Raw genomic sequence first — 56,711 nt, forward strand, 5'->3', positions numbered from 1 at the left:
AACAAAAACAAACTCCAAACATCACACATTCCCGCCTCCACCCCCTAAACACCCCCCCCACACCCCCCCCCCCCCCCCCCGCGCCCCCCCCCCCCCCCCCCCCCCCCCCCCGGGGGGGGGGGGGGCCCCCACGACAAGTCTCCCCCGACTACGAGCAGGGGGGCACCGTGCCGCTCCACCAGAGGTAGTTCTGGGCGCTGTATGCGTCACCGAAGAAGCTGCCGTCGGCCAGGTAGTGGTTCAGGTGGTTCCACTTGGGGTCGCCGTTGACGGTCTGCCCGAAGCCCCAGCACAACATGTTCGCCTTCTGGTCCGCGTAGCCGCGGCCCTTCAGGTTGCAGCTCTGCGACGCGCAGCTCCGAAGGCCCACGCCACCGTCTCGGGTGTCGTAGCCGCCCCAGGCATCCGCTTGGGCCGTCCCGTTTCCGATACCGACTGCCGCGAGGCCCAACATCGCTGTGGCCACAGCGGTTGCCATCCTTCGCATGATCCCTCCCTAGCTCTCACCTTGGCTCCCGCTCATCGCAGGGGCCCTCAAGGGCAAACACGTGCGGGCAAGCCCGCCGAATAGCATGCATGTTCGCCCACGGCGAGAATGGCGCCACATCGGGATCAAGTACAGCGAGATTTCACACCATGCGATGCCAACAAGCCGACATCGGAGGGCAATTCGATGGCCATTCGATGACAGATCGAATCGGGGTGAAGTTGCTTACGGATCGCATCGAGCACAGATGATCGAAATCCATACCAAACCGATCAATCGCGCTGTTCGACGCCCCACGCGAGCGTCGGCGATGAGCTCGCGACTCGGCAGGACCTCCCCTCCGAGTGCCTCACAGACCATGGAAAAGTCCGGCACGGAATGGCGCATTACCGATGTGTCGGCGCTTCGAGGTGATGGCGATGGGAGAGCAAGCGCGAGCCCGGTCCCAGCAGGAAGTACCGAGCCTGACAGTCAGGCATTCCGGTGGAAACGAGACGTCCGGCAGCAACAGCGAAGGGCTCGAGACTGCACGCGGACTGTGTCATTGCCGCCCCCCTCGGGGACGGTACTCAAGGCCGAATGACCGAAATGTGTCGCTTTAATGCTTAGTCAATACTTGGTTTGATGAGATCAAAGTCGGAATGCGTCCACAACGCGGCTGCTGCGAGTGAGCCGCAGGGTTCCTGGGACGTGCTCGCAGGTGAAGCAGCCGAACGCGCGGTGACCATCACGGCCAGCAGCAGCCCGAGTATGTCCGTCACGATGCGCCTCTTGCGGCTGTTCATCCCTGACGGGTGGCACCTGCCCGGCAAACGCGAGGATCACGGTACTCAGACGCATGGCGCCGACCTACGTGTTCACTCCGGCAGGTGAGGTTTCGAGCAGCCCTCGGGGACGGCACCCTCACGACCGCTACCGTGGCGCCATGGGTGCAGCGGGCAGGGCGGGGCCTAGCTTTGGACCATGCTCGGTGAGGGCCACTGTCGATGCCTACGGCGAGAGCCGAACAACTCACACATCACCACTTCGGAACCGGCTTGTGGGGAGAGCAGGACATGGCGATCGCCGTTCGGGGCGCGGATCACGGCGAGCGCTCGCTCACCGACCTGATCGAGCGCTGTGCCGAGTTGAAGGGGGAGTTGGTCGCCTTCGCGCAGGGTGCGCGCTTCGACCGGTGGTTGACTCCCCTTCTGCTGGAGGCAGCCGGGCCTGAGCGGCTGCTGGACGAGGGTGAGGCGGTGCGGATCACCGACCACTTCATCCTGCGCTTCCGCCTGCCGGACGGTTCGACGGTGGTGGACCGGTTCGTCGGTGGGCGGCGGGACTTGGACGGGACCGACCGGGAGATGCTGCTCGGCTGGCGGGACCCGGTCGAGGGGATCTTCGAGATCCGCCGCAAGGACGGGGATGCCCTCGTCCTGCTGAACCTGATCGACGACCTGGAGTACCGCACGTACTCGAACGCCGGACGGGTCGCCTTCCGGGGAGTGACGAAGGGAGGGTTCCTCCACACCTGCCTGGTGCCGGTCTTCTCGGCCGACGGGACGTGGCTGGTCTCCGGGGCGATGTCGTTCCACCCCAAGTCCAGCGCCACCCAGATCGCCCGGGCCGCACTCCAACTGTCCACCAGCCATCCCGAGCTGGTCTTCCGCAACCCCGAGAAGATCGAGCAGGGATGGGAGTGGATGCGGGCGGACCGGGACGCGTTCGTCGAGTTCTTCGGCAGCGACGAACTGGTCCTTCCGCCCGCCGAAGCCGAGGAACGGCTCAACGCCTACTACCGGCACCGGCAGGAGGACGCCGCCGCCGGGCATCCCGACCGCGCCCGGGGCCGGCGGCTCCCGGGCCTCGACTTCCCGGCTTTCGAGCTGCCGCGGGACCTTGCGGACGCGGACACCGTCGGAGTCATCTACGACGAGGTCGACGGGCTCAACTTCTACGCGGACTACGGGCTGTTGCGGGACCTCTTCGCCGATCCTTCCCTCACAGGTCGCAAACCGCACCAGGACCTGCTGCGTACGTACCTGCGCGAGCAGTCGATCACGCCACTGCCGATCCGGCGACTGGCCACCGCCCACCCGGAGACCGCCGACTCGGTGTTCCGGAAGCTGCTGCGGAAACCCGGGTTCACCTGGAGCGAGCACGGCGAGGAACTGTTGCGTCGCCGCAAGCCCTGGTACTACGCGCAGGAGCCCCGGCCCGGTGTCTCCGTCGTCGGTGAGCGCCTCGGCGAACTGGCGGGCGACGGCAGCGGTTCACCAGCGCACGGCGCGTGCCGGGCCAGGCCCATCGCCCGTAGCCGGGAACGCCACGAACGCCGTGGCCGCCGTCGGTAGAAGGGCGCTGAAAGCCGCTGAAGGGCGGCCGGTCAGAGCTGGCGCACGGTGGGGAGGGTGGCTGTGCCATGCCGGCGGGCGTTGCGGCGGGCGAGGCCGGGGGAGTTGCCGGTGCCGAGGATCCGGCCGTCGGCGATCGCGATCCAGGTGCCCGGTGCCAGCCCGGTGGGCGGGGTGAGGGACAGGGCCGACGTCAGGGCGGGGTCCGGCTGGAGGCGGTCGGGGTGGGGGGCCGGCGACGTGGTGCCGGCGCGCCAGCGGGCCGTTGTCCGCTCGCCGCCCAGGCGGCGTGACCACACCACGTGCTGCACGACGATCAGGGGGCCGAGCACGGTCAGCAGGGGGAAGCCCTCCGTCAGCGCGCCCAGGGCGAACAGCGCGCTGACCGCGCTGGTCACGACCACTCCGACGGCTGCCGCGAGCAACGCGGCCGTCCGTCCGAAGGCCTTGGCGGCGACCAGCGGGAACAGCACGAGGAGCAGCAGGTCGCCGAGGCCCACGGCGACCGGCGGGCTGCCGCCCGTCAGGACGAGCATCGGGGCGAACGGCCTTCCCTGGACCTGGGTGACGAAGTTCGCGGTGACCTGCGTCAGGGTGGTCGCGACCAGGTCGTAGCAGGACAGGACGGCGGCCAGGCCGGCCGCGTGCGCCGATCGCATTCCGCTCTGCGTCCACAGGTTGGCCACGCCCACCACCGCGACGGCGAGCATCACGTCGGTGCAGGCGCGCACCGCGACGGGGTGGCCGCTGCACGCCGCCGTGGCTCCGGCGGCCACGAGTGCGAGGCCCCAGGCCCAGCGGCCGGAGCAGACCGGCGCCAGGGTGAACTGCACCGCCAGGCAGAGCACCAGGCCGAACAGCGCCGAGACGACCACGCCCGGCAGCTTGAGGTAGAGCAGCGGGGCCAGCACGACGCCGACGCACAGGACGGCGATGTCGCCGGAGGTGTAGACGCCCACCGGGGGCCTGGGCATCCGCACGCGGACGAGGTACCCCCCGGCCGCGGCCATCAGCAGGGCCACGCAGCAGCTCAGGGCGATGAGGGGGATCGCGTTCATGCGCCGCTCCCGGCCGGGACGCCGACCGGACGGGCCGACTCGAAGGTGTGTTCCCGCAGGTCCGCGCGGACCGGACTGGACGGCGGCAGTTTCGACCGGTCGTCGTGGAGCACGATGCCGGCCAGCGGCAGCCCCGCCGCCGACGCCCGCTCCTCCAGCCTGCGGTGCAGCGTCGCCGCGGGCAGCGCCCGGACCAGGAGGTGCAGCAGCGCACCGCCGTCCGGCTCCTCGGTGAGCGCGTACCGGGCCGGCAGCGGCACGTCCGGCTCCCCCTCGACCAGGTCGAGGACGTCCCTGGTCGGCACGGAGGCGCTGAGCGGCCCCGACCAGCGGCCCAGGACGGCGGACGTGGCCGGCAGGTGCGCCCACTCGCACCCGGTCTCGCCGACGGGCAGCCGGACCAGGTCGCCGGTGGCGTACCGCAGCAGCAGGGTGCACTCCCGGTAGGGCACGAAGGGGGTGTGCACCAGCATCCCGACCTCCCCCGGCGCGGTGGGCTCCCAGGTCTGCGGGTCGAGCACCTCCAGGTGCCCGAACTCGGTGGTGTGGTGCAGATGCCCCTGGGAGCACGGCGTGCCGCCCGAGGGGAGCGTCTCCGTCATCAGGTAGGACGTGGACACCGGTGCGCCGAACGCCGCTTCGGCCCGCTCCCGCAGGGGGGCCGACAGCACCTCGCCGCCCACCCCGATGCTCTCCAGCCCGAAGTCCGCGGACCGCCACCCGCCCTGTTCGGCCTCCTGCACGAGCGCGGAGAGGTACGACGCGGAGGCGGTGAGGTGGGTGATCTGCGGGGCCTTGCCGGGCAGGCCGAGCGGTGCGGCGAGGCGGTCCAGGGCGAGCGCGGGGTCGATCGTCCCGAACTGGACGAACGAGGCGCCGACCCGGGTGGTGGACTCCTCGGCGACGACCAGCGGCAGGGTGGCCCTGGAGCAGCCCGCGTAGGCCACGGTGTGCCGGGGGCGCAGCCCGAGGGTCAGGGCCGCCGAGATGGTGCTGAGGGCGATCGTGGTCTCCAACTCGGCCCGGGAGTACCAGACCGCGGTCGGGGTGCCGCTGGTGCCGGTGGTCAGCGCCATCAGGGCGGGCGCGGCGGCGGCGGAGACGAACGCGGCGGGCAGGCCGCGCAGGGCCGCCTTCGGGGTGACGGGCACCCGCGACCAGGTCTCCGTGTCGAGCGTCTCGGGGTCGATCCCGAGGTCGTCGAAGGTCCGCCGGTAGTAGGCCGTGTGGCGGACGGCGGCGCGCGCGGTGGCCCGCAGGCTCCGCCGGGTGACCGTGCGCCGCACCTCCGGGTCGACCTGGCCGGCCTGCCCCGGCAGCAGCGCCGAGTCCGCGCCCGGTTCGCCGAACTCGGCGAGCGTGCGGACCATGTCGTCGGCGATCCGCCCGAGGTCCTGGGGCCGGATCCTGCGGTTGAGCAGGATCGATGCGCCGTACCGGAGTTGACTCACCGCAGTGCCGAACACGAGACCTCCTGGAACCTGGGCCGGGGATGCTCACCCCGGCCCAGGCCGGGACGACTCGGTCAGGCCATGTGAGCGAACATGGCGGCGGTGAGGGTGCTCAGGGCGTACTTGAAGTAGTGCTTGACCATGTCAAGACCTCCTGGTGGGGGTGGCCGGCGCGGCCGGGCACGCCACGATGACGTGTGCCGGCGCCGGTGGGTGGGGAGTGCAGTTTAGGGAATCGAACAATGCGCGACCAGGGGTGAGACGGCATCAAATTCCGCACCCCGCAACGGCGGTGGCGCAGCTACGGGTGCGGGCGGGTGCGCTGGGCCGGGAGGCGGGGCTCGGGGGCGCGGCGGGCGATCTCGGCGAGGGTGTGGAAGAGGACGTCGCCGAGCAGGACCGGCTCGCGGGAGGCGTCCGGGGAGACGTCCGGGAAGACGTCCCGGGAGGCGTCCGGGGAGGCGGCGGGCGGGACGGTCGGGGGAGGCTCGTCTCGGAGCTGGCGAGTGGGCATGGCTCTTCCTGCCGACGGGGTGGCCGTGCACACTCCTGCCCGTCGCGCTCCGGGGACACCCCGGCCGGCGGGCGAATAGGCCGGAAACGGCGTCTTGAGGGCCGAAAGCCACAGGTCCGGCGGGTCGGCAGCCCGGTCCCGGCGGGTCGGCGACCCGGGCCCGGCGGGTCGGCGGCGCCGTCCTGCGGGTCCGCGACGAGGTCCGTCCTCGCCGGTGACCGGTGCGGCACCGATGGGCGAAGATGGACCGGTGACCGAAGCCCGTACCGCCCCCCGCCTCATCGCCACCGACCTGGACGGCACCCTGCTGTGCGCCGGCGGCACCGTCAGCGAACGCACCGCCGCGGCCCTCGCGGCCGCGGAGGCGGCCGGGGTGCAGGTGGTGTTCGTCACCGGGCGGCCGCCGCGCTGGATGCAGCAGGTGAGCGCGCACATCGGCGGCCACGGGGTGGCGATCTGCTCGAACGGCGGCGCGGTGGTGGACGTGCGGCGCGGTGAGCTGCTGGAGTCGTTCCCGCTGCCGGTGGAGACCACCCTGGCGGTGGTCGAGGTGCTGCGCGCCAAGCTGCCCGGCACCGCGTTCGCCTTCGAGCACCCGGACGGGTGGGCCCGCGAGCCCGAGTACGCGGTGCCGATGTGGGGCGACGACCTGGAGCACGCGGTCGGCCCGGCGGAGGAGCTGCTGAGCGCCGGCGGTCCGGTCCGGGGCCTGTTCAAGCTGCTGGCCAAGCACCCCGACCTCGACCCGGACACGTTCCTCGTCCAGGCCCGGGAGGTGGCCGGGCACCTGGCCGAGATCACCCGCTCGGCGCCGATCCCGCTGCTGGAGATCAGCGCGCCCGGCGTCACCAAGGCCAGCACGCTGGCCCGTTGGTGCGCCGGGCACGGGATCGACCGGAGCGAGGTGGTGGCCTTCGGCGACATGCCGAACGACCTGGAGATGCTGGACTGGGCCGGCACCGCGTACGCCGTCGCCAACGCGCACCCGCAGGTGCTGGCGGCGGTGCCGCTGCACACCGTGAGCAACGAGCAGGACGGCGTCGCGGCGGTGCTGGAGGAGCTGCTGCGGCTCCCCCAGCTCCCGTAGCCCCCTGGCTCCCCCGGCTCCCGTAGCCCCCCAGCTCCCCTGGCCCCCCCAGGACGTACCGGCCGGGCCTAGCCGAAGCGGCCGTTCACGTAGTCGGAGGTCCGCTGGTCGCGCGGGTTGCCGAAGACCTGCGCGGTCGGCCCGGCCTCCACGATCCGGCCCGGGGTGTCGTGGGTGGCCAGGAAGAAGGCGCAGGTCTGCGAGACGCGCTGGGCCTGCTGCATGTTGTGGGTGACGATCACGATGGTGAGCCGCCCGCGCAGTTCGGCGATGGTCTCCTCGACCCGCCGGGTGGAGGTCGGGTCGAGCGCGGAGCACGGCTCGTCCATCAGCAGGATGTCCGGCGAGACCGCCAACGACCGTGCGATGCACAGGCGTTGCTGCTGCCCGCCGGAGAGCGCGCCGCCCGGGGTGTGCAGCCGGGTGGAGATCTCGTCCCAGAGCCCGGCGCGGCGCAGGCTGGTCTCCACCAGGTCCCGGCGCTCCTCCTTGGACACCTTGATCCCGGCCAGCTTCAGGCCGCTGGCGACGTTGTCCTGGATGGACATCGCCGGGAACGGGTTGGGCCGCTGGAACACCATGCCGATCCGGCGCCGCACCTCGGCGGGGCGCCGGCCGGGGCGGTAGACGTCGTCGCCCTCCAGCAGCACCTCGCCGGCGAGCGCGGCGCCGCGCACCATCTCGTGCATCCGGTTGAGGATCCGCAGGTAGGTGGACTTGCCGCAGCCGGACGGGCCGATCAGCGCGGTGACCTCGCCGGCCGGCATCGCCAGCGAGACCCGCTCCAGCACCTTGCGGGCGCCGAACCAGGCGGAGACGTCCCTGGTCTCCAGCCCGGCCAGCGGCTCGCCGCCGGGGTGCGGGTCCGGCGGCAGCGGCGGGAGGGTGAGGGTGTCGGCGGCCGGGTCGGTCGCCGGGGCGCCCGCCGTGCCCAGGCCGGCGGTCGGGCTGTCGGTCATCGGTGCATCCGTCATCGGTACGGCCTTCCGGGGGCGCTTCAGTAGAGGTTGGGCAGCAGGGCCGCGGCGTTCTCGTAGACCGCCCAGAGCAGCGCGCCGAGCACCGGCGCGAGGCTCAGGTAGGCCGCCGAGGCCCGCCAGTACCGGGCCAGCAGGAGCGCGCCGAGCACGGCGCCCAGCAGCCCGAGCGACCACAGCTGCAGCGTGGCCAGCGCGCCCTTGTCGGCGGCCAGCGCCTTGTCGTACGGGACGGTCCGGGGCCGGCCGCCGGGGTTCTGCTCGGGGTCGCCGTCCAGCCGGGCGCCGACCATCACGGTCGAGCCGGGGATCCAGTCGGAGTCCCCGGTGACCAGGACGAGGCGGTTGCGGGCCGGGTCGGTGATCGGGTGGTCGCCGTCGCCGTACACGTTGACGGTGTAGGTGAACTTGCCCTGCCCGGTGGTGGCCTCGATCTTGTCGCCGACCCGGAGCCCGGACAGCTCGGCGAAGGGCGCGCCGAAGGTGGCGCCGCGGCCGAACAGCACCGCGACGCCGCCCTGGCCGGGCAGGGCGGTGTCCCGGCGGTGGCCGGGTCCGCGCATGAGGTCCCGGCCGGTGGTGCCCTCGACCACGACGGCCTGGTGCAGGCCGATCGCCGGGATGTCCAGCAGGGCCACCGGGGCGCCGTCGGCGGCGGCCCCGGTGGGGGCGACGGCCCGGGCGAGCTGGTCCCGGAAGGTCTTGTACGCGGTGGACTGGAAGTGCCGTTCCTGGACGTGCGAGAGCGTGAACAGGTAGCCGACGAAGCCCAGCACCAGCGCGGCCAGCAGGCAGGCCACCCGGGCGCCCTGGAGGAGACGGCGCCGCCCGGGGGCGGCGGCGGGCCCGGCCGCGGAGGTCGCGGCGGGCGGGCCCGCGGGCGTGGCCGGCCGCGCGGGGGCGGCCGGCTTCTCCAGCACCGGGGCGGTCACGAGGCGCCGTCCGAGGACTTGCGCCGGCGCAGCAGCCGCCGGCCGAGCAGCGGCGGGACGAGCACCACGGCGAGCAGTTCGAGGGCGGTGAGCGTGCTCAGCGTCCAGTCCTCGGGCTTGCCGGACACCTCGACCACGTTCGCCGCGACCTCGGTGCTGCCGCCGCGGCCGCGGGCGACGACCTGGCCGGTCTGCGGGTCGACCACGTCCTCGGTGCCCGGGTCGCCCGGTGCGGCGTCGGCCGCGTTCGGGTCCGTGCCGGCCGCGCCGTCGGCCGCCGCGGCGCCGTCCCCGGTGCCGCCGGTGCCCGCGGCGCCACCGCCCGCGCCGCCACCGCCCGTGCCGCCGGACGCGCCGGACCCGCCTGCGGCCGTGCCGTTGCCGGTCCGGCCCGAACCGCCGGCGGCCGTGCCTCCGGCACCCCCGGTACCGCCCGTGCCGCCGGTGCCGCCGGCCGCGCCGCCGCCGGTGCCGCCCGAACTACCCGCGCCCGAACCGGTCTTGACCGGCTGACCGCCCTGCACGGTGCAGTCCAGCGGAGCGCCCTGCTTGTCGCAGGGGCTGGGCTGCGGCGCGTTCTTGAGGACGGTCAGCTCACCGGCCGAGTTGAAGGTCGGGTTCGCGCAGTTGGAGAGGGTGTCCGGGTCGACGGGGCTGGCGTTGCCCGGAATGCTCTTGGTCTGCAGCAGCCCGCCCTTGACCAGGTTGCGCGGGATCGGCGAGTAGCCGAGGCCGTCCGCCTCGCCCTGGCCCTCGCACAGCACGTAGGCGAGGAAGCGGCTGAGTGCGCCGCCCTTGTCGTTGTTGAAGCGGGGCGGCGGCTTGAGCTCCGCTCCGGCGCGCGGCACGATCACGTAGCTGTAGCTGGAGATCGGGTAGGCACGGGGGTCGTCCATCGTGTAGACGCCGTCGAGGTTCTGCTGGAGGTAGTTCGGGTCGGTCGCCGGGGTGTTGTCGTCGACGCCGCGGATCTTCGCCGCGGTGAGCGCGACCGCCACGTTGGAGGCCGTCGGCAGGGAGTAGTAGCCGGCCTTGTTGAGCACCTTCACGACCGGCCAGTTGCTGCGCTTGGCGAAGGCGTACTCGTCGTAGCCGATGGTGCCCTGGCCGATCGAGGACTTGATGTAGCCCGCGACGATGTCGGAGCCGTTCTGCGCGGTCATCCGGCCGGACGGCGGGAAGAACTCGGTGTAGTCACCGCAGGTGGTGCCGTTGACGGACTTGCAGTAGTCGTCCCACTGGCCCTGGTAGCTGTGCTCCATCCAACGGGTGAACTGCGCGGTGGCGCCGGAGCCGTCCGAGCGGACCACCGGGGTGATCGGCATGCTCGGCAGCGGCTTGCCGTAGTCGGCGGTGATCTTCGGGTCGTTCCAGTTGGTGATCTTGTTGGTGAAGATGTCCACGATGGTCTGCGGGGAGAGTCGCAGGTCGCGGACCTGCTTGCCGCCGACCTGCAGGTTGTACATGAAGGTGGTACCGCCCGCGGTGATCGGCACGTACGAGAAGCCGTAGACCGGGTTCTCCCGGCCGCCCTGGCCGCCGGTGCGGGCCGATTCGCTGAGGCCGGTGTCATCCCCGCTGCGGAACGGCACGTCCGAGGCGGTGAAGTCGGTCTGCCCGTTGCTCCAGGCCGTACGGCCGGCGGCCGAGCCGACCGGGTTGAAGTTGATCTGGATGCCCTGCGGCCCGACGTCCTGGCGCCACTGGTCGATCGCCGGACCGGACCAGCTGGACCCCTGGGCGCTCAGCGCGACCGACGCCGCGAACGCCTGGGCGCCCTGCCCGAGCAGCAGTGAGGCCGCGGAGAGCGACAGGGACAGCAGCACGGCCAGGGTGCGGGCCACGGGGCGGCTTGCGGCCTCCCACGACATGGGAACTCCTCTGGTACGGAGGGTGGTTGGGCTGGGCATCAGCGCTTCTCCGGCTGGACGGCGTACGGGCGGGCGACGGCGGCCGCGGCGGCCGCCTCGAGACGGCGGGCGTCCCGGTTGATCCGGCGCTTCTGACTCCGCGTCAACTGGCCGGGCCGACGGCCGCCGAGCACCCGGGCGGTGACGAACAGGACCAGCACCACGGCCATCAGGGTCAGGCCCGCGGCGAAGGCCCGCGCGACCATCTCGGGGTAGGGCTGCTTGACGTAGTTCCAGATGTAGAGCGGCAGCGACACCTGGGGCTCGGTGAACGGGTCGGCATTGAACTGCGCGGTGAAGCCCGAGGTCAGCAGCACCGGCGAGGTCTCGCCGACGCCGCGCGCCATGCCGAGCACCACCGCCGTCACCAGGCCGGGCCGGGCGGTCGGCAGCACCACGTTCCACACCGTCCGCCACTGGCTGCCACCGAGCGCGTACGAGGCCTCGCGCAGGGTGCCCGGCACCAGCCGGATGACCACCTCGGCGGCCCGGGTGACGATCGGCATCATCATCACGGTCAGCGCCAGCGAGGCCGCGAACCCGCTCTGCTCGAACCCGAGGGTGAGGATCACCACGCCGAGCACGAACAGGCCCGCGACGATCGACGGCAGCGCCGTCATCGCCTCGACCAGCGTCCGCACCGGGCGCGCCAGCCGGCCGCCGACCTCGGACATGAAGACCGCCGCGGCGATGCCCAGCGGCACCGCGAACAGCGTGGCCAGGCCCAGCTGTTCGAGCGAGCCGACGATCGCGTTGAGCGCGCCGCCGGAGGTGATCGGGGAGAGCGCGGCCGTCTTCTCCATCGACTCGGTGAAGAAGTTCAGGTGCTGGGCCGCCTCGGAGCCGCGGACCACCAGATAGCCGATCTGGTCGACGATCAGCGCGAGCACCAGCAGTCCGGAGCTCCACGCGACCACCGACACCAGGCGCTCGCGCACCAGCAGCCTGCCCCACTGGAGCCGCCCGAGGGTGAAGTAGCCGGCCAGGAACAGCACGTACCAGCAGACCAGAAAGCCGAACGCGCCGCTGAACGGCAGGATCCGCTCGTAGCACATCCAGTCCAGTGCCAGCGAGCCGACCAGCGAGCCGGCCACGGTGAGCACGTCCTCGCGGGTGACCCCTCCGAGCTTCACCCGCCGCTCCGGGCGCGGGGGTACGGGGGCGGGGGCGGGCGGCGCCTCGGCGGGCTCGGACGCGGCCACGGGTGGCAGGTCGAGCGTGGTCATCGGGTCGTCCCTTCAACGGGGTTGGTCATGTCGGCCGCCCTTCTCAGTCCGCGGTCGAGGCGCCGGAGCGCGACCGGTTGATCACGAAGCCGGCCGCGACGTTGACCAGCAGGGTCAGCGCGAACAGCACCAGGCCGGCCGCCATCAGCGCGGAGAGCGACAGCGCGTCCGACTCGCCGAAGCGCAGCGCGATCAGCGCCGAGATCGAGTTGGCGCCGTTCTCGAGGATGTGTGTGATGGTCTTGAAGTTCGGCGAGATGATCAGCGCGACGGCGATCGTCTCCCCCATCGCCCGGCCGAAGCCCAGCATCACCGCGCCGATCACACCGCCCTTGCCGAACGGCAGCACCACCGCGCGCACCATCCCCCAGCGGGTCGAGCCGAGCGCGTACGCGCCCTCCCGCTCGCCCTGCGGGGCCTGGGAGAACACCTCCCGGCTGAGCGAGGTGACGATCGGGATGATCATCAGGGAGACCACGACGCCCGCGATGAAGGTGGACGAGGTGTAGGACGTCCCGATGTCGCCGGTGCGCACCTTCAGGAAGGGGATCGCGTCGCCGAGGTGGTTGGCCAGCCAGCGGACGAAGCCGATGATGCGCGGCTGGAGGAAGAACAGCCCCCACAGGCCGTAGATGATGCTGGGGATCGCCGCCATCAGGTCGATCAGCGAGACCAGCACCGAACGCAGCCGCACGGGCGCGTACTCGGAGATGAAGACCGCCGTGGTCAGCGCCACCGGGACGGCGATGGCCAGGGCGATCACGGCGATCAGCAGGCCGTTCGGCAGGACGGCGGCGATGCCGAAGTTGTGCGCGGCGGTCTGCCACTTCTGCTCGGTCAGGAACGACCAGCCCACCGCGCGCAGCGCGTCCGTGCCGCGCAGCAGCAGGAAGAACGCGATCAGCCCCATGATGGCGAAGACCGAGATCCCGGCGAGCCGCAGCACGCCGCGGAACACCCGGTCGCCGGGGGTGGCGGGGGCGGTGATGACGCGCGGGACGTCGGGGTCGGGCTGGCCGTCGGGGTGGCCTGGCGCCCCGGCGTACGGTGCCGCGGGCTCGGCGGCGGCTGTCATGGTCTGCTCTCCGTGCTCGGGTACGGGTGCCGGGGCGGTGCCCCGGCCTGGACGGCGGCCCGACGAAAGCGTCGAAGGCGGCTCGGTCGGCTGGTTCGTGGTCGTCGGTCGGTCCGGTCGCGGGCGCGCGAGCGGCACGAATCGGGCTGCGGGCCTGGTCGGCGGGCGGCAGGGAGGACGAGTCGGCGGGGCCGGAACGGCGGCCCCGCCGAGTCGTCCGAGGTACGCCGGCGTCAACCGGCGCAGGTGTCGACCGCGGGCGTCAGCGGCCCCAGCGGCGGCGACGCACCCGCGACCAGCCCTCGCGCAGCCCGGTCAGCGCCTTCTGCCCGGCCGGAGTACCGCCCAGCAGCAGCGTCGCCGGTCCGCCGACCAGCAGCACCAGGCCGCCGATCAGCGCGATCGGGAGCAGCAGGCGGGCCATGCCGGAGCGGTCCGCCGCCGGCGTGCCGGCCGCGACGGGCGCCACCGTGATCGGTTTGCCGGACGCGGAGGGGGTGGCGGCCTTCGCCCCGCCGGCCGTTGCGGCGGCCGGGACAGCGGCGGATCCGCCGCTGCCGGCCGTGCCGCCGGTCGTCCCGGTGGAACCGGTGGATCCGATGGAGCCGGAGCCCCCGGTGCCACTGGTCCCGCCGGTCGTGCCGAAGGTGTTGCCGTCGGCCGGGGTGTCCCCGGTCCCGCCGGCCGCCGTGCCGCCGTCGCTCACGGGCGCGGGCGCGGTGCCGGGAGCGGCGCCGTCCGTGGAGCCCGATCCGCCCGCCGGGGTGCCCCCGGTGCCGCCGGTCGTCCCCGGGTCGGGGGTGACGGGGGGCGGGTTCGGCGGCGCGGCCTGGTTGCCGGGCAGCTTGCCGTCCTGCGTCTCCACGTGCGAGGCGGCGTCCGCCGCCTGCGCGCGCTGGGCGTTGTTCAGGGCGAGGAAGCCCTGCGCCAGCCGGCCGGGCTCGGTGCCGTACACCTGGCCGCTGGTCGTCACCGTCTTCAGGAACTTGGCGATCGCCGCCGCCTTGGCGTCGGGCACGCCCTTGGTCGGCACCATCGCGTACTGCACGCTGGTCAGCGGGTAGGCGAACTGGTCGTGGGCGTACGCCGTGTCGGCGACGCCGTACGGCAGTTGCTGGACACCCGTCGACGCGTCCACCGTCATGTCCGCCACCGCGGACTGGAAGCTGGACGTGCTGGGCGAAGCGAACCCGCCCGCCGGGTTGAGGAGTTGGGCCTCGGGGAGCGCGTAGGCCTTCGCCTGGCCGGCGTCCATGATCGAGAACAGCGTCCGGCTGCCCGGGTCCATCGGCGCGCACTGGTTGTGGCCGCCGTCGGGCTGGATGGTCGGATCGATGCAGGTCGGCTTGTTCTGCAGCAGCTTCCGCGCCACGTCACCGAGCCCCGTGGTGACCGGATTCCACTCGTACTCGCGCCAGTTGCTGCGCGGCTGCGTCGTCGCCCCGACCAGCCCGGAGGAGTCCTGCCGGGCGAAGGAGTCGGTCGGGTAGCCGGAGAAGGCCGGCCGCAGGTAGTACGTGTCCACGCGCATGCCCCACGGGTCCGGCTCGCCGTCCAGGAAGCGCGCGGCGTCCGGGTCGGAGGCGATCCACGAGGTCAGCTGGTACACCAGGTCCGTCGTGCCGCCCACCACGATGGGGCTGGACTGCGAGACCGCGCAGGACGTCGGCCACTTCAGCCCGCTCTCCGGCGGCAGCGGGTTCAGCTTCAGGAACTCCTGGTCCCGGAAGATGCAGGTCGGGTTGCCCTTCACGGAGGCGATCACGCCTCCGGCGGGCGAGTACGACTGGGTGAGCAGCTTGGCCAGCAGCCGGGCGTTGAGCTTCATGTCCCTGATCTGCCGGCCGGTCGACGGGTCGTCGACCACGAAAGCCACCGACACGCCAGAGGCCGCCAACGGCGCGTAGACGTAAGGGCGTTGAGGCGTCGACGTGTCCGGACGGACCGTCAGGGCGACGTCCGTCGCTCCGCCGAGGAAGTCGGCCCGGGCCTGCGGCTCGCCACCGGCGGGAAGGTACTGGAAGGCCAACGGGTTGTCGCCCAGGCACAGGCCGGAACGCCACAGCTGCACGGCCCGGTTGGCCGCCTCCAGGCCTGCGGCACGGAACGCCGACGTCTGCGCCTCGCAGGCGGCCGGCGTGGGCGCAAAGGCCAGCGGGACCACGGACCGATTCTCCCAGGCACACTGCTCGCCGCTTGACATGCCGTTGGCCGCGTCCTTGCCGAACACCTCGTCCGCCGCGAGCTTGTATCCGGTGGTGAGATCGAGGGTGTGGTTCGTGCAGTCCACGGTCTGCTGCGGATTCGTCTGGCCGAGGCTGTCACCGCCGTAGTTGGCCTCCACCACCAGGGAACACGGGTGGGTGGCGTCGCAGGCCAGGCTCGGGCTCTGCAGCCCCGTGTACAGCTCGATGGTCGCGGCTCCCGTACCGTCCATACTGGTGGGGGAGATCACCATGTTGGTCGGGAAGTCCGGCGCAGGCACGTCGGTCTTCCGCTGCTGGAACCCGGCAGCCGGATCGAGCCCGTACATGGTGCTGCCGTAACAGTCGGTGACCTTTGGATCGGTGCCGCGGCACTCGTAGATCCGGACGGCGAAGAAGGAGTAGGCGTCGCCGGGCTTCACGATCGTCCTCGGCTGGCCGTTGCCGTCCGTGGTCGGGGTGAAGCCGCTCCAGGAGAGCTGGACCACCTGGTTGGTGAGGTCCTTCGACTGCGAGAGCGTGATGCTCCCCTGCTTGCCGTACGTCCCGGTGCTCGGGTTCCAGAGCTTCGGCCCCTTCACCGTCACCGTGGACGACGCCGCCACCGCCTGTGGCACCGCCCCCAGGCCGATCGGCACCACCCCTAGGGCCACCACCACCGACCACACCATCGCGATCGCCGGCCATCGGCGACGCCACCACCCCGGATCCCTCCGGTCGGGTAGTCGGACTCTCATGGCGGGCACCTCCGTGCGAATCCGCGCCGCCCAGCACGCGGCGCAAGGGGGATCAGGCATGCGGACGACCGGACGGTTCCGGTACCTGACCATTGCGCCAGCCGGATATGGCCGGATCCGGTCGACAGGGTGTACGAGACCCCAACGCGGCACCCATGGAACGGAGTTGCGTCGTCCGAATGCGTACGGGCCCGCACCGGGGTGCGGGCCCGCAGATCACCCCGCGGTCATCGCGGGCCGGGGGTCAGCTGCCCGGGGTGAAGGACAGGTCGAGCGAGCCGACCGACTGGCCGCCGGTGAAGTACGTGGTGCCGAGGGCCTTGTCCAGGTACTGCGCGCCCTCAGCGTCCACCTGGAGGCTGGACGCGGTGAGGCTCTGCGTGGTGCCGGTGCGGCCGACCTGGGTGTCGCCCAGCGGGTCCAGCAGCGCCACCGGGTTAGTGCCGCCGTCCGGGACGGCCGTGATCTTCCAGCTGCGAACGCCGAAGTCGAGCTGCTTGAAGACGACGCTCTTGCCGTTCGTGACGTTGAAGAAGAGCAGGCTGCCACCGAGCTGCACGTCCCCGGAGAAGGACGGGATGTTGGCCGCTCCGCCGGTCACCGGGAAGGTCGCGGTGATGGCGTTGTTGGCGGCGGCCGCGGTGGCCGGCGTCAGCGGGACGACGACGATGCCCTTGAGCACCGACTTGGCCAGGAACGCGCCGTCGACGGTGATCACGGCGTTGCCGGTGGGCGCGGTGGCGGTGGTGTCGGCCACGGCCACACCGCCGACACCGGTGACTGCCAGGACGACGGCGGCACCGGTGGTGGCGAGGCGAATGCCGGTTCTTGCCATGCTGAACTCCTTGGGAGAGGTGGGGTGTTGCGGGTCAGGCGATGGGTCAGCTGTGAGTGGCGCTGCCGCAGGCGAAGGCCGGAAGCGGCAGGAAGCCGAAGCTCTTCAGGTCGGCAAACGCGGTGGCGTTGGTGCAGAGCCAGCCGTTCCGGCCGAAAACAGCGCGCAGTGCGACACCGTGGGCGTCCGTGGCGAACCACTCGGCGTCGCGGACCACGTTGTAGAGGACGGTGCTGTACATGGTGCCGACGAGGGCGTTGGAGATCACCTTGTTGACGGTGTCGACCGGCGCGATGCCGTTCACGCTGCGGATGGTCAGCGGGCCCTGCACGTCGGTGCCACTGCCCCGGCCGAAGTAGACCTGGCCGATGTAGTGCCCCACCGAGTAGGGCACCAGCGCGTCGGGGTCGTTCAGTTGGGCGTCGCTGCCTTCGTTCTCCTGCACGCCCTGGGTGACGCAGAGGCCGAAGGAGGAGACGCCGATGGCGGACAGGAAGATCGCGCCGGTGCCGGAGCCGGTCGGCAGGAACGGCTTGATGGTGGTGTTGGGCAGGCCGGGGTCGATCTGGTCCCAGGTGGTGATGCTGCAGGTGTAGATGTCCAGGAGGTTCTGCGTCGTCAGGTTGGCCGGCGCGTTGCCCCCGGACTTGGCCGCCCAGGACACCGCGTCCCGCGCGTACGCCACGAAGTCGAAGGTGTTCGGGTCGGTCGACGCCGGACCGCGCTCGGAGCGAACGAAGTCCACCGTCGCACCGGTGTTGTTCCTCAGCACGTTGATGCCGGCGCCGGCCCCGTTCGGGCGGGCGATGGAGGCGGCGCCGGACTTGGTGGTGATCGGCGAGGTACCGGTCGCGTCCCAGCTGTACAGGCGCGGCGTGGTGGTGTTGCTGCTCGGAATGGTGGCGTTGTAGTCCGCCGAGAACTGGTTCATCAGCGGCTGGGTGACGCCGTCCCCCACCCCCACGATGTCCCGTGCGGCCGGCAGCGACGTCGGATCGGCGGCCCCCGTGCCGCCGGTCGCGGTGACGACCGCCGTCGCCAGAGCGGCGGCGGCGAGCAGCTTCTTCGTCGTTCCACGCATGGTCCCGGGCCCCTTCGACGGCTCCTCCGATGGCCGGCGGCCACGGGCGCTGAGCCCGTGGCCGCCGGATGGTGCGGGGTGGATCAGGAGTGGGTGACGCTGCCGCAGGCGCCGGCCGGCAGCGGCAGGAAGCCGAAGCTCTTCAGGTCGGCGGACGCGGTGGCGTTGGTGCAGACCCAGCCGCTGGTGCCGAAGATGGCGCGCAGCGCGGTGCCGTGGGTGTCGGTGGCGATCCAGTCGGAGTGACGGACCACGTTGTAGACGCTACGGGCGTAGGAGGTGCCGGCGAAGGCGTTGGTGATCACCTTGTTGGTGGTGTCGACCGGGGCGACGCCGTTCACGTTGCGGATGGTCAGCGGGCCCTGGACGTCGGCGCCGCTGCCCTTGCCGTAGTACACCTGGCCGACGTAGTGGGCGACGGAGTAGGGGACCAGCGCGTCGGGGTCGTTCAGCTGGGCGTCGCTGCCCTCGTTCTCCTGGACACCCTCGGTGACGCAGAGGCCGAAGGCCGAGACGCCGATGGTGGAGAGGAAGAAGGAGCGGGTGCCGGAGCCGGACTGCGGCAGGAACGGCTTGATGGTGGTGCTGGGCAGGCTGGGGTCGATCTGGTCCCAGGTGGTGACGTTGCAGGTGTAGATGTCCTTGAGGTTCTGCGTGGTCAGGTTGGCCGGCGCGTTGCCGCCGTTCTGGGCCGCCCAGGACACCGCGTCCGTGGCGTACGCCACGAAGTCGAAGGTGTTCGGGTCGGTCGACGCCGGGCCGCGCGAGGAGCGGGCGAAGTCCACGGTGGCGCTGGTGTTGTTCTTCAGCGCGGTGATGCCGGCGCCGGAGCCGTTCGGGCGGGCGATGGAGGTGGCACCGGTCTTGGTGGTGATCGGCGAGGTGCCGGTCGCGTCCCAGCTGTACAGGCGCGGGGTGGTGGTGTTGCTGCTCGGAATGGTGGCGTTGTAGTCCGCCGAGAACTGGTTCAGGACGGCCTGGGTGGTGTCGGAGCCGACGCCCACGATGTCCTTGGCGGCCGGGAGCGACGCCGGGTCGGCCAGGGCGGTGCCGCTGGCGACGGTGGCCAGGGAGGTCGCCAGGGCGGCAATGGTGAGCAGCTTGGCAGCGGTCTTACGCATGTTTCTCTTCCTCCGGTGGGAGAGACGTCCATCGCGTGGACCCGTGCTCTGGTTGGGAGCCCGGGGCCGGTGGCCGCGTCCGCTGCGGCCGCTCCGGCAGTGCAGATCCTGTCCGGCCCGGAGGTTCCGCCGGAAGGGAGGTCGAGGGCGGGCCGGGATTGTCGACTCATCGGTTCGACGAGGTTTAGCGACTGGTCAGCGCGGGCGTGGCGGAGGGGAAAGGGGGTGGCCGGAGGCCGGTGACGTTCTTCTCCAGGTGGCGACTCGGGGTGTTGCCGGAAACCTGCGCTTCACCGGAACTGCACGTGGGCCCCGACCGCCTCACAGCGGCCAGCGGCCGTCCCGACCACCCCGCCGCAACTCCTGCCCCACCCACTGGAGTCCGGCCAGGAAGCCCTCGGCGCCGGCCTGGCACTGGTCGCGCCGCAGGTAGCCGCGGGCGCTGCGCGCCACCGGCGCGGGCTCGACCCCCGTCCGCCGGGTGCTGCGCGCCGGCAGGTAGGCGGACCACACCCACTGCCGGCCCTCGGACTGGGCCACCGAACATCGCAGGGCCGCCCGCTCGATCAGCAGCACCCGGACCGCCTCGGCGAGTTCCTCCTCGCTGCGGTAGGTGCGCACGCCCACGCCGAGCGGCCGCCCGTTGGCGGCGCGCAGCGCCCAGCCCAGGCAGCGTTCGGGTGCGGGGACGATCAGCAGACGGGGGCCGCGCCCCTCAGCGGCCATCGGGGCGTCTCAACGAGACGGTGTTCCGGGGAAGTTCACGGCCCGGCAGGTCGCGGGCCGGTCGTTCCCGACCGGACTGCTCACGAACGAGCCGCTCACGAACGGATTGGTCGCGAACTGCTTGGTCGCGAACCGATTGGTCGCGACCGGGACGGTCACGCCCGGGCAGCTCCCGGGCGGGAAGGTCCCGGACGGGCAGGTCCCGCGCGGGCTGTTTGGCCAGCAGCACGACGAAGCGCCGGAAGGCGTTCTGGCAGGTCGCGTACCGCTCGTACGCGCGGCTGGAACGCACCTCGGGCAGGCTGCGCGAGCCTGGGACGACCCAGATCCAGCCGATGCCGTCCCGGACGTGGGTGATCCGCGCGGTGAGTTCGGCGGCGCCGACGCGTAATCCGTCGAAGCCGCGCTCGGCCTCGACGGGCGTCTCGAACATGGCGGCGGTGATGGCCACCACCCGGCCGTTCGGCGCCTTCAGTTGCCAGCGGTACCGCCCGTCCGGGGCGCGCTCCGTCCTGAACCCGCCTCGACTTGCCCCTGCTGCGGTGTTCCCGCGGCCAGACGCGTCCACTGCTCCCCCCGTCCGGTTACCCCTCCGAGACCGGTGCAAAGCTATGTGTGCACACGGACCCACGGAAAGCCCAGAACGTTCACAACTTGCGGTGTTGGTCGGGAAGTTCTCCCTCGTTTAACTTTCACTGGCCAACCGCCGAGGAGGATCGGGCCGGGCTCAGAGCCGGGCCGTCCAGCGGACCAGGGTGCCCTTCCCGTACGGCCCGGCCTCGTGCCAGGCGGCGCCGCCGAGCGCCTCGGCCCGCCGGGTCAGGTTGAGCAGGCCGCTGCGGCGGCCGCCCTCCGGGATGCCGACGCCGTCGTCCGTCACCGTCAGCAGCACGCCCGGGCGCCCGCCCCGGTCCAGCGACTCCGGGTCGCCGCTCACCGGTCGGCCGGCGTCGTCCAGGTGGGCGGTCGCGTCGATCTCGACGCCGACCCGGGAGGCCCGCGCGTGCCGGGCCGTGTTGGAGAGCATCTCCCTGAGCGCGGCGAGCAGTTGACGGCCGTTCTTCTCCTCGACCAGGCTCTCCACCGGCCCGACGAAGCTCACCGAGGGCTTGAAGCCGAGCGCGGCCGCGGCCTGGCTGGCCTCGCGCAGCACCCGGGTGCGCAGGGTGTCCGGCGCGTCGCCGTGGTTGTCGTGCTGGAGGGCGTAGATGGTGGTGCGGACCTCCTGGATGGTGGCGTCCAGCTCGTCCACCGCCTTGCCGATGCCGACCTTCACCTCGGGCACCACGGACCGCCGGGCCGCGCTCTCCAGCATCATCCCGGTGGCGAACAGCCGCTGGATCACCAGGTCGTGCAGGTCGCGGGCGATCCGGTCGCGGTCCTGGAAGACGGCCAGGCGCTGCTGGTCGCGCTGGCCCTCGGCGAGCCGCAGGGCCAGCGCGGCCTGCGAGGCGAAGGTCTCGGCGAGCTGCTTCTCGGTGTCGGTGAACGGCAGGGCGCCGCGCGGGCGCCAGACGCAGAGCCCGCCGAGCACCCGCCCGGCGGCGACCATCGGGACGGCCATGGACGGGCCGAAGGCGCGGGCGAGCCGGATCTCGACGGTCGGGTCGCTGGACATGTCGTCCAGGTAGACGCTCTCCCCGGCGAGCAGCCGGGCCGCGAAGCTCTCCCTGGGCAGCAGCTCGCCCCGGACGAACTCGGCGGCCTCGCCGGAGGCGTGGGCGACCCGCATCTGCCCGTCGCCGTCCTCCGTCGGTTCGGTCGGGAGCAGGATCATGCCGAGCGCGGCGTCCGCCAGCTCGCGGACCTGCTCGGCCGCGACGGTGAGCGCGCTCTCGGCCTGGTCGGTGGAGAGCAGCGCCGTGGTGACGGCGGAGGCGCCGGCGATCCAGCGTTCCCGGCGCCGCCCCTCCTCGTACAGCCGGGAGTTCTCGATGGCGACGCCGGCCGCCGCGGCGAGCGCGTGCACCACCTGTTCGTCCTCGGGGGTGAAGGCGCCGCCGCCCTTCTTCTCGGTGAGGTAGAGGTTGCCGAAGACCTCGTCGCGGACCCGGATCGGCTCGCCGAGGAAGGTCTTCATCTCCGGGTGGTGCGGCGGGAACCCGGAGGAGCGCGGGTCGGCGCCGAGCTCGGCGAGCCGCAGCGGCTCGGGGCGGTCGATCAGCGCGCCGAGGATGCCGCGGCCGGCGGGCAGGTCGCCGATCTCGGCGGCGGTCTCGTCGTCGACGCCGACGTGGATGAAGTCGGCCAGGCCGGTGCGGCCGGGGGCGATCACGCCGAGGGCCGCGTACCGGGCGTCGACGAGTTCGGCGGCGCCGGTGGCGATCCGGTGCAGGGTGGCGTGCAGGTCGAGCCCGGCGCCGATGGAGACCACCGCCTCCAGCAGCCGCTGCATCCGGTCGGTGACCGCGGCGGCCGACTGCAGGCGTTCCGCGACCTCGGTGACCAGGGTGTCCAGCCCGAGCGAGGCGATCTCCGGCACCCGATGGGGTGTCGGCTCGGGCGCGGCGGCGGAGGGCTCTGGCGTGGGGTCCATGCAGAAAGCCTAGTTTGTACGCTTTTCATCCGAAGGATGGGCGCGACTCGGAAAACGCGCCCTGACCGGGCCCGACGAGCGGCCCCCCACCGATCCGAACGAGCGGCCCGACCAGGCCGAACGGGCGGCCCCGACCGGGTCTAACAGGTGGCCCCGACCGGCTCCAGCAGCCCGTCCGCCTCCTGCTCCCGCCGCCACATGGCGTGCAGCCGCCCGTCCCGGTCCGCGACCAGCTCCGACCAGCGGCCGCGCTCGGCGACCCGGCCGCCGTCCAGCACCAGCACCTCGTCGACGGTGGTGTCGTCCAGGCCGGCCAGCCGGTGGGTGATCAGCACGGTGGTGCGGCCCTCGGTGGCGGCCAGCAGGTCGGTGGTGAGCGCGTCGGCGGTGGGCAGGTCGAGGTGTTCGGCGGGCTCGTCCAGGACGAGCACCGGGAAGTCGGCGAGCAGGGCCCGGGCCAGTGCGAGCCGCTGCCGCTGGCCGCCGGAGAGCCGGGCGCCGTGCTCGCCGACCATGGTGTCCAGGCCGTCGGGCAGGGTCAGCGTCCAGTCCAGCAGCCGGGCGGCGGCGAGCGCGGCGCGCAGGTCGTCCTCGGTGGCGTCCGGCCGGGCCAGCCGCAGGTTCTCCCGCAGCGAGCTGTCGAAGACGTGGGCGTCCTGGGCGCACAGTCCGATCACCCGGCGGACGTCCTCGCCCGCGAGCGCGCGGCTGTCCACAGCCTGTGGACGGCCGTCGGCGAAGGTGACGCCGCCCGCGCTCGGCTCCAGGAACCGCAGCAGCGCCTGGGCCAGGGTGGTCTTGCCGGAGCCGGACGGGCCGACCACGGCGATCCGGCGGCCGGCCGCGAGGTCGAGGTCGACGCCGGTGAGCGCGTCCACGGCCTGCCCGGGGTGCCGGACGGTCAGTCCGCGCACGGCGACCGGCAGCGGCTGTTCGGGCAGCGCGGCGGGCGCGGCCGGCTCCTGGACGGCGGCCTCGGCCTCCAGCACCTCGTCCAGCCGGGCCCGCGCGGCCCGGCTGCGCTGGCGCGCCTGGACGGCCAGCGGCATCCCGGTGACGGCCTCGAACGCGGCCAGCGGAGTGAGCACGACCACGGCCAGGCAGACCGGCGCCAGCGCGCCGCCGTGCACTCCCTGGACGCCGACGGCCGCCGCGGCGGCCACGGTCAGCCCGGTGAGCAGCGCGATCAGCCCGGTGCCGAGCGCGGTGGTGGCCGCCGAGCGGGCGGCCAGCCGGGTGAGCGCGGCGTCGGCGCCGTGGACGGCGGCGAGCCGGCCGGGCAGCGCGCCGGCCACGGTGAGTTCGGCGGTGCCGGTGAAGGCGTCGACGACGGTGGTGGCGAGCCGCCCGCGCTCGGGGGCCTGCCGCCGTTCGGCACCGGCCGACCAGCGGGCCGCCAGGGCGGGCACCACCGCGCCCGCGAGCAGCAGCCCGACCCCGAGCACGACCCCGGCGGCGGGCAGGAAGGCGCCCATCGCCACCGCGGCGGCCAGCGAGACCACGCCCGCCACGGCGGCCGGCAGCCGCCAGCGCAGGTGGTGGTCCTGGATCGCGTCGACGTCGGCGACCAGCCGGGAGAGCAGGTCGCCGCGCCGGAAGGCGGGCAGCCCGGCCGGGGCGAGCGCGGTGAGCCGCCGGTAGACGGCGGCCCGCAGGGTGCCGAGGGTGCGCAGCACGGCATCGTGCGAGACCAGCCGTTCGGCGTAGCGGAAGACGCTGCGGCCGATGCCGAAGGTCCGTACCGAGGTGACGGCCATCATCAGGTAGAGCACCGGCGGCATCTCGGAGGCCCGGGAGATCAGGTAGCCGGAGGTGGCCATCAGCGCGACGGCGCAGCCGAGGGCGAGCGCGCCGAGCAGGACGGACAGCGCCAGCCTCGGGGTGGCGGCGGCGGTCTCGGGCTCGTCCTCCGTCGTGGCGGGGGCGGGCGTCGGCCGCCCGCTGTGCGCGGGCCGCTCGACCGCAGCAGAGGACGCGGCCGCAGCCGGGGCGGGCGCCCCCGCCAGCCGGACCCGGTGGTCGGCGACGGCCAGCAGCGCCGGCCGGTGGGCGACGATCAGCACGGTGCGCGCCGGGTCCTCGGCGAGCGTCCGGACGGCGTCCACGACGGCGGCCTCGGAGGCGCCGTCCAGGTTGGCGGTCGGCTCGTCGAGGAGGACCAGCGGCCGGTCGTCGGCGAGCAGGACGCGGGCGAGCGCGAGCCGCTGGCGCTGCCCGGCGGAGAGCCCGGCACCGTCCTCGCCGAGCGGGGCGTCCAGCCTGGTCACGAAGTCGAGCGCGTGCGCGGCCCGCAGCGCCGTCCACAGCTGCTCGTCGGTGGCGTCCGGGCGGTAGAGCCGCAGGTTGTCGGCGACCGTCCCGGCGAACAGGTGCGGGTGCTGCGGCACCCAGGCGATCTGCCGCCGCCAGCTCGCCGGTTCCAGCGCGGCCAGGTCGTGGGTCCGCCCGTCGGCGGCGGTGATCCGGACGGTGCCGGCGTCCGGGGCGACGAGGCCGAGCAGCACGGCGAGCAGGGTGGACTTGCCGGCCCCGCTCGGGCCGGTGAGGGCGGTGGTGGTGCCCGGGCGCAGGGTCAGCGCGGCGCCGTCCAGCGCGGGCTCGGTCCGGCCGGGGTGGCGCACGACCAGGTCGGCGGCGGTGACGGCGGCCCCGGTGAGGGCGGGTGCGGGCACCGTGCCGGCGGCGGGCAGCGGGGTCTCCAGTACCTGGAAGATCTCGTCGGCGGCGGTCAGGCCCTCCACGCTGGAGTGGTAGAGCGCGCCGACCTGGCGGATCGGGAAGTACACCTCGGGGGCGAGGATCAGGATCAGCAGCCCGGTCTCCAGGTCGAGCGTGCCGTCCACCAGCCGGAAGCCGACGGTGACCGCGACCAGTGCGACCGACAGGGTGGAGAGCAGTTCCAGCGCGAAGGAGGAGATGAAGGCGATCCGCAGGGTGCGCAGGGTGGCGCGGCGGTAGTCGGCGGTGATCCTGGCGATGGTGGCGGCCTGGGCGCGGGCCCGGTTGAACACCTTGAGGGTGGGCAGCCCGGCCACCACGTCGAGGAAGTGGTGCGAGAGCCGGGCCAGGGTGCCCCACTGCCGGTCCATCCGGCTCTGGGTGGCCATCCCGATCAGCACCATGAACAGCGGGATCAGCGGGAGCGTGCCGGCGATGATCGCGGCCGAGGTGAAGTCGGCGCCGACGATCCGCAGCAGCACGATCACCGGGACGACGACGGCGAGCGCCAACTGCGGCAGGTAGCGGGCGAAGTAGTCGTCCAGCGCGTCGATGCCGCGGGTGGCGAGGGTGGTGAGTTCGCCGGTGCGCCGGCCCGCCAGGTAGGCCGGGCCGAGCGCGGTGGCGTGGTCGAGCAGCCGGCGCCGCAGGGTGGACTTCACCCGGGCGACGGACCGGTGCGCGGTGAGTTCGGTGAGCCAGCCGACCAGCCCGCGCCCGACGGCCGTCAGGGCGAGCAGCAGCAGCGGCGTGGTCAGTTCGCCGAGGGTCGCCTGGCGCTGGAAGGCGCGGACGACGATCTCGGCGATCAGACTCGCCTGGGCGACCACCAGGGCCGCGCCCGCCCCGCCGAGGAGCACGGATCCGGCGAGGAAGGCACGGGTGGTGCGGGCGTACCCGAGGAGTCGGGGGTCGACCGGCTTCACGGCGTCAGGCCTGGTCGAGCGTGGCGGCCGGGCCGTGCCCGGGGATGTGCTGGACGCCGATGCGCTTGCGGAACACCCAGTACGTCCAGCCCTGGTAGAGCAGCACGAGCGGGGTGAACACCGCGGCCACGATGGTCATCAGCTTCAGCGTGTACGGCGAGGAGGCCGCGTTGCTGACGGTCAGGCTCCAGCCGTCGTTGAGGGTGGAGGGCATGACGTTCGGGAAGAGCGCCAGGAAGAGCATCGCGACGGCGGCCACGATGGTCGCCCCGGAGAGGATGAACGCCCAGCCCTCGCGGCCGAGTTGGTTGGCCACCAGGGCGGCGACCAGGGCCAGCACGGCGATGACCAGGGCGGCCAGGCTGCGGCCGTTGCCGTTGTCGGCCTGCGTCCAGAGCAGGAAGACCAGCGCCAGCACGGCCGCCACCGCGCCCACCCGCAGGGCGGTGGCCCGGGCCCGGTCGCGGATCTCGCCGACCGTCTTGAGCGCCGCGAACACCGCGCCGTGGAAGGTGAACAGGCTGAGCGTCACCAGGCCGCCGAGGAGGGCGTACGGGTTGAGCAGGTCCCAGAAGGTGCCGACGTAGTTCTTCTGCGCGTCGATGTCGACGCCGCGCACGATGTTGGCGAAGGCCACGCCCCACAGGAAGGCCGGGAGCAGCGAGGTCCAGAAGATGGCCTCCTCCCAGTTGCGCTGCCAGCGCGGGTCGTCGCGCTTGGCCCGGTACTCGAAGGCCACGCCGCGCACGATGAGGCAGACCAGGATGATCAGCAGCGGGATGTAGAAGCCGCTGAACAGGGTCGCGTACCAGTCCGGGAAGGCCGCGAAGGTGGCGCCGCCGGCGGTCAGCAGCCAGACCTCGTTGCCGTCCCAGACCGGGCCGATGGTGTTGATCAGGACGCGCCGTTCGGCGGTGTTGCGGGCGAGCGGCTTGGTGAGGATGCCGATCCCGAAGTCGAAGCCCTCCAGGAAGAAGTAGCCGATCCACAGGACCGCGATCAGTACGAACCAGACGTCGTGGAGTTGCATGTCAGATCCCCTGTGGTCCTCAGTAGGCGAAGGCGAGAGGCTTGTCGGCGTCGTCGTCCGAGGACGGTCCGCGCAGGGTCGGGTCCTTGGCGGGGGGCTGCTCGGTCACCACCGGGCCGGCCTTGGCGTACTTCACCAGCAGCCGGACCTCGACGACGGCGAGGATCGCGTACAGCAGGGTGAAGGTGGTGAGGGCGCCGATCTGGGTGCCGACGCTCACGTTGGGGGAGACCGCGTTCGCCGTGGTCATCAGGCCGAAGACGGCCCACGGCTGGCGGCCCATCTCGGTGAAGATCCAGCCGAAGCTGTTGGCGATCAGCGGGAAGCCCATGGTCAGGATGCCGATCCGCCAGCTCCACTTGGTGAGGAACGGACCCATCTCCCGCCCGGGGGTGAGCATCAGCCGGGGCACCTCGGTGTCGCCGGTGCGGAACTCGGGGCGCAGGAACTTCTTGCGCCGGGTGGTCCAGAGCCCGATCAGGCCGGCCACGAAGGAGGTCATCCCGAAACCGATCATGAGGCGGAAGCCCCAGTAGGTGACGAAGATGCTCGGGATGTAGTCCTTGGGGTCGCCGCCGTACTTGGCGGCCTCGGCGGCCGCGGTGTCGTTGATGCCGGGGACGGAGGAGTTGAAGTCGCTGTGGGCGAGGAAGGAGAGTATCCCGGGGATCTCCAGCTCGACCGAGTTGTGGCCCTTGCTGACGTCGCCGACCGCGAAGATCGAGAACGGCGCGGGCGACTGGGTGTCCCACAGGGCCTCGGCGGCGGCCATCTTCATCGGCTGCTGCTCGAACATGACCTTGGCGAGCGAGTCGCCGCTGAGCGCGGTGCCGGCGCCGAAGACCACGGCGAGGACCAGGCCGAGCCGCAGCGAAGTGCGCATCACGGCGGTCTTCTTGGGGTCGGCGCTCTCCGGCTTGCGCTTGGCCTTCCAGAGGTGGAAGGAGGCGATGCCGACCATGAAGGCCGCGCCGGTGAGGAAGGCGGCGGTCAGGGTGTGCGCCACCACGGTGAGGGTGGTGTTCTGGAACAGCACCTTGGCGATGTCGGTGAGCTGGGCCTTGCCGGTGGCCGGGTCGATCGAGTAGCCGACCGGGTGCTGCATCCAGGAGTTGGCCGCCAGGATGAAGTAGGCGGAGAGCACGGTGCCCAGGGCGACCATCCACATGCAGGCGCAGTGGATCTTCTTCGGCAGCTTGTCCCAGCCGAAGATCCACAGGCCGATGAAGGTGGACTCGAAGAAGAAGGCGATCAGCGCCTCCATCGCGAGCGGGGCGCCGAAGACGTCGCCGACGAAACGGGAGTAGTCGGACCAGTTCATGCCGAACTGGAATTCCTGGACGATGCCGGTGACCACGCCCATCGCGATGTTGATCAGGAAAAGCTTCCCCCAGAACTTGGTGGCGTGGAAGTACTTCTCCTTGTTCGTCCTCACCCAGGCGGTCTCCAGCCCGGCCACGATGGCGGCGAGGCTGATGGTGAGCGGGACGAAGAGGAAGTGGTAAACGGTGGTGATGCCGAATTGCCATCGCGCGATGGTCTCGTGAGCGATTGCCAGCTCCACGTCGCCCTCTCTCCAACCGACCGGCCCTGTTGAAGGGCATGTTTCGGACAAACTTCATCTATAGCTGTAGACCGCTGCACAACCACGCAAGCTTGTCCGCTTGTGAACGTGAACACGTTCACAAGGAGCAGTATCCATCATCCTTACGAAGGAATCGCAGGCGGGGTGGGGTTGACACCTTCGGAACGGTGTGTAGCCGCACGTAGCAGGGAGTGGCCGTGTGCGGCCGTGCGGCGGGGTGCGGTGGTGGATGCAGCGGCGGTGGGGACAGTCTGCGGAGCCGCCCACGGCCCTGACAACGAACGGCCGGGCAGTCGGCGGGGCGATCTTGGCCGATCCGTCGCTTGACACGACGGCGTGGGCGCCTGACGGGACCAGCGACCCCTGGTCCCGTCCTCGTTTCTCCGCTACGCCCTTTGGCTACGCCTCGGCGCTACGCCCGGCCGAGGAGCTGGGTGCCGGGAGTGGAGTCGGCGCGGGCGGTGAAGAACTCGGTGAAGCCGTGCAGGAACTCCTCCACGGTGATCCGACCGTCCCCGTCCACGTCCAACTGGCGGAACCCGTGCGACAGTTCGGCCGGATGGACGCGCGGGCCGCCGAACACCGCCCGGTACTCGTCCGCCTCCAGGAAGCCGCTGCCGTCGGTGTCGGCGGCGGTGAACACGGCCCGCAGCGCGGGCAGCAGCCCCTGCTCCAGATAGGCCGGATCCCGGTCGCAGCCCGCGACGGTCGCCGCCACGAACTCCTCCCGGCTCACCTTGCCGTCGCCGTTCGCGTCCATCGCCGCGCGCAGCTGCTCCCACCAGCCGTCGAACGCCTGGTACACCCGCGCCTCGGCGGCCTCGTCCAACTCCAGCTGCCAGCACACGTTGTGCGCCATCGCCCGCAGGTCGTGGACGGTGAGGAAGCCGTCGCCGGTCTGGTCCAGCACCTCGCGGAAGAACCGGTCCACCCGGGACCCGCGCGCGTCCCGGCGCCGGCCCTGACGCGGCGGACGCCACCGGGCCGGGGCGCCGCCCTGCTCCGGGGAGCGGTAGCGCAGCCGGTCCGGCAGCCGCGGGACGACCGCGCCGGCGCCCCGGTGCAGCAGCCAGGACAGCAGCGCGGCCCGCCGCGTCCGCACCAGCCCGAACCGCTCCCGCACCGCCGGCGGCAGATCCGCCACCGTCAGCGCCGTGATCGCCCGCGCCACCACCACCCGCAGCACCCGCCACCCGGCGTCGCCGAGGAACCACAGCCGGCGCGGCCGCGGCGCCCCGCGCAGCATGTCCTCCAGCAGGTAGCGGGCCGCCTCGGTGAACTCCAGCCGCTCACGCGCCGCCTGGGCGAAGTACGCGGGCAACTCGGCCGCACTGCCGGGAAGTTCGCCCTCGGGCAGCCCGAAGGCCGCCACCGACCCGGTGAACTCCTGGTACGCCGCCTCCAGTTGACCGGCATCGTACGGATCCCCGCCCAGCCGCCGCATCGCGACCACGCACTCGAACAGCGTCAGCAGCACCCACGCCCGGGTCGCCGCGTCCTCGGCGTCGTACGCCCGCCCGTCCGGCGCCGTCCCACGGATCCGCTTGTGCGCCCGGTCCAGTCGCGCGACCTCCCGCCGCAGCGCCTCCCCGTCCTGGTAGAACAGCCGCCGCCCGCTCCCCAGCGTGTGCTCCACCCGCCGCCACGGATGCGCCTGGTACGTCGAGTGCTCGGCCATCCCGGCCCCCACCACCGGATCCGCCGCCTGCAACACCAGCAGCCGCCACGCGACCAGCACGACCCGCCACTCGGACAGATCCCGCCGGAACGACACCCCGGGACCAGCCACGTGATCAGCCACGGCGTTCACCGGTGATCTCCGGCCCGATCACGAACCCCTTGGCGGGGCCCTCGGGGATCACGGCTTCCTCGCCGTACGGGATCCGGGTCGAGGCGGCGTAGGCACGGCGCTCGGCGTCGGGACGGGAAAGTATGGTCACGGTACCGCCGTGATCGTAGTCATCGATGATCACGTACACCGGAATGTCTGCGGAAGCGTAGGCGCGCGGCTTGAACTCCTGGTCACGGCGTTCGTAGCAGTCGGGCCACACGACCTCGGCGACAAGGGGAATCCCGGACGCCAACAGCCCCACACCCTCAGGGTGTTCGACCGCCTTCGTGTCGTCCGGTGCCACGGCGAGGTCAGGTTTCATCACCTTCAAACCGGCGGTCACATACCGGCCTTGCGTCGCCGTGTACCCCGTCCCGCGAAGGTGCTTCGTCAGCGCCTTCCCGAGGCCACCTCCCACCGCTGCATGACGGAGGTCACCGATGACCGAGATGGTGATGCTGTCTTCGTCGATCTCTGCGCGCGCGTGCTTCGGGAGGGCCACGGCCTTCCAGGCCTTCCACAACCTCTGATCAGGGTCCATAGCGATCTCCCAATGCGTGAGTGAGCACCTGGACCGTCGCACACGACCGAGGGGCCGGTCGGGTGAACTCCCGCCGTTCACCCGATCGGGGCGTTTCGGGGCCGGGAAACGCGAAACCGCAGGGCGGGCCGGGAGGGGGCCTGCCCTGCGGTGCGGGGTGCTGCGGGGTCCGCGCCCTCCTCCCGAGCGGGCGCGAACCGGGTGGATCAGGAGGAGGAGCGGGCCGGCTTGCGGCGGGAGACGTAGAGGGCCGCGGCACCCAGGCTCAGGGCCAGGCCGGAACCCAGCGCCAGGTACGGGGTGGCCGGGGTGGACCCGGTCTCGGCGAGTTCGGTGGTCGAGCCGGTGGTCGCCTTGGTCGCGGCGGCGGTCGTCGACTTGGTCTGGCTGCTCGCCGTGGTCGCCTTGGCCGTCGGCTTGGTGGAGCCGGTCGACGCGGTGGTGTCCGAGATCGGGGTGACGGCGGCCGGCTGCTCCGCCGTGGCCGGCGCGGGCTGCTCGACCGGCTTGTCGGCCGGCTTGTCGCTCGGCTTGTCCGTGGGCTTGTCGGCCGGCTTCTCGGCGGCGGCCTTGGCGTCGGCGAGGGCCTTGTCCGCGGTGGCCTTGGCGGCGGCCGCGGTCTTGGTGGCCTCCTGCAGCCCGTGGAGCTTGCGCATCGCGTCGACCTTGGCGTCGTCCAGCGCCGTGCCGGCGGCGGTCACGGCGGCCTTGGCCTTGGTGTCCGCTTCGGTGGCGGCGTTGGCCGCGTCGAACGCCGCCAGCATCCGCACCCTGGCCGCCTCCAGCTCCTCCGGCTTCGCGGAGCGGTACGCGGCCGAGGCCTCCACGGCCTCGTTGTAGGTCTTCTCGTGGGCCGCGGCGGCCTTCTTGGCGGCGGCCTGGGCCTCCTGGAGCTTGCCGAGGTAGGGCTGCGGGTTGTTCATGAAGGCCGTGACCTCGGTCTGCCCGGCGGCCTCGGCGGCGACGGCGGCCTGGTGGGCCTTGGCCGCGGCGGCGGCGGCCTTCTCCAGCTCCGCGATCGAGCCGGTGTCGTTCCGGGTCTGCGCCGTCGAAGCCGACTCCGCGAAGGCGGGTGCCGCGGAGAGCACGGCTGCGGGCGAGATCACGGCGGCGACGAGGGCGGCCGAGACCAGCGTACGGCGGAGTTTCACAATGACCCCTTTCGGGTCGGAAAGAAAGCAAAAGCCCTTTGCCGGGCCGTTCTTGGCGTCCCGACAGCGTTGATCATAGGCAAACGGATTCTTTACGCTCCATGCCGCATTCCGGCAACGAAAACGGCCCGCCATTGCCTGGTCAGCAAGCGAATTGACGTGTCGACAATGCCGTCAGGAAGTCCGGTCACCGTTGGTGGGCAGTTCGACCCGGAACGTGGCGCCGGCGCCGGGGGCGGTGTCCAGGGTGAGGGTGCCGCCGTGCGCGTGGGTGAGCGCGGTGGCGATGGCGAGGCCGAGTCCGGCGCCGCCGCCGCCGTGCCGGCTGCGGGAGGCGTCGACCCGGTAGAAGCGGTCGAAGACCCGCTGGGCCTGGCCGTCGGTGAGCCCCGGCCCGGCGTCGGCGACCTCCAGCAGGCAGACGCCGCCCGCGCCGCCGACCCCGATCCGCACCGGGGTGCCGGGCGGGGTGTGCTTGACCGCGTTGCCGACCAGATTGGTGACCACCTGCCGCAGCCGGGCCTCGTCGCCGAGGACGGGGGCCGCGCCGGGGGCGCCGGTGCCGGACGGGCCGGTGAGGGAGACGGGCCGGGTCGGGTCGAGGGCGGTGAGGTCGTGCAGCGCGTCCGCGGCGAGGGTGCGCAGGTCCATCGGGGCGAGGTCGAGCGGGCGTTCCTCGTCGAGCCGGGCGAGCACCAGCAGGTCCTCGACCAGGGCCCCCATCCGGACGGCCTCGCTCTCGATCCGGGTCATGGTCCGCTTGACGTCCCCGTCGGTGGGCAGCGCGCCCATCCGGTAGAGCTCGGTGAAGCCGCGGATCCCGGCGAGCGGGGTGCGCAGCTCGTGCGAGGCGTCGGCGACGAACCGCCGCATCCGGGCCTCGGATTCGGCGCGGGCGGCGAAGGCGGCCTCGATCTGGGTGAGCATGCCGTTGAGCGCGATGGACAGCCGCCCGACCTCGGTGCCGGGGGAGAGTTCCGGCATCCGGTAGGAGAGTTCGCCGTCGGCGATCCGGGCGGCGCCGGCCTCGATCCGGCGCAGTGGCCGCAGCCCGGCGCGGACGGCGAAGAAGCCGAGCGCGGCGATCAGCAGCAGGACGGCGCCGCCGATCGCGAGGAAGGAGCTGCGCAGCTTGCCGACGGTGGCGTCGATGTCCGCGCGGGAGACGGCCACCATGACGTAGGTCGCGGTGACGGCGGGCGAGGCGTAGTCGCTGGGGCTGGCGGCGGCCGGGGCCCGGGGGGTCTGGATCGGCAGCACGAGCACCCGCCAGTTGTAGTGGCCGCGCTGGTCGGGCAGGTCGAAGGGGACGTCGGGTTCGGTGCGGGTCGGGTCGAGGCCGGCGAGTTGGGGCGCCGGGTCGCTGTCGGAGACGGGCTGGCGCATGACGGCCTGCACCTTGCCGTCCGAGGAGAGGTACTGGACCAGGTACTGGCTGGGCAGGGTGCTGCGTTTGCCGGTGACGGCGGGGCGCCCGGCCTCCGGGGTGCCGACCCGGACCGGGCCCTTGTGGGACAGCGGCAGCCCGTACCGCTGGAGCTGCTCGTCGAGTTGATCGACCAGCTGCACCCGGACGGTGCCGAGCACGACGGCGTCGCTGACCGCCAGCCCGGTGGTGACCAGCACCAGCGCGAGCACCAGCAGCCGGGCGCGCAGGGACAGCCGGGACAGCCCGGACAGCCTCGACAGCCGGGAGAACAGCCGGGAGAACTGCCGCCGGGGCAGGGGCAGCCGGGAGAGCCGCCGCCGGAACACCGACAGCCGGGTGGAGAGCCGGGCGGACACGGAGCGGACCGGTCAGCCCTGCGGGGGGCGGCGCAGCGCGTAGCCGATGCCGCGCACGGTGTGGATCAGCTTGGGGCCGTGGGCCGGGCCGGAGTCGAGCTTGCGGCGCAGGTAGGAGATGTACGACTCGACGATGGAGAGGTCGCCGCCGAAGTCGTAGGCCCAGACGTGGTCGAGGATCTGCGCCTTGGAGACCACCCGGCCGACGTTGGCCATCAGGTAGTGGAGCAGCTTGAACTCGGTCGGGGAGAGCGCGACGGGGGTGCCGGCCCGGGTGACCTCGTGGGCGATCGGGTCGAGGCTGAGGTCGGCGACGATGAGCCGGCCGTCCTCGGCGGGCCCGCCGGAGCGGCGCAGGATGGCGCGGATCCGGGCGATCAGCTCCTCCAGGCTGAACGGCTTGGTGACGTAGTCGTCGGCGCCCGCGGCGAGGCCCTGGACCTTGTCGCCGACGCCGTCCTTGGCGGTGAGGAAGAGCACCGGGAGGTGGTCGCCGGGGTGGCCGTGCACGGGCCCGGCGATCTGGCCGCGGTTGGTCCGCTCGCGCAGCTTCTCGACGACGGTGAAGCCGTCGAGGTCCGGGAGCATCACGTCGAGGACGACGAGGTCGGGGCGTTCGACGGCTATCAGGTCGAGGGCCTCGGTGCCGCTGGCGGCGGAGGCGACCCGGAAACCGGAGAAGCGCAGCGAGGCGGCGAGCAGCTCGCGGATGTTGGGTTCGTCGTCGACGACGAGGAGGAAGGCCTCGCCAGGGCCGCCGGCCACCGCGGACCCGCCTGGTGTGGTGACTGTGCCTTGCACGGGGCTTTCGCCTCCTGGTCGGACGATGGCATTCGGCATGAGGCTAGCCCCCGGAGGCTATGCGGCATCGATGAATGTTGGATTAACACCTTATCGGTCGGTTTTTTCAGCACAAGGCCCCCAGCGCAGGCTGGGTGGTATGCGCACGGACGGTAACGCCCCGGAAGCACCGACGGCCCAGAGCCCGACGGCCGGGAGCCGGACGCCCGCGGCCGGGGAGACCACTCCCCGGCCACGGAAGGGGCTCCGGTCAGATGTGCTGACCGGGCCGGTAACTACCGGCGGGCATCCGGGCGATCACGTTGCCGCGGTTGAAGGCGTTGATGATCGCGATGAGCGACACCAGGGCCGCGAGCTGCTCCTCGTCGTAGTGCTTCGCGGCGTTCGCCCAGGCCTCGTCCGTGACCCCGCCGGCCGCGTCGGCCAGGCGGGTGCCCTGCTCCGCCAGCTCCAGGGCGGCACGCTCGGCGTCCGTGAACACCGTCGCCTCCCGCCAGGCCGCGACCAGGTTGAGGCGGGTCGCCTCCTCCCCGCCGTGCACGGCGTCCTTGAAGTGCATGTCGACGCAGAAGCCGCAGCCGTTGATCTGGCTGGCGCGCAGCTTCACCAACTCCTGCGTCGCGAACGGCAGAGTCGAGTCCACGATCACCTTGTTGGCCGCGATGAGGTGCTTGAGGAACTTGGACATCGTCTGGCTGGCGAAGGGGTTCAGGCGGGCTTCCATCGTGTCGCTCCCTTGTCGTTGTCCGCTGGTGCCCTCTGAGACAGGGCAGCCCGGCGGGCCGTGACAGGTGCGGATGTGACCTGCGTCACCACCTCCGGCGGGTCGTTGGGTACCCTGCGGATACCCTGCTCGGCGAACCGGGGGAGGAGTGCCATGGCGGGATCGGCAGTTGCGACGGATGCGGCCGGCTACCGGCCGCTGCTGTTCTCCATCGCCTACGGGATGACGGGCTCCGTCGGCGACGCCGAGGACATCGTCCAGGACGCCCTCCTCGGCCTGACCCGGGCCGACCGGGCCGGGACCACGATCACCAACCTCAAGGCGTACCTGACCACGTCGGTGACCAGGCTGGGCATCAACCACCTGACGTCGGCGAGGGTCCGCCGGGAGACGTACGTGGGCGAGTGGCTGCCCGAACCCGTCGTGGCGACCGCCGACCGCCCGGGGCCGGCCGAACACGCCGAACTGGCCGACGCGTTGTCGATGGCGTTCCTCGTCCTGCTGGAAGTCCTCTCCCCGACCGAGCGGGCGGTGTTCATGCTCCGCGAGGCCTTCGGGTACGGCTACCCGGAGATCGCCGGCGCCGTCGGCAAGTCCGAGGCCAACTGCCGCCAGATCCTCACCCGCGCCCGCAAGCGCCTCGCCCCCTCGGCCCGGGCCGTCGACACCCGGGTACGCAAGGCCGAGGCCGACGAACTCGCCCGCAGGTTCTTCGAAGCCACCGAAGGCGGCGACCTGGAGGCCCTGCTCCGACTCCTCTCCCCCGACGTCGTCTTCCACGGCGACGGCGGCGGCAAGGCCCGCGCCCTCGGCAAGGCCCTCACCGGCCTACGCCGCGTCGCCCAGCTCCTCATAGGCGGCCTCCGCCGCAACCGCAGACTCGGCGTCACGTTGACGCCGGCCACCGTCAACGGCCGCCCGGGCGCTGCCCTTCATGACACTGAAGGCCGCATCGCCGGCGTGCTGGAACTCGACATCGCCGACGGCGCCATCCAGGCAGTCCACTCGGTGTCCAACCCCGACAAACTCACCCACCTCGGCCCGGTCTCCGACATCGCCCTGGTGAAGACGAGGTGACCCTCCTCAGAGCTTCCACCGGCTCGAAGACCCGTCCGGGCCTGCGTACCCCACGGACTGCCCGTCAGGCCCCGTCTCGACGGTGAACCACTCCCGCCGGGGCCGGTTGCGGTCGAGCCAGGTCCGGTACGCGGTCTCGATGGTCTGCCACAGGTCTCGGGGGCCGCTGACGGCGACGGTGGACGAGCCGTCGGGGTGGTCCTGCACGCGGGCGGCCGAGCCGTCGGCAGGGTCGTGCAGGGTGCGGCCGTGCCGGACGATCGTGGGGGCGAGGTGGAGTCCCGCCCAGAAGGAGAACCCGTAGTCGTCCAGGACCCGGGCGCCGACCTCCGTGATCCGCCCGCCGACTCGCGGCTCGCGAGCCGGCGGGCCGGGCGCGTCGCCGGAACGCAGCGGCATGAAGCCGGCCGGCCTGTGCAGGAAACGCCCCACCGCACGCCCGTCCGGCAATTTGGTCAGCCGGGCCAGGGCGCCTCCGCCCAGGGCACCACCGATCGGGGCGACGATGAGACCGCCCGGCCCGCACTGGTCGAGCCAGGCCTGGGGAATCCTCCGCACGGAGCACGTGGCGATGATCCGGTCGTACGGCGCGCCGCCCGGGCACCCCGCCACCCCGTCCGCCCGCACGACGGTCGGCTCGAACCCGACCTCGCTCAACCGCACCCGGGCGGTGGTCACCAACTGCTCGGTGCGGTCGACCGTGGTGACGTGGTCCGCGCCGACCAGGTGGCAGAGCAGAGCGGCGTTGTAGCCCGTCCCGGTCCCGATCTCCAGCACCCGATCCCCAGGCCGGACATCCAGCGCGTCGAGCATGTCCGCCATCAGACTCGGCAGCGTGGACGAGGAGGTGGCCGCGCCCTTTCGACCGTCCAGCCCCGCGTCCTCCGCATGCACCCCGTCGACCTCGGTCACCAACACCCGGTCCGTGTACACCTGCCGCAACCGCGCGCTGTCCGCCAAGTCCGTTGCACACCAGGCCCGGTAGAGGCCACCCTCCTCCCGGAAGAACACCGGCACGAACGGATGCCGGGGGACATTGAGGAACGCCTCGACCACCCGCGAGGACAGCACCGCACTCCCCCGCTCGATCTCCGAGGCCAAGCCGATCCGTAGAAGTTGCTCATCGAGGACGCTGGTCATGCCCGGTCGATCCTTCCAGGTAGTCACAGATGGCGATGGTGGTGCCCAGCCGTCTACTCGCCGGGGTCGGGCCCCTTGTAGGCCGGCGAACGGAAGATCCGCGGGAACGATCCGGGCCCGTGCCGCCGGTCGAGCCAGTTGGTCAGGCGGGCCAGGTCACCGCTGATGATCGCGGCGACTACGAGCTCGTGCAGCGAGCCCGCGGTGGCCCCGCCCATCTCGGCCAGAAAGCGCTGGTAGCGCGCGCCGACGCCGCGCTCGTATCCGGCCATGGCCAGTTGGAAGCGCGTCGCCACGCCAGGCTCGAAGTGGTCGAAGTCGTCTGGCCTCAACCGTCCCGTGGTGTCGCGGAACGCCAGCTGGTCGGGCGGTGCGATGCGCTCGGCCAGGCCGAGTCGGTCGGCCACCATCGCAGCGATCAGCCGGGCCTCCCGATCGGTGGCCCCCTCCATGATGACGCCGAGATTCCGCGTCGAGACGGCGTCGTCCCTGTCCAACGCCGAGTACGCCTGGCCCTGCGTGTCACGCCGGTTGATCCCGTACCGGCTGCGGACCACCTGCCCGCCCTGGAGCCGGTACTCCCGGAACGAGCCGAAGTGCAGGCAGTCATGGGCGTACGACCGCAGCAGGTCGAGCGCACCCAGTTCGGGTGACGCCGACCCCGGATCATTCAGCCGCCCGTACATCGTGATCACCGACGCGAGCTGAACGTGTCGGTAGCCCTGGTTCGGGTGGTGGAATCCGCCGAAGGCCTCGGGCTGGGTCGAACGCACCCCGACCCACACGCGGTCGATCGGTAGCAGCTGTCTCAGACCCAACTCCCGGCACCGGTCCGCCAGAAGCGCGGACCCCTGACGGAAGACCTCACGAGCCGCCTCGTCGGCCCAGGTGTCCAACACCCAGTGCAGCAGCGAGAACGCCATGTGCGGGTGCGCCTGGTCGAGCGCCGCCGTGGACCGCCGCGCGGCCAGCAAGTGCGCCAATTCCGCGCGATCGGCCACCCCGCCGGCCAGTTGCTCGTTCGGCCCCAGGCACGAGGGCGTGAGCGAGCGGCCGAGTGTCAGAAGCGCTGACGGTCGATCAATTGCCGGTGCGACTCCTGCAGCCCCTCGGGAAGATCGTCCGGTGAGAACCATCGAGCCTCCAGAATCTCGAACGAGGCCACCTCGATCCGGCCGCTGACGTACAGCGCCTCGTAGGCGACTTCGACCCGCAGTTGGTAACCGCTCTTCAGGTGTGCCAGCTCGCACACCTTCACCGTCAGCCCGGTCTCCTCCCGGACCTCGCGCACGACGGTGTCCTCGAAGGCCTCCTTCGCGTTCGCGTAGCCGGTCGGCAGCCCCCACTGCCGCCCCTCCGGCCACATCCGGTGCTTCAGCAGCAGCACCCGGCCGTCCTGGTCACGGACGATGCCCGTCACGCCGACCATGAACTTCGAGTGCCACAACCACAGCACCCGCCACTGCATGGGCCCCCGAATGATCCGCCAGAGCCGTGCAGCGATCTTCTTCATGGGTTCGCCCCTTCATCGGTCGGGCCACTCTCACGCTTCTCGCGCAGTCGACCCACGATCCCGCACGCCACGCCACCGACGCCAACGGGCGAGCACCAATGTAAAGGCTGGAGAAGAGCACTGCGAGACGATTTCCTGTTACCTCAAAAACTCGTCCCGAATTTCTTCTACCATGCAACGCATCTCGTTCCCCACGACAGACGCATGTTCGAATTCCTGGAACTTGGATGCATACTGCTCGACATCCCTTGGCTCACTCGTGGTGATTTCCGCGTGCGGAATTTCCACGATAACCAGGCGCGCATCGAACATGACGAACGAACATGTCGGAAGGTGCGACTTCGGAGCCGACCGGGGCACCACGCCGACGGTGATGTTTGGCATACGCGACATGGCCACGATCTTGTCCAGCTGAGCAGCCATCATGGGAGGCGAAACGATCTCCCACCGCAGCACGGACTCCGTGATCAAAAAATGGAATTTCCGAGCCGGGTCGAAGAGGATCTCCTGCCTGCGCAATCGAGCGGTGATCATCTTCTCCAGCGCATCATCGGTGAGCTCGGAGTGCTGCTGAACCGCACGAACATACTCCGGCGACTGCAGGAGGCCCGGGACACAGGAGTGTTGGAAAACACGAAGCACCTGTGTTTTCGCCTCTATAGCCCCGATGTCTTCCTGGTGTTTGTGCAGGCCGGCGCGGCGGTAGATTCGCCAAGCTGTGGCTTCTGTAGCGATCGCACGGGCAGCAGCGGCCAGCCGGACCTTGGCCTCGTCCGGCACCTCCAAGGCGGTGAGAATGCGTTCCACATCGATGACGCTGGGTGCGAGACGTCCGTTCTCGATCTTGCTGAGCTTGCTCGGGGACATGGCAGCGCTGCGGGCAACTGCCTTGGCCTCCTTCCCACTGGCCAGTCGCAGTTCCCGCAGCGCTTTGCCGAGATCTGTGCCTCTCACTCGCTCCCGTACCGCTCCCACCACTCGGCGAACGGCACCGCGTGGCTCAGGGCGATATCGCGGTACTCCAGCCATTTCTCGGCGGTCGACTCTTTTCCGGCGCCAAGGAAGGTTCCGCCATCGCCATAGCTCATGGTGACGACCATCGACTCGTCGAAAGCCCAGAAATCAGGAACACCATCGAGCGGATTGGGCTGCTCGGTGGTATCGAGGATGAAGAACTCCTCACCGGCAGTCGCGTTCTTGGTGTACCCCCAGCCGAGTTCGAACCGAAGGTACGGAGTCAGCGGGCGCGAAAGGATGTGAACTCGGTACATTCGCTTTCCACTGCCAGTGTTCGCCCGGACCTCCTCCACCCATTCATGGTTGTAGTCTGCCGGCTGCTGCTCCCCGTCAAGAAATGCTCGAATACTCTCTGCGCTCGATGACCCACTGTAGTCATCCAGCGTCTCCAGTCGAAACGCCTCCCGCCGGAAAGTCGAGAACAGATTCTCGAAGTCTTCACCCGAGATGCTCACTGGAAATCCTCCGAATCAACGAAGCCGGAATGCGAACTGCAGCCTCTCCGGCGGGGAGCCGCATCGTCGTCAGCGCCTCCGCGTTGTCCACCACGTACCCCTGCACGATGAGGTCTCCCGTACCGTCCACGGCGTACACCGTCGGGCACGTGCCCTTCTCGCACTCTCCAGCAAGGCGTGTCAGCTTCATGATCGCGCTCCCCTCCTGGCGACCGGCGTCCCGTTTGATGCTCCCGAAACCATGACTGCAGGGTCAAGACTTGGCAGTTGAGAGAACGGGAAACCGCCCCCGGGGTCACCGGATCGGGTGACCAGAGCATCTATGCAACCGGCAGTGCCGCTCGGCAAACATCGAAGACCGCGACGAAAGACACAGGAATCCTGCCTGCCGGTCTACGACTCGGCAGATCACCTGGCCTGGCGGCCGGCGAACCAGTCGGCCTGTACGCCGGGTTCTGTCTCCCACCAAACGCCTGTCAACCGGCGGCCCCTTGCGGAGAGCAAGGGGCCGCCGGGACGAGTCGCTGGGGCTCGATGGCGGCTTGCGGGATGCGGCCCTCGCGTGGGTGGGCGCGAGGGCCGCGGAGGGCTCTCAGGTGGCGTCGGCACAGGAAGTCGGGTGGCCGACTTCCTACGCCGACCGCGGAGCTTCGCCGGTGCAATGACTGCTGGTCAGGCCGCTGCGGCACCGGCGCGAGGGGGCGCGCCGCCGACGGCGAGGACGCGGCGGGCATGCGGGGCGGGTGCAAAGGGCTCACCGGGCGTAGGCAACCTTTTGGCCCGCTCGCGGCATCTAAGTGGTGTCAGGGTCGCGAGAGGGGGAGGGCGCGGTAGGCGGAGCCGCGGAGACGCAGGCGCGGTCCGCGGTCACGCTGCCAGGGGGGATCCGAATTGGCTGCAGGTGTCCTGTATTTCTTGTTCTGAAAATTTGGTACGTATGCGACTTGACGTGCCGAAGTCGATTTTCGATATCTGTTGCACAGCCGTGACAGCTGTGTGCGAAAAATCGTTCGACCGGCGAGGTGTGCGGGCTAGCATTCCTGGATGGAATCGAATCTCCCTCCGATATGGAATGCCTCCGACAGCGCGGCTCTCCCCCCGCCCCGCAAGGCGCCGCTTCGGCTGGCCCGCTTCGGTGGGATCTTCCTGGCGGCGAGCGTGGTGTCCGGTGTGCTGCTGGCGGGCCTCGCCCTGCCCGCCGCCGGCGGTTTCGGGCTGACCGCCAAGGGCACGGCGGAGGGCTTCGAAGACATCCCCAGCGACTTCAAGACCCCGCCGCTCACCCAGGCGACGCAGATCTTCGACGCCAAGGGCGGCCTGATCGCCAAGGTGTACGAGCGCGACCGCACGGTCATCACCCCTGAGCAGATGTCGCCGTTCATGCGACAGGCTCAAGTCGACATCGAGGACGCCCGGTTCTACGAGCACGGCGCCGTCGACCTCAAGGGCGTGCTCCGGGCGATCGGCAAGAACGCCGAGAGCGGCACCGCCTCACAGGGTGCCTCGACGCTGACCCAGCAGTACGTGAAGAACGTCAACGTGGAGAAGGCGGGCGAGGACCAGGCCGCGGTGCTGGAGGCTCAGCGCAAGACCCTGGGTCGCAAGATCCAGGAGCTCAAGGTCGCGATCAAGCTGGAGGAGGACCTGTCGAAGGACCAGATCCTCACCAACTACCTCAACATCACGTACTACGGGAACGGCGCCTACGGCGTGGAGGCCGCCTCCCAGCGCTACTTCAGCAAGAGCAACAAGGACCTGACGATCGCCGAGGCCGCCATGCTGGCCGGGCTGGTGCAGAACCCCTCCCAGTACGACCCGAAGCTGCACCCGGTGGCCGCGCAGAAGCGCCGGGACACGGTCATCGACAAGATGGTCGAGAACAAGCACATCACCGCGGACCAGGCCAAGGAGGCCAAGGCCGCCCCGCTGGGTCTCAACTTCAAGGACCCGCAGAACGGTTGCATCACCGCCACCGCCCAGGGCGGCATGGGCTTCTTCTGCGACTACGTCCGGCACGTGGTCAAGCAGGACCCGGCCTTCGGCCAGAGCGCCGCCGACCGCAAGAAGTTCTGGGACACCGGCGGCCTGAACATCTACACCACGCTGGACCCGGACAAGCAGGCCGCCGCCCAGAGCGCGGTGACCTCCAACGTGAAGGTCACCGACACCGTCTCGGCCGCCGCCACCATGGTCGAGCCCGGCACCGGCAAGATCCTCGCGATGGCGCAGACCCGCCCGTACGGCCTGGACGCCAACAAGAACCAGACCGTCGTCAACCTCAACGTGGACGCGGCGATGGGCGGCGGCAACGGCTTCCAGCCCGGCTCCACGTTCAAGCCGGTCGTCGCGGCCGCGGCCCTGGAGGCGGGCCTGCCGGCGACCCAGGAGTACTCGGCCCCGAACTCGATGGAGTACCCCACGATGAAGACCTGCGAGGGCACCTGGAAGAACCAGGGACGGCCCAAGGCGGTGGTGCCCAACGAGTCCGCCAGCGAGAAGGGCCCCTACCAGCTGAAGCAGGCGATGGCCCTCTCGGTCAACACCTACTTCGTGCAGATGGAGCAGGAGATCGGCCTCTGCGCGGTCAAGCAGATGGCCAACAAGCTGGGCGTCACCAGCAAGGCCAGCGGCAAGCCGCTGGAGGAGGTCCCCGCGATGGCCCTGGGAGTGGAGGAGATGAGCCCGCTGACCATGGCCAACATCTACGCGACCTTCGCCGCCCAGGGCACGCACTGCTCCCCGATCGCCATCAACAAGATCACCACCGTGGACGGCAAGGACGTCCCCGTCCCGGCCGGCCAGTGCGAGAAGGCGTTCTCCGATGACACGGCCCGGGCGATGAACACCGTCCTGAACGGCGTGACCGAGAACAAGGGCACCGGCGCGGCGCTCAACCTGGACGACAACCGCCAGATCGCCGGCAAGACCGGCACCTCGGACCGCAAGCGGGCCGCCTGGTTCAACGGCTACACCCCGCAGCTCGCCACCGCCGTCTGGCTCGGCGGCCCCAACGGCGGCGTCGAGATGCGCAACCTCACCATCAACGGCAAGTACCGCACCGAGGTGTTCGGCGCCGACGGCCCCGGCCCGATCTGGCGCGACGCCATGAACCAGGCCCTGCGCGGCACGCCCAAGCAGTCCCTGCCGATGGCCGACATCCCCGACCCGGCCCCCAAGACCGACCCGAACAACACCGGCACCGGCACGGGCGCCCCGGCCACCAACCAGCCCGACCAGCAGCACTGACAGCAGTCACTCCGGCGGCCCCTTGCGAGAGCAGCAAGGGGCCGCCGGATCGTTTCGCTCAGGCGTCGACGGTGAGGTGGTCGAACTCGCCCGCCTTCGCACCCTGGAGGAACAAAGCGAACTTGAGGGCGGTCGTGCGGACGACGACCTCGCCCTCGTCGGACTCCCGGAGTTCGATCAGCCCGGCGACCGCACGGACCTCAACGCAGTCGGCGTTCGAACCTGAGTAACTTGACTTCTGCCAAACGAAGTTAGTCATGCCTGCTGCCATCTCTCTTCTCGTTCGATCGGACGAGGTCCCAAGGACCCCTCACCGACGGCCCCTCGCGAGCAGCAAGTGGCCGCCGAAACGGTCTGCTCAGGCGTCGGCGGTGAAGTGGTCAAACTCCCCAGCCTTCGCCCCCTGAAGGAACGCAGCGAACTTGAGGGCGGTCGTACGGACAACGACCTCACCCTCGTCGGACTCACGAAGTTCAATCACCCCGGCGACAACACGAACCTCAACGCACTCAGAGTTCGCAGCCGAGTAACTGGACTTCTGCCAGCTGAAGTTAGTCATTCTTGCTCCCGCCTCTCTTCTCGTTCGATCGGACGAGGTCCCAAGGATCCTTCGACGGCGGCCCCTCGCGAGCAGCAAGGGGCCGCCGGATCGTTTCACTCAGGCGTCGGCGGTGAAGTGGTCGAACTCGCCCGCCTTCGCCCCCTGAAGGAACACAGCGAACTTGCGGGCAGTCGTGCGGACGACCACCTCGCCCTCATCGGACTCACGAAGCTCGATCACCCCGGCGACAACACGAACCTCAACACATGCGTTGCTTGATCCGGAGTAACTGGACTTTTGCCAGGCGGAGTTAGTCACGACCGTTGCCGCTCCCTTCTTATTCGATCAAACGAGGCCTCACGGCTTCTCGCCGGCGGCCCCTTGCAACGAGCAAGGGGCCGCCGAAACGATTCGCTCAGGCGTCGCCGATGAAGTGGTCAAACTCCCCAGCCTTCGCCCCCTGAAGGAACGCAGCGAACTTGTGGGCGGCGGTGCGGACGATGACCTCGCCTTCGTCGGACTCCCGGAGCTCGATCAGTCCGTCGGCGGCCCGTACCTCAACACAGTTGTCACTTGAGGCTGAGTAGCTGGACTTCTGCCACACAGAGCTAGACATGCTTACCTGCCATTTCTTCCTTGATTGACCGCATGAAGTCTCGTGACTCCTCTTCGGAGAGTGCGGTGGAATCCATGCTGGCAAGGAGGGCCCGGAACCTTGCGAGGTGGGCCGGGCTGTCGAAGAGCCGGCCGCCGTGACCAGTATCCATCTGTGCGGCGTCCAGCTCGGTGATCGGCCCTTCGGCATAGGTGAAGTTCTCGCACGCACTCGGGACAGCGCCAGCGGCGAACGGCACGACTCGAACCGAGATGCTGGGTTGCTCCGAGTCCGCAATGAGAGCGTCGATCTGCTCGACGTTGACCTTCGGATCACTGAACTGCATACGCAGAGCTGCCTCGTGGATGAAGGCGGAGTACGGCTTCGCCCCGGAGCGGATGATGCGCTGTCGCTGCATGCGGAAGGCCGTCTTGAGATCGACCTCGTGGCGCAGCGGCGGTGGATAGGCCTGTGCGAACAACGCGGCGGTATAGGACCCGGTCTGGAGCAGTCCGGGGACGAAGGTGGTCCCGTAGACCGAGAGCCTACGAGCATGCCCCTCAAGCTCAGCGATGTCGAGGAAGTCCGTTGCCAGTGCCTCTCGGTACTCCTCCCACCACCCAGCCCTTCCTCGCTCGGTGATGACGTCGGCGAGCGCGTCGATCAGAGGCTGGTTGGCGCACATGCACGTTGTGGCGATCGTGTGCAGCCGCTCCACGCTGATGCCGATCTTCCCCGACTCCATCTGCGTCACCTGCGCCGGGTTCATGCCGACCTCGCGGCCGAGCTGGCTGCCGCCGAGGCCGGCCTGTTCTCGCATTCTTCGCAGTTCTGCTCCCAGCCTGCGCTGACGAAGTGTGGGGTTCGTACGAGCCATGGCTTCCTTCCGGGGCAAGAGTGGTCCCAGTCTGCCGCGCTGGCCAGACATGGGTCCATCCGGGGCAGTGGCCACGATCGAGGGAATATCTGGATTCCATGGAAAATTTTCCATGGCCGTGAGTTATGGTCACTCTCGGGTCGATCCGACGGATCGTCAGCAATGGCTGTTCCGAAGGCAACCCTTCCCTCTCTCCCCACACCAGCAGCCTCGCGGAGGTTCCCGTGTGCACCCTCAACACCCCCTCGCTCGCGCTCGCCCGGCAGTCCCTGCGGGACGCCCTGACCCGCTCCGGGTGGGACGCCGAGACCATCTTCTTCGCCGAACTCGCTCTGGCCGAACTGGTCGTCAACGCGTGGCGGCACGGTAGGACCGCCTCCCCCGTCGTCCTCCTCTCCCTCCTCGGCGGCACCCTCCGGGTCTCCGTCTCGGACGAGAGCGACGTCCTCCCCGAGCGACGCCAACTGCCCGACCTGGCCACCACCGGCCGGGGGCTCCAGCTCATCGAAGGGCTCACGCACCGCTGGGGCGTGGACTCCCAGGAGCGCGGCAAAACGGTCTGGTACGAGCTGGACTCCGCCGCGTGAGCGCCGCCCGCGAACCCGTCGCGCCGGACGACCCCCGGATGCGCGACTACACCCAGCCCCAGATCGTCGCCCTGCTCGGCGAGGTGCACCAGCGCGGACGCTCCTACGGTCTCCTCTGGGGCTCCGCCTTCCCCCACGAAACCACCCTCGACGGCCGCATCCTCGTCGACTTCGGCAACGCCCCCGTGAGCACTCTGCTCAACCTCCTCCACCTCCTCCGCGACGTGGAACGGGACGAGGCGTGGGGATGATGGGTTTCTTCGTCGGAGCCGTTCTGGTGGCGCTCCTCGCGCTCGCGATCGTCACCGTGGCGCTCGGCGTCATCGCGACCCTCAGGATGCCGTGCCCCGGCGACCGCGACGACTACGACAACCAGCGCTGACCACATGCGAAGGCCCTCGCCCCAGGGATGGGCGAGGGCCTCGCGGCGTCCGGGAGCTACGGGGTCAGCCCCCGGACGGGTTCTTGGGAGCACCACCACCGAAGCCGCCGCCAAAGCCCGCGCCGCCCGCGCCGCCCGCGCCGCCCGCACCCGCCGCCGAGCCCTCGACGAGCTGGCTGGCCGCGTAGCCGCCGTTGGCGTCAGGCGTGCCGACGACGGTCACGCTCTGGCCGGGCTGGAGGTCGGCGACCTTGCCCTCCTTGTTGAGCTGGACCTTCGTCGCGTCGCCGGTGGTGACCTTGACGGTGTTGCCGTTGGCGTCGGTCAGATACACGGTGGTGCCGTCGACGGCCTTGACCGTTCCCCGGGTGAACCCGCCCTGGCCACCCTGGCCAGCACCCTGACCAGCAGCGCCCTGACCGGAACCCTGAGCACCGCCCTGCCCACCCCGGCGGGACCCGCTCTGCCCGTATCCGCCGCCGCCACCAGCCGCCCCACCCGCCCCGGCCGCCCGCTGCTGCTGCCCGGCGGCGGAAGCCGTCGCGTGCGAGGAGCCGCCACTCGTCCCGTGGTTCTGCTGGTACCAGACCCCGCCCGCGAAGGCCCCGCTGGCGATCACGCCCCCCGCCAGCACCAGGCTGAGCCAGGGCAGCTTGCGCCGCGGCGGGGCGGCGAGCTCGGCGGTGACGTCGCGGGCGTCCGGCGGGGTGGCGAGCAGGGCGACCTGCTCGGCCGGCGTGCTGCTGCTGACCGTGGCGATCTCGTTGCTCATGGGAGTCCTACTCGTGCCGGAGGGCGTCGATCGGCCGCAGCGAGGCGGCCCGGTTGGCGGGGTAGCTGCCGAAGAACAGGCCGATGGCGACGGCGATGCCGAACGCGCCGATCACGGATTCGGGGATCACCACCGGTTTGATGCCGACGATGCTGAAGTGCGAGCCGGCGATCCCGGCGGCCACCCCGAGTCCGGCGCCGAGCACCGAGAGCAGGGTCGACTCGGTCAGGAACTGCCCGAGGATCACCGCGCGCGGGGCGCCGAGCGCCTTGCGGATGCCGATCTCCCTGGTCCGCTCGGTGACCGTCACCAGCATGATGTTGGTGATCCCGATCCCGCCGACGAGCAGCGAGATCGCCGCCACCGCGCCGAGCAGCACGGTGAAGGTCTTCGTGGTGCTCTCCCTCGCCGTGAGCAGCGAGGACTGGCTGGTGATCCGGAAGTCGGCCTTGGTCGGGTCGGCGATCGCGTGGGTGCCGAGCAGCACCCGGGTGATCTCGGCCTGGGCCGCGGTCGTGCTGTCGGCCGAACTGGCCTGCACCAGGATCTGGTTGACGGACCCGAAGCCGGTGAAGGCGTTCTGCACGGTCGGCAGCGGGGCGATCACCACGTCGTCCGGGTCGGTGAAGCCGCTGCCGCCCTTGGCCTGGAGCACGCCGACCACGGTGAACGGGGTGCCACCGAGGACGATCTTCTTGCCGACCGGGTCCACGGTGTCGAACAGCTGCTTGGCCGTCGTGGCGCCGAGCACCGCGACCTTGCGCGAGCCGAGCACGTCGTCGTCGGTGAAGTACTCGCCGTGCGCGACCTTCTGGTTGGCGGTCTCGAAGTACGCCGGGTAGGTGCCGACGATCGAGCCGGGGCTGTACGAGATGTCCCCGTACAGCGCCGTCCCGCTGGTGGTGACCACCGGGGCGACCGACCTGATCGCGGTCGAGTCGGTGTCGGCGGCCAGTGCCTTGGCGTCGGCGACCGTCAGCTTCTTCACCGAGGAGGTGGCACGGGCGCCGCCGCTGGCCGAACCGGAGCTGACCGTCAGCGAGTTGGTGCCGAGCGAGGTGATCGACTCCTTCACCGCGACCGACGAGCCGTTGCCGACGGCCAGCAGCAGGATCACCGAGGCGACGCCGATCAGCACCCCGAGCATGGTGAGCGCCGAGCGCACCTTGTTGGCGGCCAGGCCGCCGACCGCGAAGCGGAGCATCTGCCAGAGGATCACGCCGGCACCCCCAGCTCGCGCAGCAGTGGCGGCGGCCCGTCCACCGGGGCCTGCCGGACGTCGCTGACGATCCGGCCGTCGACCAGCCGGAGCACCCGCTTGGCGTGCCGCGCGACTTCGTCCTCGTGGGTGATCAGGACGACGGTGCGGCCGGTGGCGTTGAGCGCGTCGACGAGGTCGAGGACCTCCTCGGTGGAGCGGCTGTCCAGGTTGCCGGTGGGCTCGTCGGCGAGCAGCATCGCCGGTGCGGTGACCAGCGCCCGGGCGACCGCGACGCGCTGCTGCTGGCCGCCGGAGAGCTGGTTGGGCCGGTGCCCGGCGCGCTCGGCGAGGCCGACCAGGGAGAGCGCGGCCAGGGCCCGGCGGCGCCGCTCCGAGGCCCGGACGCCCGCGTAGGCGAGCGGCAGCTCGACCTGGGCGAGCGCGGTGGTGCGCGGGATCAGGTTGAAGGACTGGAAGACGAAGCCGATCTTGCGGTTGCGGACCAGCGCGAGCTGCCCCTCGTCGAGGTGGCCGACGTCGATGCCGTCCAGCAGGTAGCGGCCGGCGGTCGGGACGTCCAGGCAGCCGAGGATGTTCATCATGGTGGACTTGCCGGAGCCGGAGCTGCCCATCACCGCGACGTAGTCGCCCTGGTGGATGTTCAGGCTGACGCCGAGCGGGCCGCCGGTGTCCGGGTCCTCCGGGCCGTGCAGCGCGTGCACGACGGCGTCGCCGTGCCCGTACGCCTTGGTGATCCGGCGCAGCTGGATGACGGGCGGGGGCGCCGCCGGGACGCGCTTGTCGATGACGTGACGCATGCTCAGCCCTTACCGCCCCGGCCGGCCCCGCCGCCGGCGGCACCGCCGCCACCGCCGACGCCCGCCAGTCCGGCGCCGCCGCCCTGGCCGCCACGGCCCTGGCCGCCGCCGATCCCCGGGAAGGAGGCGTTCGGGAAGCCGTTGCCGCCGCTGGTGGTGGGGAGTTCGACCTTGTCGCCCTCCTTCAGTCCGGAGACCACCTGCACCGTGCTGTCGCCCTCGACGCCGACCCCGACGCTGACCCGCTCGCTGGAGCCGTCCGGGTGCACCACGGTCGCGGTGCGGCTGGCGCCGGTGCCGGAGAGCGCGGCGGTGGGCAGCGACAGCGCGCTGTCCGCCTCGCCGGTGATCACCTGGACGGTGGCGCTGAGGCCGGTGCGCAGCGCGCTGGTGTCACCGCTGAGCTGGAGCGTGGCGGCGTACTGGACGGCCGTCGAACCGGCGCTGCCGCCGCTGCTGCTGGGCAGCGAACTGACGGACAGGACACTGGCGTTGAGCTTGGTGTCGGACTGCGCGTTCAGGGTGACGGTGGCCGCCTCGCCCTTCTTGAGCTTGAGCGAGTCCAGTTCGGAGAAGTTGGCGGTGACCTGCATCCCGGTCGGGTTGGTCAGCACGATGAAGCCGCTCGGCGCGCCGCCCGAAGCGGTGCTGCCGGTGGACGACTTGCCGGTCGACCCGGACGACCCGGTGGAGCCGGACGAGCCGCCGGAACTCACGCCGCCCACGGTGTCGCCGACCTTCGCCGATACGGACGCGACCGTCCCGTCCACCGAGGCGGTCAGGGTGGTGCCGGTCAGCGCCGCCTGGGCGTTGGCGAGGGTGGTCTGCGCGGTGGCGACCTGCTGTTGGGCCTGGGCGACGGCCGCGTCGTCGACCTTGGTGGTGGTGATGGTGGTGGTCTGCGGAGCGGGCGTGCTGTTCGCGCCCGCTCCGCGGTCCCCACCACCACCGCCGTTGCCGGCGGCGCCGGAGGTCGCACCCGGCAGCGGCTGGGTGGTCGTGGTGGTGACACCGGCCTGCGCCTTGGTGAGGTTGGCGTTGGCCGTGGTCAGGGACGCCTGGGCGGCGTCCACCTGCTGCTGGGCGGCCGTGGTGTCGACGGTGGCGAGCACCTGGCCCTTCTTGACGGCGTCCCCCACCGCGACCTTGACCGAGGTGAGCCGACCGCCGGTCGCGAAGTCCTGGGCCGCGTCGGTCGGTGAGACCAGGGTGCCGGTTCCGGACACGGTGGCCAGGACCGTTCCCTTGGCCACGGTCGCCGTACGGATCTGGGTCTTGCCGGCGGCGGCACTGGTGCCGCTGTTCACTGTGGCGTACACCAGGGCGGCACCGCCCAGGAGCGCCACGCCGAGCGCGGAGTTGACGAGGACGACGCCTCGCCGTCGCGGGAGCACCTTCATGCCGGACAGCTTTCCTGGGCGCTCTTGCGGAGCCCTGGGCGCGGGCTGGGAGAAGACTGACCGGGCGGATCCGGGCATTCCGGTCACACCACCCGGTTCGCGCGGGCGCCTTGGCCCCGCCGTGGGCCGTCGTTGGCCGAACTCCCAGCGGGCTCCCAGTGAGTTCCGGTGATCTCCAGCCATCCGGCAGCGCCCGGGAGGGCGGCCCGGGGAGCCGGAAACGCCGCAGGGGCGCACCGCGAACCGGTGCGCCCCTGCGGAACCTGCGAAAGAGCCTGCGAAAACTAAGAAACCGCCGGTCAGAGCGTCTTGCGGAACGCCTCGGCCACCGAGAGGAAGATCGAGTTGCCCTCGGTCTCGCCGATCGAGATCCGGACGCCCTCCGGGAACGGCCGGACGATCACCCCGGCCTCGGCGCACGCGACGGCGAACTCCTGCGAGCGCTCGCCGAGGCCCAGCCAGACGAAGTTGGCCTGCGAGTCCGGGATCTCCCAGCCCTGGGCGCGCAGCCCGGCCACCACCCGGGTGCGCTCCTCGACCAGCGCGTCCACCCGCTCCAGCAGCGCCTGCTCGGCGCGCACCGAGGCGACGGCGGCGTTCTGGGCGAGCTGGCTGACGCCGAACGGGACGGCGGTCTTGCGCAGCGCGTTGGCCACCGGCTCGTGCGCGATCGCGAAGCCGACCCGCATGCCCGCGAGGCCGTACGCCTTGGAGAAGGTGCGCAGCACGCAGACGTTGGGGCGGTCCCGGTAGAGGTCGATGCCGTTGGGCACCTCGGGGTCGCGGATGAACTCGATGTACGCCTCGTCGACGACCACCAGGACGTCGGACGGGACGGCGTCCAGGAAGCGCTCCAGCTCGGCGCGGTGGATCACGTTGCCGGTGGGGTTGTTGGGGTTGCAGACGAACACCAGCCGGGTCTTCGGGGTGATCGCGGCGAGCATCGCGTCCAGGTCGTGGTCGCCGGCCTCGGTGATCGGCACCGGGACGGGGGTCGCGCCGGCGACCTGGGTGATGATCGGGTACGCCTCGAAGGAGCGCCAGGCGAAGACCACCTCGTCGCCGGGGCCCGCGGTGGCGAGGATCAGCGACTGGGCGACGCCGACCGAGCCGGTGCCGGTGGCGATGTGCTCGACGGGCACGCCGAAGCGCTCGGCCAGTACCTCGCTGAGCTCGCCGACGGCCATGTCGGGGTAGCGGTTGAGCGAGCCGGCCGCCGCGACCGCCGCCTCCAGCACGCCGGGCAGCGGGTCGTACGGGTTCTCGTTGGAGGACAGCTTGTACGCGTCGGCGCCGGCCGGCTTGCCGGGCTTGTAGGTGGGGATGCCGTCCAGGGTCGGCCGCAGCCGCGGGCCCTGCGCTGACGTACTCGTCACGGTCCTACTCCTTCTCGATGCTGTCCGCGCGCGTTCGGCACGCGTTCGGCGCGTGTTCTGCGCGTGTTCTCCGGTGCGGCCGCCCCCGCCACCTGTGGGATCGCCACCGTGCCGGGGATCTCGGAACGCGTCCGGGGCACCCCGGTCGGGTGCCTTGAACGATACCGACCGCGCTCACCCGTAGGGGTGAGATGCCCGGTCGGGTGACAGGCGCAGATCAGCCATTCTGCCGGGTTCCTTTGGCACATGTCAGAGGTAAGACGGCTGGTTTCGTGCGGGTATCGAAGGAGCGCACCACGGCTCACTCTTGGAGAAACGTATCTCCAAGGGCTCCCGATGCGCCGGTCACAGACCCTTGTCAGGAGCCATACGATCGGTCCGCCATGACAGCAGCAGCCAACCAGAGCGGTCGGCGTCCCACCACCTCACGGCGTCTGGAGCGGGCCGGCATCCGGGATGTGGCAGCAGCCGCCGGAGTGTCGATCACCACCGTCTCCGACGCGCTGAACGGAAAGGGCCGCCTGCCCGACGAGACCCGCAGCCGGGTGCGCGAGGTCGCCGAACGCCTCGGCTACCGGCCCTCCGCGGCCGCCCGCACCCTGCGCACCGGACGGTCCGGCCTGATCGGGCTGACCGTCACGACCTACGGTGAAGAACCGTTCACCTTCACGGAGTTCGCGTACTTCGCCGAAATGGCCCGGGCCGCCACCAGCGCCGCCCTCGGCCGCGGCTACGCGCTCGTGGTGCTGCCCGCCTCCTCCCGCCACGACGTCTGGGGCAACATCGCCCTGGACGGCACCGTGGTGATCGACCCGCCCGACCAGGACCCCCTGGTCAGCGAGCTGTACCGGTCCGGCGTCCCGGTCGTCAGCGACGGCAAGCCCGGCAACTGCCCGGTCACCGCCTGGGTCGACAACGACCACGAGGCCGCCGTGCTCGGCATCCTCGACCACCTCTCCGAGGCCGGCGCCCGCCGCATCGGCCTGCTCACCGGCACCAGCACCGACACCTACACCCGGCTCTCCACCGAGGCCTACCTCGGCTGGTGCGCCAAGGTCGGACAGGAGCCGGTCTACGAGGCCTACCCCGCGCACGACCCGGCCGCCGGCGCCGTCGCCGCCGACCGGCTGCTCGCCCGCCCCGACCGGCCCGACGCCGTCTACGGCCTGTTCGACCCCAACGGCACCGACCTGCTCGCCGCCGCCCGCCGCTACGGCCTGCGGGTCCCCGACGACCTGCTGCTGGTCTGCTGCAGCGAGAGCGACGTCTACGCCACCACCGAACCGCCGATCACCACGCTCTCCCTCAAGCCGCGCCGGATCGGCACCACCGTGGTCAACCTGCTCATCGACGCCATCGAGGGCGTCGACTCGGGGACGGGCGTCGACATCGCCCGGCTCTTCCCGCCGCGCTTCCGCACCGCCGGCACCGGCCCGCCACCGGGCACCCTGATGCCGACCGAGCTGATCGTTCGCGCGTCCTCCCAGCGCCGGAGCCCGCGCACCACCGTCAGCCCTCCCCGACTCCCGGGCGAGGTCTAGACCATACCGAGCCGGGACAAAACGGACCTTGCGGGACGGCCCGGCTGACGCTCCGGAGGATTGGATACCCACCAGGTGACGACGCCGGGAGAGTGGTCTTCCTATGATGGGCGAATGACACCCGAGGACCGCTTCCCCGGGCCTGAACACCCCGACTCAGGCCCCCGCCACCAGCCGGACCTCGACGTGCTGCCGTACGGCACCTACTACGAACCGGAGCCCGCCACCGGCTACCCCGGCACGCCGTACGAAGCGGAGACCTACAGCGGCTACGGCGGAGCCCGCTACCTGGAGCAGCACTGGCCCGCCGACGGGCAGGACCACACCGTGCACGCCCCGGAGAACGCCCCGCTCTTCTCCCCGCAGGACCACGCCGGCTCCCACCAGGACCACGCCGGCTCCCACCAGGACCACCCCGGCTACGAGCCGACCCTGCCCGACCAGCAGTCCCCCGCCCACCAGGACCACGCCCACCAGGCCCCCGGCCGCGACGACCCGCCGACCATCGAACTCGGCCCGCCGCTGCCCGACCCCTCCGCGCCCAGCTACCCGTACCCCGCCCCCGGCCCCGGCGAGCCCCCCGGCCCGCTCTACGTCGTCGGCGACGTGCACGGCTACCTGGAGGAGCTGCGCGCCGAGCTGCGCCACCAGGGCCTGATCGACGCCGAAGGCCACTGGTCCGCCGGCCGCTCCCGGATCTGGTTCCTCGGCGACTTCACCGACCGCGGCCCCGACGGCATCGGCGTCATCGACCTCGTGATGCAGCTCGCCGCCGAAGCCGCCGCCGCCGGCGGCTACTGCCGCGCCCTGATGGGCAATCACGAACTGCTCTTCCTCGGCGCCGCCCGGTACGGCGACGAACCCGTCCAGTCCACCGCCGGCACCGCCTCCTTCCTCGCCGCCTGGCGGCTCAACGGCGGCCAGCAGCACGACCTGGACCGGCTGGAGGGCCACCACATCAGCTGGCTCTCCCGGCTGCCCGCCATCGCGCTGGAGGACGGCCACCTGCTGCTGCACTCCGACACCACCGCGTACCTGGAGTACGGCGAGTCCATCCCCGACGTCAACGACGCCGTCCACAGCCTGCTCGCCGACGAGGGCGTCGACGAGTGGTGGGACTGCTTCCGCCGCTTCACCAAGCGCTTCGCCTTCCGCGGCGACGCCGGCCCGACGGCCGTCCACGAGCTCCTCGACACCTACGGCGGCACCCGCATCGTGCACGGGCACAGCCCCATCCCGTACCTCACCGGCGCGGTGCACGCCGACGACGGCCAGCCGCCGCACATCCCCGGCCCCTACGTCTACGCCGACGACCTCGCGGTGGCCATGGACGGCGGCGTCACCATGGAAGGGCGCCTGCTCGTCGCCCGACTCCCCGTCAACTGAGGCCTGCGGACCGGGGCCGGTCGAACGGGCGTTCCCGGCGCCCGGGCCACCGCACGCGCGCGGGCCGGGGCGCGAAATTCCGGAAACCGACTGTCAGCACGGCCGCGCCCGCCCCTAACATGAGGCACACCACACCCGGCCGCCCGTCCGGCGGCTCGCCTCCGCGCCCGTTTCGGCGCCCCTGAGGGTCCCGCGGCCCCTGGGGCGGAGCGAACCGGGGTCCGCATGAACGGGGTCCCCATGACCAACCCCCCGCCGCTGCTCGCCGAGGACCGCCCGGAATACGAGCGCCTCCTCGCCGAAGCCCTGCGCGACCACACCGTCCTCACCGCCCTGCGCGCCCCCGGCGCGCTCACCGCCGACCAGCTGCGCATCCGCGGCCTGCGCGACGCCGACGCCATCGCCGCCGCGGCCGCCACCGAGTACACGCACTACACCCGGCTGCGCGAGACCCTGCGCACCACACCCCCGCCGCCCCCGGGCACCGAGCCCACCGCCCCCGGGCTGCTCACCCAACTGCGCTCCGCCAACGGCGGCGCCGGGATCTTCCCCGTCCTCACCGTGCTCACCCCGGTCCTCGCCTGGACCGCCGCCCTGGTCCTGCTGCTCATCGGCTACCTGCTGCGCGCCGCCAACCCCGACCTCACCCTCGCCCGCAGCCTCGTCACCGCCGGCTGGGTCGCCCTCGCCGCCGGAGTCGCCGCGATGGCCATCGGCATCATCGGACTCGTCCTCACCGCCATACGCGACGGCGGCGCCGCCGCCCCGGCCGGCACCGACCCCGAACTCGCCGCCGAACTCGCCGACGCCCACCGCGAATGGCGCACCGCGCTGCGCGACCGCGGCCTGCTCCCCTACCTGCACACCCACCTGCCCGCCGTCCCCGCCGGCGCCCCCGACTTCACCAGCCCGGGGTACACCTCACCCGACTTCTCCAGCCCGGGCCCCGTCCCCACCGCCGACTACACCTCACCCGACTTCACCAGCCCCGGCACCGTCCCCACCCCGGCCCCCGACTTCACCACCCCCGGCTACACCAGCCCCGCCTTCACCAGCCCCGACGACGTCACCTGAACACCCGGATCATGGACAGCGCGAGCGCCCGGTTGATCACCTGGGCGAGGCTGAACGTTCCGTCGACCCTCGCCTCGTGCGCGAGCCACCCGACGTCGACGGGCGCCGTCTCCTGTCCCAGCGGATGGGTGAACCCGGTGACGACCCAGCGGCCCCCGAGAGGCGAGGACGCGTCGACCAGCCAGTCCCAACGGGCCTCGTACGCACTGATCAGGAACTCGCCGGCGAAGAGCATCAGCAGCATGTGGGCCCTGGCCCACTCGTCCTCGGACAGTTCGGGGTAGGTCGCCCACTCGGCGAGCTCCTCTCCGACGATGCGGACGGCCCT

Annotated in this window: 52 protein-coding genes (1 of these 52 cut by a window edge); 10 read left to right on the forward strand and 42 right to left on the reverse strand. The window is 71.4% G+C overall.

Going from position 1 to position 56,711, the window contains the following annotated elements; all coding sequences use genetic code 11:
- Nucleotides 1-148 precede the first annotated feature (148 nt).
- Complete coding sequence (locus ACFVTF_RS00630; RefSeq protein ID WP_387807331.1) at nt 149-370, reverse strand: hypothetical protein; 222 nt, start codon at nt 368-370, stop codon at nt 149-151.
- Between the two features lie 1,172 nt (nt 371-1,542).
- On the opposite strand from ACFVTF_RS00630, the gene ACFVTF_RS00635 reads away from it, so the two are divergent.
- Entirely contained in the window at nt 1,543-2,823 is a 1,281-nt protein-coding gene (locus tag ACFVTF_RS00635) for a hypothetical protein (protein WP_387807334.1), read from the forward strand.
- Between the two features lie 32 nt (nt 2,824-2,855).
- On the opposite strand, the gene ACFVTF_RS00640 is transcribed toward ACFVTF_RS00635, so the two are convergent.
- The 3 genes from ACFVTF_RS00640 to ACFVTF_RS00650 form a co-directional block, all read right to left on the reverse strand.
- Nucleotides 2,856-3,881 (reverse strand): hypothetical protein, encoded by a 1,026-nt coding sequence (locus ACFVTF_RS00640; protein WP_387807337.1) that lies wholly within the window; start codon nt 3,879-3,881, stop codon nt 2,856-2,858.
- Nucleotides 3,878-5,347, reverse strand: coding sequence for a phenylacetate--CoA ligase family protein (locus ACFVTF_RS00645; protein WP_387807340.1), 1,470 nt, complete (start codon nt 5,345-5,347; stop codon nt 3,878-3,880). Before ACFVTF_RS00645 ends, ACFVTF_RS00640 begins: the two co-directional genes overlap by 4 nt.
- A gap of 286 nt (nt 5,348-5,633) precedes the next feature.
- The gene (locus tag ACFVTF_RS00650; protein ID WP_387807343.1) at nt 5,634-5,846 is read right to left on the reverse strand and encodes a hypothetical protein; all 213 of its coding nucleotides are present in this window, start codon (nt 5,844-5,846) and stop codon (nt 5,634-5,636) included.
- 232 nt (nt 5,847-6,078) lie between these two features.
- Between ACFVTF_RS00650 and ACFVTF_RS00655 the strand changes: the two genes are divergently transcribed.
- The gene (locus ACFVTF_RS00655) at nt 6,079-6,933 is read left to right on the forward strand and encodes an HAD family hydrolase (protein WP_387807346.1); all 855 of its coding nucleotides are present in this window, start codon (nt 6,079-6,081) and stop codon (nt 6,931-6,933) included.
- A gap of 68 nt (nt 6,934-7,001) precedes the next feature.
- On the opposite strand, the gene ACFVTF_RS00660 is transcribed toward ACFVTF_RS00655, so the two are convergent.
- From ACFVTF_RS00660 to ACFVTF_RS00760, 21 genes are all read right to left on the reverse strand, one after another.
- Nucleotides 7,002-7,892 (reverse strand): phosphate ABC transporter ATP-binding protein, encoded by an 891-nt coding sequence (locus tag ACFVTF_RS00660; protein WP_387807349.1) that lies wholly within the window; start codon nt 7,890-7,892, stop codon nt 7,002-7,004.
- A gap of 38 nt (nt 7,893-7,930) precedes the next feature.
- A complete protein-coding gene (locus ACFVTF_RS00665) occupies nt 7,931-8,842 on the reverse strand; it encodes a class E sortase (RefSeq protein ID WP_387807352.1) in 912 nt (303 codons plus the stop codon).
- Entirely contained in the window at nt 8,839-10,713 is a 1,875-nt protein-coding gene (locus tag ACFVTF_RS00670) for a phosphate ABC transporter substrate-binding protein PstS (RefSeq protein ID WP_387807355.1), read from the reverse strand. Before ACFVTF_RS00670 ends, ACFVTF_RS00665 begins: the two co-directional genes overlap by 4 nt.
- Before the next feature lie 38 nt (nt 10,714-10,751).
- Nucleotides 10,752-11,978, reverse strand: coding sequence for a phosphate ABC transporter permease PstA (gene pstA, locus ACFVTF_RS00675; RefSeq protein ID WP_387807358.1), 1,227 nt, complete (start codon nt 11,976-11,978; stop codon nt 10,752-10,754).
- A gap of 43 nt (nt 11,979-12,021) precedes the next feature.
- The gene (gene pstC, locus ACFVTF_RS00680; protein ID WP_387807361.1) at nt 12,022-13,053 is read right to left on the reverse strand and encodes a phosphate ABC transporter permease subunit PstC; all 1,032 of its coding nucleotides are present in this window, start codon (nt 13,051-13,053) and stop codon (nt 12,022-12,024) included.
- A 262-nt stretch (nt 13,054-13,315) separates the two neighbouring features.
- Nucleotides 13,316-15,916, reverse strand: coding sequence for a hypothetical protein (locus ACFVTF_RS00685; RefSeq protein ID WP_387807364.1), 2,601 nt, complete (start codon nt 15,914-15,916; stop codon nt 13,316-13,318).
- A 322-nt stretch (nt 15,917-16,238) separates the two neighbouring features.
- Nucleotides 16,239-16,829, reverse strand: a complete 591-nt coding sequence (locus ACFVTF_RS00690; protein WP_387807367.1) for a hypothetical protein — start codon at nt 16,827-16,829, stop codon at nt 16,239-16,241.
- Between the two features lie 46 nt (nt 16,830-16,875).
- Entirely contained in the window at nt 16,876-17,910 is a 1,035-nt protein-coding gene (locus ACFVTF_RS00695; protein ID WP_387807370.1) for a substrate-binding domain-containing protein, read from the reverse strand.
- Between the two features lie 83 nt (nt 17,911-17,993).
- Nucleotides 17,994-19,031, reverse strand: a complete 1,038-nt coding sequence (locus ACFVTF_RS00700) for a PstS family phosphate ABC transporter substrate-binding protein (RefSeq protein WP_387807373.1) — start codon at nt 19,029-19,031, stop codon at nt 17,994-17,996.
- Between the two features lie 321 nt (nt 19,032-19,352).
- Nucleotides 19,353-19,757 carry a hypothetical protein gene (locus ACFVTF_RS00705; RefSeq protein ID WP_387807376.1) on the reverse strand — a complete coding sequence of 135 codons (405 nt, stop codon included), beginning with the start codon at nt 19,755-19,757 and terminating at the stop codon, nt 19,353-19,355.
- Nucleotides 19,747-20,208, reverse strand: coding sequence for a hypothetical protein (locus tag ACFVTF_RS00710; protein WP_387807379.1), 462 nt, complete (start codon nt 20,206-20,208; stop codon nt 19,747-19,749). Before ACFVTF_RS00710 ends, ACFVTF_RS00705 begins: the two co-directional genes overlap by 11 nt.
- Before the next feature lie 276 nt (nt 20,209-20,484).
- Complete coding sequence (locus ACFVTF_RS00715; RefSeq protein ID WP_387807381.1) at nt 20,485-22,293, reverse strand: GAF domain-containing protein; 1,809 nt, start codon at nt 22,291-22,293, stop codon at nt 20,485-20,487.
- 140 nt (nt 22,294-22,433) lie between these two features.
- Nucleotides 22,434-25,937, reverse strand: coding sequence for a thiol reductant ABC exporter subunit CydD (gene cydD / locus ACFVTF_RS00720; protein ID WP_387807385.1), 3,504 nt, complete (start codon nt 25,935-25,937; stop codon nt 22,434-22,436).
- Between the two features lie 4 nt (nt 25,938-25,941).
- On the reverse strand, nt 25,942-26,967 hold the full coding sequence (cydB, locus tag ACFVTF_RS00725) for a cytochrome d ubiquinol oxidase subunit II (RefSeq protein ID WP_387807388.1): 1,026 nt from the start codon (nt 26,965-26,967) through the stop codon (nt 25,942-25,944).
- Nucleotides 26,968-26,986: 19 nt separating this feature from the next.
- Nucleotides 26,987-28,531 carry a cytochrome ubiquinol oxidase subunit I gene (locus ACFVTF_RS00730; protein WP_371517799.1) on the reverse strand — a complete coding sequence of 515 codons (1,545 nt, stop codon included), beginning with the start codon at nt 28,529-28,531 and terminating at the stop codon, nt 26,987-26,989.
- Between the two features lie 433 nt (nt 28,532-28,964).
- On the reverse strand, nt 28,965-30,353 hold the full coding sequence (locus ACFVTF_RS00735; protein WP_387807391.1) for an oxygenase MpaB family protein: 1,389 nt from the start codon (nt 30,351-30,353) through the stop codon (nt 28,965-28,967).
- Entirely contained in the window at nt 30,346-30,924 is a 579-nt protein-coding gene (locus ACFVTF_RS00740; RefSeq protein WP_387807394.1) for a Uma2 family endonuclease, read from the reverse strand. The genes ACFVTF_RS00735 and ACFVTF_RS00740 overlap by 8 nt, the downstream gene beginning before the upstream one ends.
- 206 nt (nt 30,925-31,130) lie before the next feature.
- The gene (locus ACFVTF_RS00745; RefSeq protein WP_387807397.1) at nt 31,131-32,075 is read right to left on the reverse strand and encodes an LAETG motif-containing sortase-dependent surface protein; all 945 of its coding nucleotides are present in this window, start codon (nt 32,073-32,075) and stop codon (nt 31,131-31,133) included.
- Nucleotides 32,076-32,249: 174 nt separating this feature from the next.
- Nucleotides 32,250-33,860: a sensor histidine kinase gene (locus ACFVTF_RS00750; RefSeq protein WP_387807400.1), complete on the reverse strand. Its 1,611-nt coding sequence runs from the start codon at nt 33,858-33,860 to the stop codon at nt 32,250-32,252.
- Between the two features lie 12 nt (nt 33,861-33,872).
- On the reverse strand, nt 33,873-34,625 hold the full coding sequence (locus tag ACFVTF_RS00755; protein WP_387807403.1) for a response regulator transcription factor: 753 nt from the start codon (nt 34,623-34,625) through the stop codon (nt 33,873-33,875).
- A gap of 286 nt (nt 34,626-34,911) precedes the next feature.
- A complete protein-coding gene (locus ACFVTF_RS00760; RefSeq protein ID WP_387807405.1) occupies nt 34,912-35,385 on the reverse strand; it encodes a carboxymuconolactone decarboxylase family protein in 474 nt (157 codons plus the stop codon).
- Nucleotides 35,386-35,538: 153 nt separating this feature from the next.
- On the opposite strand from ACFVTF_RS00760, the gene ACFVTF_RS00765 reads away from it, so the two are divergent.
- Nucleotides 35,539-36,462: an RNA polymerase sigma-70 factor gene (locus ACFVTF_RS00765; protein WP_387807408.1), complete on the forward strand. Its 924-nt coding sequence runs from the start codon at nt 35,539-35,541 to the stop codon at nt 36,460-36,462.
- Between the two features lie 6 nt (nt 36,463-36,468).
- On the opposite strand, the gene ACFVTF_RS00770 is transcribed toward ACFVTF_RS00765, so the two are convergent.
- From ACFVTF_RS00770 to ACFVTF_RS00795, 6 genes are all read right to left on the reverse strand, one after another.
- Nucleotides 36,469-37,602 (reverse strand): methyltransferase domain-containing protein, encoded by a 1,134-nt coding sequence (locus ACFVTF_RS00770; RefSeq protein WP_387807410.1) that lies wholly within the window; start codon nt 37,600-37,602, stop codon nt 36,469-36,471.
- A gap of 53 nt (nt 37,603-37,655) precedes the next feature.
- Nucleotides 37,656-38,603, reverse strand: a complete 948-nt coding sequence (locus tag ACFVTF_RS00775) for a hypothetical protein (RefSeq protein ID WP_387807413.1) — start codon at nt 38,601-38,603, stop codon at nt 37,656-37,658.
- 59 nt (nt 38,604-38,662) lie between these two features.
- The gene (locus ACFVTF_RS00780; RefSeq protein ID WP_387807416.1) at nt 38,663-39,115 is read right to left on the reverse strand and encodes an NUDIX domain-containing protein; all 453 of its coding nucleotides are present in this window, start codon (nt 39,113-39,115) and stop codon (nt 38,663-38,665) included.
- 138 nt (nt 39,116-39,253) lie between these two features.
- Entirely contained in the window at nt 39,254-40,069 is an 816-nt protein-coding gene (locus ACFVTF_RS00785; RefSeq protein ID WP_387807419.1) for a helix-turn-helix domain-containing protein, read from the reverse strand.
- Entirely contained in the window at nt 40,066-40,587 is a 522-nt protein-coding gene (locus ACFVTF_RS00790; RefSeq protein ID WP_387807422.1) for a DUF6879 family protein, read from the reverse strand. Before ACFVTF_RS00790 ends, ACFVTF_RS00785 begins: the two co-directional genes overlap by 4 nt.
- A complete protein-coding gene (locus tag ACFVTF_RS00795) occupies nt 40,571-40,777 on the reverse strand; it encodes a hypothetical protein (RefSeq protein WP_387807424.1) in 207 nt (68 codons plus the stop codon). Before ACFVTF_RS00795 ends, ACFVTF_RS00790 begins: the two co-directional genes overlap by 17 nt.
- A gap of 854 nt (nt 40,778-41,631) precedes the next feature.
- Between ACFVTF_RS00795 and ACFVTF_RS00800 the strand changes: the two genes are divergently transcribed.
- Nucleotides 41,632-43,833, forward strand: a complete 2,202-nt coding sequence (locus tag ACFVTF_RS00800; protein ID WP_387807427.1) for a transglycosylase domain-containing protein — start codon at nt 41,632-41,634, stop codon at nt 43,831-43,833.
- Nucleotides 43,834-43,891: 58 nt separating this feature from the next.
- Here ACFVTF_RS00800 and ACFVTF_RS00805 read toward each other — a convergent pair whose 3' ends face one another.
- The 5 genes from ACFVTF_RS00805 to ACFVTF_RS00825 all read right to left on the reverse strand — a co-directional run bounded on the left by ACFVTF_RS00805 (nt 43,892) and on the right by ACFVTF_RS00825 (nt 45,960).
- Nucleotides 43,892-44,092 carry a DUF397 domain-containing protein gene (locus ACFVTF_RS00805; RefSeq protein WP_387807429.1) on the reverse strand — a complete coding sequence of 67 codons (201 nt, stop codon included), beginning with the start codon at nt 44,090-44,092 and terminating at the stop codon, nt 43,892-43,894.
- 99 nt (nt 44,093-44,191) lie between these two features.
- Nucleotides 44,192-44,392: a DUF397 domain-containing protein gene (locus tag ACFVTF_RS00810; protein ID WP_387807432.1), complete on the reverse strand. Its 201-nt coding sequence runs from the start codon at nt 44,390-44,392 to the stop codon at nt 44,192-44,194.
- Nucleotides 44,393-44,491: 99 nt separating this feature from the next.
- On the reverse strand, nt 44,492-44,692 hold the full coding sequence (locus ACFVTF_RS00815; RefSeq protein WP_380423525.1) for a DUF397 domain-containing protein: 201 nt from the start codon (nt 44,690-44,692) through the stop codon (nt 44,492-44,494).
- A gap of 97 nt (nt 44,693-44,789) precedes the next feature.
- Entirely contained in the window at nt 44,790-44,990 is a 201-nt protein-coding gene (locus tag ACFVTF_RS00820) for a DUF397 domain-containing protein (protein WP_387807434.1), read from the reverse strand.
- On the reverse strand, nt 44,983-45,960 hold the full coding sequence (locus ACFVTF_RS00825) for a helix-turn-helix domain-containing protein (RefSeq protein WP_387807437.1): 978 nt from the start codon (nt 45,958-45,960) through the stop codon (nt 44,983-44,985). Before ACFVTF_RS00825 ends, ACFVTF_RS00820 begins: the two co-directional genes overlap by 8 nt.
- Nucleotides 45,961-46,070: 110 nt before the next feature.
- Between ACFVTF_RS00825 and ACFVTF_RS00830 the strand changes: the two genes are divergently transcribed.
- The 3 genes from ACFVTF_RS00830 to ACFVTF_RS00840 are packed head-to-tail and all read left to right on the forward strand — an operon-like array spanning nt 46,071 to nt 46,815.
- Nucleotides 46,071-46,433 carry an ATP-binding protein gene (locus ACFVTF_RS00830; RefSeq protein WP_387807440.1) on the forward strand — a complete coding sequence of 121 codons (363 nt, stop codon included), beginning with the start codon at nt 46,071-46,073 and terminating at the stop codon, nt 46,431-46,433.
- Complete coding sequence (locus tag ACFVTF_RS00835; RefSeq protein ID WP_063348409.1) at nt 46,430-46,684, forward strand: hypothetical protein; 255 nt, start codon at nt 46,430-46,432, stop codon at nt 46,682-46,684. Before ACFVTF_RS00830 ends, ACFVTF_RS00835 begins: the two co-directional genes overlap by 4 nt.
- Entirely contained in the window at nt 46,684-46,815 is a 132-nt protein-coding gene (locus tag ACFVTF_RS00840) for a hypothetical protein (RefSeq protein ID WP_387807444.1), read from the forward strand. The genes ACFVTF_RS00835 and ACFVTF_RS00840 overlap by 1 nt, the downstream gene beginning before the upstream one ends.
- Nucleotides 46,816-46,879: 64 nt before the next feature.
- Here the strand turns inward: ACFVTF_RS00840 and ACFVTF_RS00845 are convergent, their stop codons facing one another.
- The 5 genes from ACFVTF_RS00845 to hisC all read right to left on the reverse strand — a co-directional run bounded on the left by ACFVTF_RS00845 (nt 46,880) and on the right by hisC (nt 52,382).
- The gene (locus tag ACFVTF_RS00845; protein ID WP_387807447.1) at nt 46,880-47,587 is read right to left on the reverse strand and encodes a hypothetical protein; all 708 of its coding nucleotides are present in this window, start codon (nt 47,585-47,587) and stop codon (nt 46,880-46,882) included.
- 7 nt (nt 47,588-47,594) lie between these two features.
- Complete coding sequence (locus ACFVTF_RS00850) at nt 47,595-48,806, reverse strand: ABC transporter permease (protein WP_350876859.1); 1,212 nt, start codon at nt 48,804-48,806, stop codon at nt 47,595-47,597.
- Nucleotides 48,803-49,606: an ABC transporter ATP-binding protein gene (locus tag ACFVTF_RS00855; protein ID WP_363368137.1), complete on the reverse strand. Its 804-nt coding sequence runs from the start codon at nt 49,604-49,606 to the stop codon at nt 48,803-48,805. Before ACFVTF_RS00855 ends, ACFVTF_RS00850 begins: the two co-directional genes overlap by 4 nt.
- 2 nt (nt 49,607-49,608) lie before the next feature.
- Nucleotides 49,609-51,006, reverse strand: coding sequence for an efflux RND transporter periplasmic adaptor subunit (locus tag ACFVTF_RS00860; RefSeq protein ID WP_387807450.1), 1,398 nt, complete (start codon nt 51,004-51,006; stop codon nt 49,609-49,611).
- A 299-nt stretch (nt 51,007-51,305) separates the two neighbouring features.
- Nucleotides 51,306-52,382 (reverse strand): histidinol-phosphate transaminase, encoded by a 1,077-nt coding sequence (hisC, locus tag ACFVTF_RS00865; RefSeq protein ID WP_371517822.1) that lies wholly within the window; start codon nt 52,380-52,382, stop codon nt 51,306-51,308.
- 383 nt (nt 52,383-52,765) lie between these two features.
- Between hisC and ACFVTF_RS00870 the strand changes: the two genes are divergently transcribed.
- The 3 genes from ACFVTF_RS00870 (at nt 52,766) to ACFVTF_RS00880 (ending at nt 56,383) form a co-directional block, all read left to right on the forward strand.
- The gene (locus ACFVTF_RS00870; protein ID WP_387807453.1) at nt 52,766-53,923 is read left to right on the forward strand and encodes a LacI family DNA-binding transcriptional regulator; all 1,158 of its coding nucleotides are present in this window, start codon (nt 52,766-52,768) and stop codon (nt 53,921-53,923) included.
- Between the two features lie 114 nt (nt 53,924-54,037).
- Nucleotides 54,038-55,309, forward strand: a complete 1,272-nt coding sequence (locus ACFVTF_RS00875; protein WP_387807456.1) for a metallophosphoesterase — start codon at nt 54,038-54,040, stop codon at nt 55,307-55,309.
- A gap of 240 nt (nt 55,310-55,549) precedes the next feature.
- Complete coding sequence (locus ACFVTF_RS00880; RefSeq protein WP_387807458.1) at nt 55,550-56,383, forward strand: hypothetical protein; 834 nt, start codon at nt 55,550-55,552, stop codon at nt 56,381-56,383.
- Here the strand turns inward: ACFVTF_RS00880 and ACFVTF_RS00885 are convergent.
- Nucleotides 56,376-56,711: the 3' portion of a hypothetical protein gene (locus ACFVTF_RS00885; RefSeq protein WP_387807461.1), read on the reverse strand. It continues 123 nt past the right edge of the window; the window shows 336 of its 459 coding nt (coding positions 124-459); its start codon lies beyond the right edge, outside the window; its stop codon occupies nt 56,376-56,378. The two genes, ACFVTF_RS00880 and ACFVTF_RS00885, sit on opposite strands and share 8 nt — an antisense overlap.

Origin of the sequence: Kitasatospora sp. NPDC057940 (assembly GCF_042887425.1) — a bacterium.
GTDB lineage: Bacteria > Actinomycetota > Actinomycetes > Streptomycetales > Streptomycetaceae > Kitasatospora.

Bases quoted from the DNA above. Each gene is read 5' to 3' on its own strand.
- ACFVTF_RS00635 (WP_387807334.1), top strand. From the start codon at position 1,543: ATGGCGATCGCCGTTCGGGGCGCGGATCACGGCGAGCGCTCGCTCACC.
- ACFVTF_RS00640 (WP_387807337.1), bottom strand. From the start codon at position 3,881: ATGAACGCGATCCCCCTCATCGCCCTGAGCTGCTGCGTGGCCCTGCTG.
- ACFVTF_RS00650 (WP_387807343.1), bottom strand. From the start codon at position 5,846: ATGCCCACTCGCCAGCTCCGAGACGAGCCTCCCCCGACCGTCCCGCCC.
- ACFVTF_RS00655 (WP_387807346.1), top strand. From the start codon at position 6,079: ATGGGCGAAGATGGACCGGTGACCGAAGCCCGTACCGCCCCCCGCCTC.
- ACFVTF_RS00660 (WP_387807349.1), bottom strand. From the start codon at position 7,892: ATGACCGACAGCCCGACCGCCGGCCTGGGCACGGCGGGCGCCCCGGCG.
- ACFVTF_RS00670 (WP_387807355.1), bottom strand. From the start codon at position 10,713: ATGTCGTGGGAGGCCGCAAGCCGCCCCGTGGCCCGCACCCTGGCCGTG.
- pstA (WP_387807358.1), bottom strand. From the start codon at position 11,978: ATGACCACGCTCGACCTGCCACCCGTGGCCGCGTCCGAGCCCGCCGAG.
- pstC (WP_387807361.1), bottom strand. From the start codon at position 13,053: ATGACAGCCGCCGCCGAGCCCGCGGCACCGTACGCCGGGGCGCCAGGC.
- ACFVTF_RS00690 (WP_387807367.1), bottom strand. From the start codon at position 16,829: ATGGCAAGAACCGGCATTCGCCTCGCCACCACCGGTGCCGCCGTCGTC.
- ACFVTF_RS00695 (WP_387807370.1), bottom strand. From the start codon at position 17,910: ATGCGTGGAACGACGAAGAAGCTGCTCGCCGCCGCCGCTCTGGCGACG.
- ACFVTF_RS00700 (WP_387807373.1), bottom strand. From the start codon at position 19,031: ATGCGTAAGACCGCTGCCAAGCTGCTCACCATTGCCGCCCTGGCGACC.
- ACFVTF_RS00705 (WP_387807376.1), bottom strand. From the start codon at position 19,757: ATGGCCGCTGAGGGGCGCGGCCCCCGTCTGCTGATCGTCCCCGCACCC.
- ACFVTF_RS00715 (WP_387807381.1), bottom strand. From the start codon at position 22,293: ATGGACCCCACGCCAGAGCCCTCCGCCGCCGCGCCCGAGCCGACACCC.
- cydB (WP_387807388.1), bottom strand. From the start codon at position 26,967: ATGCAACTCCACGACGTCTGGTTCGTACTGATCGCGGTCCTGTGGATC.
- ACFVTF_RS00740 (WP_387807394.1), bottom strand. From the start codon at position 30,924: ATGGACCCTGATCAGAGGTTGTGGAAGGCCTGGAAGGCCGTGGCCCTC.
- ACFVTF_RS00760 (WP_387807405.1), bottom strand. From the start codon at position 35,385: ATGGAAGCCCGCCTGAACCCCTTCGCCAGCCAGACGATGTCCAAGTTC.
- ACFVTF_RS00765 (WP_387807408.1), top strand. From the start codon at position 35,539: ATGGCGGGATCGGCAGTTGCGACGGATGCGGCCGGCTACCGGCCGCTG.
- ACFVTF_RS00770 (WP_387807410.1), bottom strand. From the start codon at position 37,602: ATGACCAGCGTCCTCGATGAGCAACTTCTACGGATCGGCTTGGCCTCG.
- ACFVTF_RS00780 (WP_387807416.1), bottom strand. From the start codon at position 39,115: ATGAAGAAGATCGCTGCACGGCTCTGGCGGATCATTCGGGGGCCCATG.
- ACFVTF_RS00795 (WP_387807424.1), bottom strand. From the start codon at position 40,777: ATGAAGCTGACACGCCTTGCTGGAGAGTGCGAGAAGGGCACGTGCCCG.
- ACFVTF_RS00800 (WP_387807427.1), top strand. From the start codon at position 41,632: ATGGAATCGAATCTCCCTCCGATATGGAATGCCTCCGACAGCGCGGCT.
- ACFVTF_RS00805 (WP_387807429.1), bottom strand. From the start codon at position 44,092: ATGACTAACTTCGTTTGGCAGAAGTCAAGTTACTCAGGTTCGAACGCC.
- ACFVTF_RS00810 (WP_387807432.1), bottom strand. From the start codon at position 44,392: ATGACTAACTTCAGCTGGCAGAAGTCCAGTTACTCGGCTGCGAACTCT.
- ACFVTF_RS00820 (WP_387807434.1), bottom strand. From the start codon at position 44,990: ATGTCTAGCTCTGTGTGGCAGAAGTCCAGCTACTCAGCCTCAAGTGAC.
- ACFVTF_RS00825 (WP_387807437.1), bottom strand. From the start codon at position 45,960: ATGGAAAATTTTCCATGGAATCCAGATATTCCCTCGATCGTGGCCACT.
- ACFVTF_RS00840 (WP_387807444.1), top strand. From the start codon at position 46,684: ATGGGTTTCTTCGTCGGAGCCGTTCTGGTGGCGCTCCTCGCGCTCGCG.
- ACFVTF_RS00845 (WP_387807447.1), bottom strand. From the start codon at position 47,587: ATGAGCAACGAGATCGCCACGGTCAGCAGCAGCACGCCGGCCGAGCAG.
- ACFVTF_RS00855 (WP_363368137.1), bottom strand. From the start codon at position 49,606: ATGCGTCACGTCATCGACAAGCGCGTCCCGGCGGCGCCCCCGCCCGTC.
- ACFVTF_RS00860 (WP_387807450.1), bottom strand. From the start codon at position 51,006: ATGAAGGTGCTCCCGCGACGGCGAGGCGTCGTCCTCGTCAACTCCGCG.
- ACFVTF_RS00870 (WP_387807453.1), top strand. From the start codon at position 52,766: ATGACAGCAGCAGCCAACCAGAGCGGTCGGCGTCCCACCACCTCACGG.
- ACFVTF_RS00875 (WP_387807456.1), top strand. From the start codon at position 54,038: ATGACACCCGAGGACCGCTTCCCCGGGCCTGAACACCCCGACTCAGGC.
- ACFVTF_RS00880 (WP_387807458.1), top strand. From the start codon at position 55,550: ATGACCAACCCCCCGCCGCTGCTCGCCGAGGACCGCCCGGAATACGAG.